Origin of the sequence: Streptococcus mitis, from assembly GCF_009496155.1 — a bacterium.
In the GTDB taxonomy this organism is placed as follows: domain Bacteria; phylum Bacillota; class Bacilli; order Lactobacillales; family Streptococcaceae; genus Streptococcus; species Streptococcus mitis_BQ.
On record NZ_WIJP01000001.1, the window covers coordinates 1 to 57077 of the forward strand.

At 40.2% G+C, this 57077-nt stretch carries 58 protein-coding genes, 1 pseudogene and 3 riboswitches (1 of these 62 running past the window's edge); of the genes and pseudogenes, 47 read left to right on the plus strand and 12 right to left on the minus strand.

Features of this window, described 5'->3' with window-relative positions; all coding sequences use genetic code 11:
- Together GEZ84_RS00005 and GEZ84_RS00010 are read right to left on the minus strand one after the other, a co-directional pair.
- Positions 1-796 (minus strand): annotated as a pseudogene (locus GEZ84_RS00005) (N-acetylmuramoyl-L-alanine amidase); the annotation flags it as partial.
- A 50-nt stretch (positions 797-846) separates the two neighbouring features.
- Positions 847-1755, minus strand: a complete 909-nt coding sequence (locus tag GEZ84_RS00010; RefSeq protein WP_153222809.1) for a LysR family transcriptional regulator — start codon at positions 1753-1755, stop codon at positions 847-849.
- Positions 1756-1818: 63 nt separating this feature from the next.
- On the opposite strand from GEZ84_RS00010, the gene GEZ84_RS00015 reads away from it, so the two are divergent.
- Together GEZ84_RS00015 and GEZ84_RS00020 are read left to right on the plus strand one after the other, a co-directional pair.
- Positions 1819-2088: a YqgQ family protein gene (locus GEZ84_RS00015; protein ID WP_319946393.1), complete on the plus strand. Its 270-nt coding sequence runs from the start codon at positions 1819-1821 to the stop codon at positions 2086-2088.
- Positions 2088-2471, plus strand: a complete 384-nt coding sequence (locus tag GEZ84_RS00020) for a rhodanese-like domain-containing protein (RefSeq protein WP_153222811.1) — start codon at positions 2088-2090, stop codon at positions 2469-2471. The genes GEZ84_RS00015 and GEZ84_RS00020 overlap by 1 nt, the downstream gene beginning before the upstream one ends.
- Positions 2472-2504: 33 nt before the next feature.
- On the opposite strand, the gene GEZ84_RS00025 is transcribed toward GEZ84_RS00020, so the two are convergent.
- Positions 2505-3230: a 16S rRNA pseudouridine(516) synthase gene (locus GEZ84_RS00025; RefSeq protein WP_153222812.1), complete on the minus strand. Its 726-nt coding sequence runs from the start codon at positions 3228-3230 to the stop codon at positions 2505-2507.
- Positions 3231-3391: 161 nt separating this feature from the next.
- Here GEZ84_RS00025 and typA point away from each other — a divergent pair, with 161 nt between their 5' ends.
- The 7 genes from typA (at position 3392) to pyrE (ending at position 10889) form a co-directional block, all read left to right on the plus strand.
- Positions 3392-5233: a translational GTPase TypA gene (gene typA / locus GEZ84_RS00030; protein ID WP_000164108.1), complete on the plus strand. Its 1842-nt coding sequence runs from the start codon at positions 3392-3394 to the stop codon at positions 5231-5233.
- A 19-nt stretch (positions 5234-5252) separates the two neighbouring features.
- A complete protein-coding gene (locus GEZ84_RS00035; protein ID WP_153222813.1) occupies positions 5253-5507 on the plus strand; it encodes a DUF3165 family protein in 255 nt (84 codons plus the stop codon).
- 114 nt (positions 5508-5621) lie between these two features.
- The gene (murD, locus tag GEZ84_RS00040; RefSeq protein ID WP_153222814.1) at positions 5622-6974 is read left to right on the plus strand and encodes a UDP-N-acetylmuramoyl-L-alanine--D-glutamate ligase; all 1353 of its coding nucleotides are present in this window, start codon (positions 5622-5624) and stop codon (positions 6972-6974) included.
- A gap of 1 nt (position 6975) precedes the next feature.
- Entirely contained in the window at positions 6976-8034 is a 1059-nt protein-coding gene (locus GEZ84_RS00045) for a UDP-N-acetylglucosamine--N-acetylmuramyl-(pentapeptide) pyrophosphoryl-undecaprenol N-acetylglucosamine transferase (RefSeq protein WP_153222815.1), read from the plus strand.
- 9 nt (positions 8035-8043) lie between these two features.
- Positions 8044-9288 carry a cell division protein FtsQ/DivIB gene (locus GEZ84_RS00050; RefSeq protein WP_153222816.1) on the plus strand — a complete coding sequence of 415 codons (1245 nt, stop codon included), beginning with the start codon at positions 8044-8046 and terminating at the stop codon, positions 9286-9288.
- A 233-nt stretch (positions 9289-9521) separates the two neighbouring features.
- Positions 9522-10223 (plus strand): orotidine-5'-phosphate decarboxylase, encoded by a 702-nt coding sequence (gene pyrF / locus GEZ84_RS00055; protein WP_153222817.1) that lies wholly within the window; start codon positions 9522-9524, stop codon positions 10221-10223.
- A gap of 33 nt (positions 10224-10256) precedes the next feature.
- Entirely contained in the window at positions 10257-10889 is a 633-nt protein-coding gene (gene pyrE / locus GEZ84_RS00060; RefSeq protein WP_153222818.1) for an orotate phosphoribosyltransferase, read from the plus strand.
- 61 nt (positions 10890-10950) lie between these two features.
- Here pyrE and GEZ84_RS00065 read toward each other — a convergent pair whose 3' ends face one another.
- Genes GEZ84_RS00065 through GEZ84_RS00080 form a run of 4 tightly spaced genes read right to left on the minus strand, consistent with a single transcriptional unit; the run spans position 10951 to position 13905 of the window.
- Positions 10951-11817, minus strand: a complete 867-nt coding sequence (locus GEZ84_RS00065) for a cysteine ABC transporter substrate-binding protein (protein ID WP_153222819.1) — start codon at positions 11815-11817, stop codon at positions 10951-10953.
- An 11-nt stretch (positions 11818-11828) separates the two neighbouring features.
- A complete protein-coding gene (locus GEZ84_RS00070) occupies positions 11829-12587 on the minus strand; it encodes an amino acid ABC transporter ATP-binding protein (RefSeq protein WP_153222820.1) in 759 nt (252 codons plus the stop codon).
- Positions 12588-13265: an amino acid ABC transporter permease gene (locus GEZ84_RS00075; RefSeq protein WP_153222821.1), complete on the minus strand. Its 678-nt coding sequence runs from the start codon at positions 13263-13265 to the stop codon at positions 12588-12590.
- The gene (locus tag GEZ84_RS00080; RefSeq protein ID WP_153222822.1) at positions 13225-13905 is read right to left on the minus strand and encodes an amino acid ABC transporter permease; all 681 of its coding nucleotides are present in this window, start codon (positions 13903-13905) and stop codon (positions 13225-13227) included. Before GEZ84_RS00080 ends, GEZ84_RS00075 begins: the two co-directional genes overlap by 41 nt.
- A gap of 215 nt (positions 13906-14120) precedes the next feature.
- On the opposite strand from GEZ84_RS00080, the gene lctO reads away from it, so the two are divergent.
- The 11 genes from lctO to thiE (GEZ84_RS00135) all read left to right on the plus strand — a co-directional run bounded on the left by lctO (position 14121) and on the right by thiE (GEZ84_RS00135) (position 23737).
- Entirely contained in the window at positions 14121-15257 is a 1137-nt protein-coding gene (gene lctO, locus GEZ84_RS00085) for an L-lactate oxidase (RefSeq protein ID WP_000120714.1), read from the plus strand.
- A gap of 248 nt (positions 15258-15505) precedes the next feature.
- Positions 15506-15594, plus strand: a riboswitch (TPP riboswitch).
- A 216-nt stretch (positions 15595-15810) separates the two neighbouring features.
- Positions 15811-16491 (plus strand): TenA family protein, encoded by a 681-nt coding sequence (locus GEZ84_RS00090; RefSeq protein WP_153222823.1) that lies wholly within the window; start codon positions 15811-15813, stop codon positions 16489-16491.
- Between the two features lie 118 nt (positions 16492-16609).
- Positions 16610-17392, plus strand: coding sequence for a hydroxyethylthiazole kinase (thiM, locus tag GEZ84_RS00095; protein WP_153222824.1), 783 nt, complete (start codon positions 16610-16612; stop codon positions 17390-17392).
- A gap of 1 nt (position 17393) precedes the next feature.
- On the plus strand, positions 17394-18023 hold the full coding sequence (gene thiE, locus GEZ84_RS00100; protein ID WP_153222825.1) for a thiamine phosphate synthase: 630 nt from the start codon (positions 17394-17396) through the stop codon (positions 18021-18023).
- Positions 18024-18232: 209 nt separating this feature from the next.
- A riboswitch (TPP riboswitch) is annotated at positions 18233-18321 on the plus strand.
- Between the two features lie 157 nt (positions 18322-18478).
- Positions 18479-19039, plus strand: coding sequence for an ECF transporter S component (locus GEZ84_RS00105; protein WP_194251998.1), 561 nt, complete (start codon positions 18479-18481; stop codon positions 19037-19039).
- Positions 19040-20425 (plus strand): ATP-binding cassette domain-containing protein, encoded by a 1386-nt coding sequence (locus GEZ84_RS00110; protein ID WP_153222827.1) that lies wholly within the window; start codon positions 19040-19042, stop codon positions 20423-20425.
- Position 20426: 1 nt separating this feature from the next.
- On the plus strand, positions 20427-21077 hold the full coding sequence (locus GEZ84_RS00115) for an energy-coupling factor transporter transmembrane component T (RefSeq protein ID WP_153222828.1): 651 nt from the start codon (positions 20427-20429) through the stop codon (positions 21075-21077).
- A gap of 10 nt (positions 21078-21087) precedes the next feature.
- Positions 21088-21780 carry a thiaminase II gene (gene tenA / locus GEZ84_RS00120; protein ID WP_153222829.1) on the plus strand — a complete coding sequence of 231 codons (693 nt, stop codon included), beginning with the start codon at positions 21088-21090 and terminating at the stop codon, positions 21778-21780.
- Positions 21781-21784: 4 nt separating this feature from the next.
- Positions 21785-22309: an energy coupling factor transporter S component ThiW gene (gene thiW / locus GEZ84_RS00125; RefSeq protein WP_050236841.1), complete on the plus strand. Its 525-nt coding sequence runs from the start codon at positions 21785-21787 to the stop codon at positions 22307-22309.
- Positions 22309-23112: a hydroxyethylthiazole kinase gene (locus GEZ84_RS00130; RefSeq protein WP_153222830.1), complete on the plus strand. Its 804-nt coding sequence runs from the start codon at positions 22309-22311 to the stop codon at positions 23110-23112. The genes thiW and GEZ84_RS00130 overlap by 1 nt, the downstream gene beginning before the upstream one ends.
- Positions 23105-23737: a thiamine phosphate synthase gene (thiE, locus tag GEZ84_RS00135; protein ID WP_153222831.1), complete on the plus strand. Its 633-nt coding sequence runs from the start codon at positions 23105-23107 to the stop codon at positions 23735-23737. Before GEZ84_RS00130 ends, thiE (GEZ84_RS00135) begins: the two co-directional genes overlap by 8 nt.
- Positions 23738-23885: 148 nt before the next feature.
- Here thiE (GEZ84_RS00135) and thiD read toward each other — a convergent pair whose 3' ends face one another.
- Complete coding sequence (thiD, locus tag GEZ84_RS00140; RefSeq protein ID WP_153222832.1) at positions 23886-24677, minus strand: bifunctional hydroxymethylpyrimidine kinase/phosphomethylpyrimidine kinase; 792 nt, start codon at positions 24675-24677, stop codon at positions 23886-23888.
- An 83-nt stretch (positions 24678-24760) separates the two neighbouring features.
- Positions 24761-24858: riboswitch (TPP riboswitch) on the minus strand.
- 183 nt (positions 24859-25041) lie between these two features.
- Here thiD and GEZ84_RS00145 point away from each other — a divergent pair.
- The 9 genes from GEZ84_RS00145 to manA all read left to right on the plus strand — a co-directional run bounded on the left by GEZ84_RS00145 (position 25042) and on the right by manA (position 35803).
- Positions 25042-25437, plus strand: a complete 396-nt coding sequence (locus GEZ84_RS00145) for a CopY/TcrY family copper transport repressor (RefSeq protein WP_001167205.1) — start codon at positions 25042-25044, stop codon at positions 25435-25437.
- Between the two features lie 10 nt (positions 25438-25447).
- Positions 25448-25819: a cupredoxin domain-containing protein gene (locus tag GEZ84_RS00150; protein WP_153222833.1), complete on the plus strand. Its 372-nt coding sequence runs from the start codon at positions 25448-25450 to the stop codon at positions 25817-25819.
- A gap of 9 nt (positions 25820-25828) precedes the next feature.
- A complete protein-coding gene (locus GEZ84_RS00155) occupies positions 25829-28072 on the plus strand; it encodes a heavy metal translocating P-type ATPase (RefSeq protein WP_153222834.1) in 2244 nt (747 codons plus the stop codon).
- A gap of 322 nt (positions 28073-28394) precedes the next feature.
- A complete protein-coding gene (gene spxB / locus GEZ84_RS00160) occupies positions 28395-30170 on the plus strand; it encodes a pyruvate oxidase (RefSeq protein ID WP_000191823.1) in 1776 nt (591 codons plus the stop codon).
- Between the two features lie 154 nt (positions 30171-30324).
- On the plus strand, positions 30325-30672 hold the full coding sequence (locus GEZ84_RS00165) for a VOC family protein (RefSeq protein ID WP_153222835.1): 348 nt from the start codon (positions 30325-30327) through the stop codon (positions 30670-30672).
- 406 nt (positions 30673-31078) lie between these two features.
- Positions 31079-32371, plus strand: coding sequence for a radical SAM protein (locus GEZ84_RS00170; protein WP_153222836.1), 1293 nt, complete (start codon positions 31079-31081; stop codon positions 32369-32371).
- Between the two features lie 142 nt (positions 32372-32513).
- Positions 32514-34088, plus strand: coding sequence for an ATP-binding cassette domain-containing protein (locus GEZ84_RS00175; RefSeq protein WP_153222837.1), 1575 nt, complete (start codon positions 32514-32516; stop codon positions 34086-34088).
- A 251-nt stretch (positions 34089-34339) separates the two neighbouring features.
- Positions 34340-34600, plus strand: coding sequence for a SemiSWEET family transporter (locus GEZ84_RS00180; protein WP_153222838.1), 261 nt, complete (start codon positions 34340-34342; stop codon positions 34598-34600).
- A gap of 258 nt (positions 34601-34858) precedes the next feature.
- Positions 34859-35803, plus strand: a complete 945-nt coding sequence (gene manA, locus GEZ84_RS00185; protein WP_153222839.1) for a mannose-6-phosphate isomerase, class I — start codon at positions 34859-34861, stop codon at positions 35801-35803.
- A gap of 43 nt (positions 35804-35846) precedes the next feature.
- On the opposite strand, the gene GEZ84_RS00190 is transcribed toward manA, so the two are convergent.
- Complete coding sequence (locus GEZ84_RS00190) at positions 35847-37187, minus strand: sodium-dependent transporter (RefSeq protein WP_153222840.1); 1341 nt, start codon at positions 37185-37187, stop codon at positions 35847-35849.
- 245 nt (positions 37188-37432) lie between these two features.
- Between GEZ84_RS00190 and GEZ84_RS00195 the strand changes: the two genes are divergently transcribed.
- Positions 37433-38173: a MerR family transcriptional regulator gene (locus GEZ84_RS00195; protein WP_153222841.1), complete on the plus strand. Its 741-nt coding sequence runs from the start codon at positions 37433-37435 to the stop codon at positions 38171-38173.
- Between the two features lie 41 nt (positions 38174-38214).
- On the opposite strand, the gene GEZ84_RS00200 is transcribed toward GEZ84_RS00195, so the two are convergent.
- From GEZ84_RS00200 to GEZ84_RS00210, 3 genes are read right to left on the minus strand one after another with little or no spacing between them, the layout of a single operon-like run.
- The gene (locus tag GEZ84_RS00200; protein WP_153222842.1) at positions 38215-38736 is read right to left on the minus strand and encodes a DUF1697 domain-containing protein; all 522 of its coding nucleotides are present in this window, start codon (positions 38734-38736) and stop codon (positions 38215-38217) included.
- Positions 38737-38784: 48 nt separating this feature from the next.
- Entirely contained in the window at positions 38785-39957 is a 1173-nt protein-coding gene (locus tag GEZ84_RS00205; RefSeq protein WP_153222843.1) for an NAD(P)/FAD-dependent oxidoreductase, read from the minus strand.
- Positions 39958-40015: 58 nt separating this feature from the next.
- Positions 40016-40861, minus strand: a complete 846-nt coding sequence (locus GEZ84_RS00210; RefSeq protein WP_153222844.1) for a DegV family protein — start codon at positions 40859-40861, stop codon at positions 40016-40018.
- A 124-nt stretch (positions 40862-40985) separates the two neighbouring features.
- Between GEZ84_RS00210 and GEZ84_RS00215 the strand changes: the two genes are divergently transcribed.
- From GEZ84_RS00215 to GEZ84_RS00295, 17 genes are all read left to right on the plus strand, one after another.
- Positions 40986-41543, plus strand: coding sequence for a TetR/AcrR family transcriptional regulator (locus GEZ84_RS00215; protein ID WP_153222845.1), 558 nt, complete (start codon positions 40986-40988; stop codon positions 41541-41543).
- Positions 41544-41561: 18 nt separating this feature from the next.
- Positions 41562-42029 carry a deoxycytidylate deaminase gene (locus GEZ84_RS00220; protein ID WP_000136974.1) on the plus strand — a complete coding sequence of 156 codons (468 nt, stop codon included), beginning with the start codon at positions 41562-41564 and terminating at the stop codon, positions 42027-42029.
- Between the two features lie 89 nt (positions 42030-42118).
- A complete protein-coding gene (gene upp / locus GEZ84_RS00225; RefSeq protein WP_000515974.1) occupies positions 42119-42748 on the plus strand; it encodes a uracil phosphoribosyltransferase in 630 nt (209 codons plus the stop codon).
- 173 nt (positions 42749-42921) lie between these two features.
- Positions 42922-43512 carry an ATP-dependent Clp protease proteolytic subunit ClpP gene (clpP, locus tag GEZ84_RS00230; RefSeq protein ID WP_000613475.1) on the plus strand — a complete coding sequence of 197 codons (591 nt, stop codon included), beginning with the start codon at positions 42922-42924 and terminating at the stop codon, positions 43510-43512.
- 78 nt (positions 43513-43590) lie between these two features.
- Complete coding sequence (locus GEZ84_RS00235) at positions 43591-43872, plus strand: YlbG family protein (protein ID WP_153222846.1); 282 nt, start codon at positions 43591-43593, stop codon at positions 43870-43872.
- A 72-nt stretch (positions 43873-43944) separates the two neighbouring features.
- Positions 43945-45105, plus strand: coding sequence for an ABC transporter substrate-binding protein (locus GEZ84_RS00240; RefSeq protein WP_000726112.1), 1161 nt, complete (start codon positions 43945-43947; stop codon positions 45103-45105).
- Positions 45106-45327: 222 nt separating this feature from the next.
- Positions 45328-46197, plus strand: coding sequence for a branched-chain amino acid ABC transporter permease (locus tag GEZ84_RS00245; protein WP_000941421.1), 870 nt, complete (start codon positions 45328-45330; stop codon positions 46195-46197).
- A 3-nt stretch (positions 46198-46200) separates the two neighbouring features.
- Positions 46201-47157 carry a branched-chain amino acid ABC transporter permease gene (locus GEZ84_RS00250; RefSeq protein WP_000662290.1) on the plus strand — a complete coding sequence of 319 codons (957 nt, stop codon included), beginning with the start codon at positions 46201-46203 and terminating at the stop codon, positions 47155-47157.
- Positions 47157-47921 (plus strand): ABC transporter ATP-binding protein, encoded by a 765-nt coding sequence (locus tag GEZ84_RS00255; protein ID WP_153222847.1) that lies wholly within the window; start codon positions 47157-47159, stop codon positions 47919-47921. Before GEZ84_RS00250 ends, GEZ84_RS00255 begins: the two co-directional genes overlap by 1 nt.
- Positions 47921-48631, plus strand: a complete 711-nt coding sequence (locus GEZ84_RS00260) for an ABC transporter ATP-binding protein (RefSeq protein WP_153222848.1) — start codon at positions 47921-47923, stop codon at positions 48629-48631. The genes GEZ84_RS00255 and GEZ84_RS00260 overlap by 1 nt, the downstream gene beginning before the upstream one ends.
- Positions 48632-48934: 303 nt before the next feature.
- On the plus strand, positions 48935-49591 hold the full coding sequence (locus GEZ84_RS00265; RefSeq protein WP_125410886.1) for a CBS domain-containing protein: 657 nt from the start codon (positions 48935-48937) through the stop codon (positions 49589-49591).
- Between the two features lie 107 nt (positions 49592-49698).
- A protein-coding gene (gene prfB / locus GEZ84_RS00270) for a peptide chain release factor 2 (RefSeq protein WP_125410887.1) occupies positions 49699-50794 on the plus strand; the annotation gives its coding sequence in 2 pieces (ribosomal slippage) (positions 49699-49770 and positions 49772-50794; 1095 coding nt in all).
- A 17-nt stretch (positions 50795-50811) separates the two neighbouring features.
- Positions 50812-51504: a cell division ATP-binding protein FtsE gene (gene ftsE / locus GEZ84_RS00275; RefSeq protein WP_000022266.1), complete on the plus strand. Its 693-nt coding sequence runs from the start codon at positions 50812-50814 to the stop codon at positions 51502-51504.
- Entirely contained in the window at positions 51497-52423 is a 927-nt protein-coding gene (gene ftsX, locus GEZ84_RS00280) for a permease-like cell division protein FtsX (RefSeq protein WP_153222849.1), read from the plus strand. The genes ftsE and ftsX overlap by 8 nt, the downstream gene beginning before the upstream one ends.
- Before the next feature lie 185 nt (positions 52424-52608).
- A complete protein-coding gene (locus GEZ84_RS00285) occupies positions 52609-54789 on the plus strand; it encodes a PTS transporter subunit IIBC (protein WP_153222850.1) in 2181 nt (726 codons plus the stop codon).
- A gap of 51 nt (positions 54790-54840) precedes the next feature.
- Positions 54841-55656: an endonuclease/exonuclease/phosphatase family protein gene (locus GEZ84_RS00290; RefSeq protein ID WP_153222851.1), complete on the plus strand. Its 816-nt coding sequence runs from the start codon at positions 54841-54843 to the stop codon at positions 55654-55656.
- 140 nt (positions 55657-55796) lie between these two features.
- Positions 55797-57077, plus strand: the 5' portion of a protein-coding gene (locus GEZ84_RS00295; protein ID WP_153222852.1) for a DEAD/DEAH box helicase. The gene runs 63 nt beyond the window's last position; 1281 of the gene's 1344 nt are visible here — the first part of the coding sequence; its start codon is at positions 55797-55799; its stop codon lies off the right edge, out of view.

The window sequence follows — 57077 nt, forward strand, 5'->3', positions numbered from 1 at the left end:
TGAGAACCCATTTGTTTTCGGCCATTGCTCCACTATTTGTAAGCAAGTAGCTGTTAATGGTTGTATTACTAAGCATAATCCCATCTTTGTCGAAGTAATACCAAGAATCGTTGATTTTTTCCCATTTATTCTGAGAAATTTTTCCAGAAGAATTAGCGAAGTACCAATATTTATCAATGAGAACCCATTTGTTTTCGGCCATTGCTCCACTATTTGTAAGCAAGTAGCTGTTAATGGTTGTATTACTAAGCATAATCCCATCTTTGTCGAAGTAATACCAAGAATCGTTGATTTTTTCCCATTTGTTCTGAGAAATTTTTCCAGAAGAATTAGCGAAGTACCACTTTCCATCGATGAAGTTCCAACCGTTTTCAGCCATTACTCCATCTTTATTGAATACATAACCATCAAAGGTTGTATTGCTTAGTCGATTTCCATCTTTGTTGAAGTAGTACCACTTTCCTTGGATTTTTTTCCAGTCGGTAACAGGTTTATTGTGTTCATAAAATCGCCAGTTATTATTTTCTTCTTGCCAACCTTCTTTGATTTTTTCAACTTTTGTTTCTTCAGGCTTCTTCTCTATTTTTTCTTCTTTATCGTCAATTTTAGAAGAATTGTCTGTTTTTTCAAGATTCTCTTTCGATTTTTCTTGGTTTTCGATTTTTGAAGTATTTGAATGAGGAATTGTTACATTTTCTCGCACTGACTCTGCTTTATTTTCTTGAGCCTGGACAGTTGCTTGAGTGAATCCTAAAATAGATAGGGCAACTGTACTCGCAAGTATAACTTTTTTCATTTTTATCTCCTTTTGTTTTTGGGTTATCATAATAAAATTTTGCTGATTTCTCAACTATTAAACTGGACTTCTTCTAGTAGATAGTCGATAAAGCGTTCGCCCATCTTGGATAGGCTGGTTTTTTCATGCTGGATATAGACCAGCTCAATGGAGTCGTCAATATCCAATGGGATAGAAACGATATTGTCTCCGTTGAGGTTGCTGTTCAAAATCCCTGTCGCAATGGTATAACCATCCAGACCAATCAAGAGATTAAAGAGGGTAGCACGGTCGCTGACTACGATAGATTTTTTGTGGTATTCCTGCGAGAGAATCTCTTCTGAAAAGTAGAAGGAGTTGTGAGTTCCTTGGTCATAACTCAAATAAGGGAAATTTTCCAAATCAGACAGTTTGACCTTGTCTTTCTTTGCCAGAGGATTGGTCTTGCTGACAAAGATATGCGGTTGGGCTGTGAAGAGATGGTGAGCCAGCAGGTGGTTGTCATCCAGCATCTTGGTTAAAACATCACGGTTGTAGCTGTTCAAAAATAGGACACCGACCTCACTACGGAAGTTCTTGACGTCGTCGATAATTTCCCAAGTTCGAGTTTCACGAAGGAAGAGCTCGTATTTCTCCATATCGCTTTTCTTGAGCAAAGAGACAAAGGCATTGACCACAAAGGCATAGTGTTGAGATGAAACGCTAAAAAGTTCACGGTGGGCGACAGGATTTTTATAACGTTCCTCTAGAAGCTGAGTTTGCTCGACAACCTGACGGGCATAAGAGAGAAACTCCATCCCATCACGGGTCAAGGTGATACCCTTGGGATTGCGGATAAAGATTTCAATGCCCATTTCATTTTCCAAATCTCTCACTGCATTGGAAAGACTTGGCTGAGTGATGAAGAGTTGCTTGGCTGCCTCATTCATAGAGCCAGTTTCGACGATTTTGATAATATAATGTAATTGTTGAATTCTCATGTTTTTATTGTACCACACTTGCGTCAGAATCGCCAAAGAAGATAGGAAAATCAGGAGCATTGTGTGAGTCTCTTCTTGAAAAAAAGACAAAATTTTGCTAGAATGAGTCTTATGAAAACATTCTATGATGTGCAGCAATTCCTCAAACGATTTGGTATTATTGTTTACATGGGAAAACGCTTATATGATATTGAACTGATGAAGTTGGAACTCTCACGGATTTACGATGCAGGGTTGATGGACAAATTAGACTATCTAGAAGCAGAAGCGGTTCTACGCAGAGAGCACAAGGTGGAATTGAATTATATTGAGAAAAATGGAGAAAAGAACTAATGGTTACTTGGATTTTGTGGGCACTTATACTGGCAATGTTGGCGTGGATGGGCTTTAACTATCTTCGTATTCGCCGTGCGGCTAAAATTGTGGACAATGAGGAATTTGAAGCCTTGATTCGTACGGGTCAATTGATTGATTTGCGAGACCCAGCTGAATTCCACAGAAAACATATCCTTGGTGCCCGCAATATTCCTTCAAGTCAGTTGAAGACCAGTCTTGCAGCCCTTCGTAAGGATAAACCTGTCCTTCTCTACGAAAACCAACGTGCGCAACGTGTCACAAATGCAGCCCTTTACTTGAAAAAACAAGGTTTTCCTGAGATTTATATCCTTTCTTATGGTTTGGATTCTTGGAAAGGGAAAGTCAAAGTTGAGAAATAAGAAAGTGAGCTTGGATGTTTCCGAGCTCATTTTTTAACTACTTTTTCTGAGAAAGTCACGAATGCTTGCCAATTCTTCTGAGTTTAGAGGTCGATAGTCTCCTTCTTGAAGATTATCATCCAAGCTCCAAGGTCCAAAATGGGTACGTTTGAGAGAAGTCACCTTGACACCAACCGAGAGGAACATTTTCTTGACCTGATGAAATTTTCCTTCTGAAATGGTGATGGAGGCTTGACTGAGGGAAGGACTTGCAGATAGAATCTCTAGTTTTGCAGGTTTACAGATAGTGCCATCTAAAAAGATAATTCCCTTTTGAAAGGTTTGTATATGGTCAGGTATCAGGAGTCCATTAACCTCAACTTTATAAGTCTTATCGACATGATATTGGGGATGGAGGAGCTGAAAGCCCAAGGGACCGTTATCGGTCACGAGGAGGAGTCCTGTCGTATCTCGGTCCAGTCGGCCGACGGCATAGAGCTTGTCAGACTGGACGTCAGGCGAAAGGAGGTCCATGACGGTTGGAAGTTTCTTGTCTTTGTTGGCTGTAACGACACCAGCAGGTTTATGAAGCATAAGGTAGGTGTGCTCATAACCTTGAATGATTTGGCCCTGAAAAAGGAGTTCTTGTAGTCCTGTATCGATATTTTGAGCTAGGGAGCGGGCTGGGCAACCATCGACGAGAATGTCCCCTTTGAGTAAGGCTTGTTTCATGGCCTTTCGGCTGATTTTTTCTTGGGCTAATAAATTATCTAAACGCATACTGTGCCTATCTTATCATAAGTCGCTTGCTTTGAAAAGGCTTGACGTGAAAAGAAAAGCGGAGTGAAAACATTTACACTTGCTTGAATTATGTTATTTACTTGAAATTATGGTATAATCGTTCAGTTAGAAAATAAATTTTGAATATTATAGAGGAAATCATGACAAAACTTAGAGAAGATATCCGTAACATTGCGATTATCGCCCACGTTGACCACGGTAAAACAACCCTCGTTGACGAATTATTGAAACAATCAGAAACGCTTGATGCACGTACTGAATTGGCAGAGCGTGCTATGGACTCAAACGATATCGAAAAAGAGCGTGGAATTACTATCCTTGCTAAAAATACAGCCGTTGCCTACAACGGAACTCGTATCAACATCATGGACACACCAGGACACGCGGACTTCGGTGGAGAAGTTGAGCGTATCATGAAAATGGTTGACGGTGTTGTCTTGGTCGTAGATGCCTACGAAGGAACCATGCCACAAACTCGTTTCGTATTGAAAAAAGCCTTGGAACAAGACCTTGTCCCAATCGTGGTTGTTAACAAAATCGATAAACCATCAGCTCGTCCAGCAGAAGTAGTGGACGAAGTCTTGGAACTTTTCATCGAGCTTGGTGCAGATGATGACCAGCTTGACTTCCCAGTGGTGTATGCTTCAGCGATCAACGGAACTTCTTCATTGTCAGATGATCCAGCTGACCAAGAAGCGACTATGGCACCAATCTTTGACACGATTATCGACCATATCCCAGCTCCAGTAGATAACTCAGATGAGCCTTTGCAGTTCCAAGTGTCACTTTTGGACTATAATGACTTCGTTGGACGTATCGGTATCGGTCGTGTCTTCCGTGGTACTGTTAAGGTTGGGGATCAAGTTACCCTTTCTAAACTTGACGGCACAACTAAAAACTTCCGTGTTACAAAACTCTTCGGTTTCTTTGGTTTGGAACGTCGTGAAATCCAAGAAGCTAAAGCAGGTGACTTGATTGCCGTTTCTGGTATGGAAGATATCTTTGTCGGTGAAACCATCACTCCGACAGATGCAATTGAAGCTCTTCCAATCCTACACATCGATGAGCCAACTCTTCAAATGACTTTCTTGGTCAACAACTCACCATTTGCTGGTAAAGAAGGTAAATGGGTAACTTCTCGTAAGGTAGAAGAACGCTTGCAGGCAGAATTGCAAACAGACGTTTCCCTCCGTGTTGACCCAACTGATTCACCAGATAAATGGACAGTTTCAGGACGTGGAGAATTGCACTTGTCAATCCTTATCGAAACAATGCGTCGTGAGGGCTATGAACTTCAAGTATCTCGTCCAGAAGTTATCGTAAAAGAAATCGATGGTGTTAAATGTGAGCCATTTGAACGTGTTCAAATCGACACTCCAGAAGAATACCAAGGTTCTGTTATCCAAAGCCTTTCTGAACGTAAGGGTGAAATGTTGGATATGATTTCAACTGGTAACGGTCAAACTCGTTTGGTCTTTCTTGTTCCAGCGCGTGGTTTGATTGGATACTCAACTGAGTTCTTGTCAATGACTCGTGGTTACGGTATCATGAACCATACCTTCGACCAATACTTGCCATTGATTCCAGGGGAAATTGGTGGTCGTCACCGTGGTGCCCTTGTCTCTATCGATGCTGGTAAGGCTACAACTTATTCAATCATGTCTATCGAAGAACGTGGTACGATATTTGTCAACCCAGGTACTGAGGTTTATGAAGGAATGATCATCGGTGAAAACTCTCGTGAAAACGACTTGACAGTTAACATCACTAAGGCAAAACAAATGACCAATGTCCGTTCAGCTACTAAGGATCAAACAGCTGTTATCAAGACTCCTCGTATCTTGACACTTGAAGAGTCTCTTGAGTTCTTGAACGACGATGAGTACATGGAAGTAACGCCTGAGTCTATCCGTTTGCGTAAACAAATCCTTAACAAGGCAGAGCGTGAGAAAGCTAACAAGAAGAAAAAATCAGCTGAATAAGAGCTAGAAAGAGATAAAAATGGTTTATTTAATCATAGGACTCCTCTTATTACTACTCTATGTATTTGCGACACCAGAAAGCATTAAAGGGACAGTCAATATCGTCCTTGTCGTCTTTGCTTTCGTAGCACTTTTGATTTTGCTGATGTTGTCAGTTCTGCAAATCTTTCAGCTACCTACAGAATTCTTTATCGCAATCGCTATGCTCTTCCTAGCATACTTTAGCATGCGAGATATTACCCTCATGTCGGTCAGTAAAAGTAAAAGAAGATAAAAAGAGAGTTTTGGCTCTCTTTTTGTCTGTTAGAATGCTGGATCTGAGCATTTTCATTTAGAATTATTTCCATAAAAATGGTAAAATAGTAAGAGTAGAAATGGAGTTCGAGACATGAAAGTAATAGATCAATTTAAAAATAAGAAAGTCCTTGTTTTAGGTTTGGCAAAGTCTGGTGAATCTGCAGCTCGTTTGTTGGACAAGCTCGGTGCCATTGTGACAGTAAATGATGGGAAGCCTTTCGAGGACAATCCAGCTGCGCAAAGTTTGTTGGAAGAAGGGATCAAGGTTATCACAGGTGGTCATCCTTTGGAACTTTTGGATGAAGAGTTTGCCCTTATGGTGAAAAACCCAGGCATTCCCTACAGTAATCCCATGATTGAAAAGGCTTTGGCCAAGGGAATTCCAGTCTTGACTGAGGTGGAATTGGCTTACTTGATTTCAGAAGCGCCGATTGTTGGTATTACTGGTTCGAACGGTAAAACAACCACAACGACCATGATTGGGGAAGTTTTGACTGCTGCTGGACAACATGGTCTCTTATCAGGAAATATCGGCTATCCTGCCAGTCAAGTGGTCCAAACTGCGTCAGACAAGGACACGCTTGTCATGGAGCTTTCTTCTTTCCAACTCATGGGCGTTCAAGAATTCCATCCAGAGATTGCGGTTATTACCAACCTCATGCCAACTCATATCGATTACCACGGTTCTTTTGAGGAATATGTAGCAGCCAAGTGGAATATCCAGAACAAGATGACAACAGCTGATTTCCTCGTCTTGAACTTTAACCAAGACTTAGCAAAAGAATTAGCTACTAAAACACATGCCACTGTTGTACCATTCTCAACACAGGAAAAGGTTGATGGAGCTTATCTGGAAGATGGTCAACTCTACTTCCGTGGGGAAGTAGTCATGGCAGCTGATGAAATCGGAGTTCCAGGTAGCCACAATGTGGAAAATGCCCTTGCGACGATTGCTGTAGCCAAGCTTCGTGGTGTGGATAACCAAACCATCAAAGAAACTCTTTCAGCCTTTGGTGGTGTCAAACACCGTCTCCAATTTGTGGATGAAATCAAGGGTGTGAAATTCTATAATGATAGCAAGTCGACTAATATCTTGGCAACTCAAAAAGCCTTGTCAGGATTTGACAATAGCAAGGTCATTTTGATTGCAGGTGGTTTGGACCGTGGTAATGAGTTTGACGAATTGGTTCCAGATATTACTGGGCTTAAGAAGATGGTCATCCTCGGTCAGTCTGCAGAACGTGTTAAACGGGCAGCGGATAAGGCTGGTGTAGCTTATGTGGATGCAACTGATATTGCAGATGCGACCCGCAAGGCCTATGAACTTGCGACTCAAGGAGACGTGGTTCTTCTCAGTCCTGCCAATGCCAGCTGGGATATGTACGCTAACTTTGAAGTACGTGGCGACCTCTTTATCGACACAGTAGCGGAGTTAAAGGAATAATATGAAAAAAATTGTCTTTACAGGTGGGGGGACGGTTGGACACGTGACCCTCAACCTTTTGTTAATGCCCAAGTTCATCGAAGATGGATGGGAAGTCCACTATATCGGAGATAAGCGTGGCATCGAACACCAAGAAATCCTCAAGTCGGGTCTAGATGTCACCTTCCATTCCATTGCGACTGGAAAATTGCGTCGCTATTTCTCTTGGCAAAATATGCTGGATGTCTTCAAAGTTGGCTGGGGAATCGTCCAATCGCTCTTTATCATGTTGCGACTTCGTCCACAGGCTCTTTTTTCAAAGGGAGGCTTTGTCTCTGTGCCGCCAGTTATCGCTGCGCGTGTGTCAGGAGTGCCAGTCTTTATTCATGAATCGGACCTATCTATGGGCTTGGCCAATAAAATCGCCTATAAGTTTGCGACGAAGATGTATTCAACCTTTGAGCAAGCTTCAAGTTTGTCTAAGGTTGAGCATGTGGGAGCAGTGACCAAGGTTTCAGATAAAAAAAATCCAGAACCCGATGAATTGGTGGATATTCAAACCCACTTTAATCCCCAATTGCCAACTATATTGTTTGTCGGTGGTTCTGCAGGTGCTCGTGTCTTTAACCAATTGGTGACAGACCATAAGAAAGAACTGACAGAGCGCTACAATATTATCAACTTAACTGGAGATTCTAGTCTGAACGAATTGAGCCAAAATCTTTTTCGTGTTGACTATGTGACCAATCTCTATCAACCCTTGATGGAATTGGCTGATATTGTTGTGACACGAGGTGGTGCCAATACGATTTTTGAGCTTTTGGCGATGGCAAAATTACATGTCATTGTGCCGCTTGGTCGTGAAGCTAGTCGTGGTGATCAGATTGAAAATGCAGCTTACTTTGTTAAGAAAGGCTATGCAGAAGAGCTTCAAGAAAGCGATTTGACCTTGGATAGTTTGGAAGAGAAGCTTTCTCACTTACTAAGCCACAAGGAAGATTACCAATCTAAGATGAAGGCTTCTAAGGAATTGCAATCTCTAGCAGATTTTTATCAATTGTTGAAAAAAGATTTATCATAAGGAAAGTAAATGTCAAAAGATAAGAAAAATGAGGGCAAAGAAATCCTCGAAGAATTGAAAGAGTTATCAGAATGGCAGAAACGAAACCAAGAATATCTAAAAAAGAAGGCTGAAGAAGAGGCGGCCCTAGCTGAGGAGAAGGAAAAGGAAAAACAAGCTCGAATGGCTTCAAAATCTGAAGGAACAGATGAAACTGAGGATCAAGAGAATGAATCTAATCCAAAGGACCCAGAATCAGCTAAGGAAGAGTCTGAAGAAAAAGTCGAAGATTCAGAAGAGGTCAAAAAAGAGGTATCCAAAGAGAAATCAAAGTCTACAGAGAACGAAGGACAGGATAAAAAAAGAGAGAAAAAGCCTGTAAAGAAGAAATCGGCTAAACCGAAAATTCCTGCCATCCATATCTTGCGAGCTCTAACGATTTTATTTCCAAGTCTGCTTTTATTGATTGTCTCTGCCTACCTACTCAGTCCTTATGCGACTATGAAGGATATTCGTGTTGAGGGAACAGTGCAAACTACAGCTGATGATATTCGACAGGCTTCAGGTATTCAGGATTCGGATTATACGATTAACCTTTTGCTAGACAAGGTAAAATATGAAGAGCAGATCAAGTCTAACTATTGGGTTGAATCAGCCCAGCTCGTCTATCAATTTCCAACCAAGTTTACTATCAAGGTCAAGGAATATGATATTGTTGCCTACTATGTTTCTGGAGAAAGTCATTATCCTATTCTTTCCAGTGGTCAGCTTGAGACCAGTTCTGTGAGCCTGGTCAGTTTACCAGAAACGTATTTATCTGTTCTCTTTAATGACAGCGAACAAATCAAAACCTTTACGTCAGAACTTTCTCAAATTAGTCCAGAACTCAAGGCGGCTATCCAAAAGGTGGAATTAGCTCCAAGCAAGGTGACTTCCGATTTAATTCGATTGACCATGTATGATACAGACGAAGTCTTGGTTCCCCTGTCTGAAATGAGCAAGAAATTACCTTACTACAGTAAGATTAAGCCTCAATTATCAGAACCGAGTGTGATTGACATGGAAGCTGGAATCTACAGCTACACTGTGGCGGATAAATTAATTATGGAGGCTGAGGAAAAAGCCAAACAAGAGGCTAAGGAAGCTGAGAAGAAGCAGAAAGAGGAAGAGAAGAAAAGACTGGAAGAACAGCAGAGTAAACTAGAAGAGGAGAAGAAAAAGCTGGAGGAAGAGAGCAATCGAAACCAGACGACCCAGCGATCATCGCGTCGCTAGGGTCTATCTTTTCTCTCATAGTTGTTTAGTGACCATGTTTTTACTTGACAAGTGCTAGTAGAAATAATAGAATAGTAAAAAACCTTTAAAGCAGTCCAGAGAGGCAGCTAAGGTTAGACGGTGAAAGGGTGGAGACTACCCATTTTTCGTGGAACCTTGCTGTTGGCAGGTTCCTTTTTTCGTGGCTTCTTGTGTCCAGACTCTCTCACTAGCAAAGGTAAAAGGAGAAACCTATGCGAGAACATCGTCCAGTCATTGCTCTTGATTTTCCTAGTTTTGAGGAGGTCAAGGAATTTTTAGCTCTTTTCCCAGAGGAAGAAAGCCTTTATCTAAAGGTAGGAATGGAGCTTTATTACGCAACGGGGCCTGAGATTGTGTCTTACTTGAAAGACCTGGGTCACAGTGTCTTTCTTGATCTCAAGCTTCATGATATTCCTAATACAGTCAAATCAGCTATGAAGGTCTTATCTCAGCTTGGTGTGGATATGACCAATGTTCATGCTGCTGGCGGTGTAGAGATGATGAAGGCGGCGCGTGAAGGTCTTGGAAGACAAGCCAAATTGATCGCTGTAACGCAGCTCACATCAACGTCAGAAGCCCAGATGCAGGAGTTTCAAAATATCCAAACCAGCCTGCAAGAGTCTGTGATTCATTATGCTAAGAAGACAGCTGAAGCGGGATTAGATGGTGTTGTCTGCTCGGCTCAGGAAGTGCAAGTCATCAAGCAGGTTACCAAACCAGATTTTATCTGTTTAACGCCAGGCATTCGTCCACAGGGAGCTGCGGTTGGAGACCAAAAACGCGTGATGACGCCAGCGGATGCCTATCAAATCGGTAGTGACTATATCGTAGTGGGACGTCCCATTACCCAAGCTGATGATCCTGTTGCAGCTTATCATACCATCAAGGATGAATGGACACAGGACTGGAATTAAAGAACTAGATTAGAAAAATAAAAGGAGAATACCATGACACTTGCTAAAGATATCGCTAGCCACCTCTTGAAAATCCAAGCCGTTTACCTTAAACCAGAGGAGCCTTTCACTTGGGCATCTGGTATCAAGTCACCGATTTATACTGATAATCGTGTGACACTTGCTTATCCAGAAACTCGTACCTTAATTGAAAATGGCTTTGTAGATGCTATCAAAGAAGCCTTTCCTGAGGTAGAAGTGATTGCAGGAACTGCAACAGCAGGGATTCCACACGGAGCTATTATTGCTGATAAGATGAATATGCCATTTGCCTACATCCGTAGCAAACCAAAAGATCACGGAGCTGGTAATCAAATTGAAGGCCGTGTAGCTCAAGGTCAAAAAATGGTAGTGGTTGAAGATCTTATTTCAACAGGTGGTTCTGTTCTGGAAGCAGTAGCAGCAGCAAAGCGAGAAGGAGCAGACGTGCTTGGTGTGGTCGCGATTTTCAGCTACCAATTGCCAAAAGCAGATAAGAACTTCTCAGACGCAGGTGTCAAACTTGTGACGCTTTCTAACTACAGTGAACTCATCCATCTAGCCCAAGAAGAAGGCTATATCACACCAGAGGGCTTGGATCTCCTAAAACGCTTTAAAGAAGACCAAGAAAATTGGCAAAATGCCTAAAATATATAAAATCAGGTAGTCACTAGGATTACCTGATTTTGTTTTGTGATTTTATTGGATGTTAGTCAACTTTTCCACCTTCAACAACTAGATCATCTGCCTTAGCAGCGTTACCGTAGGTTGGGTGAAGTGTTTTTTCATAGGCCTTGTGGAAGAAGTTTTCCTTGCCTAATTTTTCAATATCTTTATTGATGAAGTCTAGCAATTCTTGGTTGCCTTTTTGAACTGCTGCCGCAATGGTATCTGGATTACCAAGAGAAGTAATTCCTACTTCAAATCCTTTGTTTTCAAGCGCCCAAGCTAGGACTTCAGTATTGTCAGTAGAGAAGGCATCTCCACGTCCGTCAAGAAGGGCTTGGTAAGAGTCACTGTATTGGTCGTATTTTTGGAGTTTGATTTCTGGATGATTTTTTTCAAAATAAGTTTCAGCGGTCGTTCCTTTTGTGACAATCAAGGTTTTACCTTCAAGTTGTTTGACATCTGTAATGAGACCAGTCTTAGGTGATACGACACCCAGAGAAACTTTCATGTATGGAAGGGCAAAATCAACTTGTTTCTTGCGTTCGTCAGTCACTGTAAAGTTGGCAAGGGTAATATCCACCTTGTTTGAAATCAAGTATTCCGCACGGTTGGCAGCATCGACTGAAACGTATTTAACCTTGACACCAAGATCCTGAGCCAGTTGGTTCCCAAGTTCAATATCGTAACCTTTGTAGGAACCATCATTGTCAACGTAACCAAATGGTTTCTTGTCTCCAAATACTGCGATTCGAAGTTCGCCACTTTTTTTGATTTCATCAATTGTACGAGCCTTGGCAGTGGTTTTACCAGATGATGAACCAGCATTTCCACCTGAGCTACAAGCTGTGACAAAGATAAGGGCAAAGGCAAGTGCCAAAACAGTTAAGAGTGGTTTGAGTAGTTTCATAAGAATCTCCTTTATAGATATGAGCCAAATTGGCTAAAGTCAAAGACGTTTAAAAATTCCTGAGCTCGTTTGGTTTGTGGATTAGTAAAGAAGGCTTGAGCCGTTCCTTCTTCAGCGATTTTTCCTTGGTCGAGGAAGATAATCCGATCGGCAATAGCTTGAGCAAACTGCATTTCATGAGTTACTAAAATCATGGTACGGCCTTCTTGGGCCAAGTCGTTGATGAGTTCCAGAACCTCACGCACCATTTCTGGATCCAGCGAAGCCGTCACTTCGTCAAAGAGAATAATTTCTGGGTGCATGAGGAGGGCACGAACAATTGCAACCCGTTGTTTCTGTCCACCAGATAATTGACGCGCAAAGCTATGTTGTTTATCTAGCAAACCGACACGTTCCAGTAATTGCAGAGCTTCTTCCGTTACTTCCTTCTTATCGCGTCCTTGCGCCTTGATAGGACCTAGGATGAGGTTTTGAAGGACATCTAGATGTGGAAAGAGTTCATAGCTTTGAAAGACCATGCCAATCTTTTGGCGAACTAGGTGAAAGTCTTTTTTATTTTCAACGATAGATTGACCATCCAGAAGAATATCTCCACCTTGAATGCTTTCTAAGCCATTGAGGCAACGAAGGAGGGTACTTTTCCCACAACCAGATGGCCCAAGAATAACCACAACTTCCCCTTTTTTGATTTGCAGGGAAAGACCTTGGAGGATGGGATTGTCTCCGAAGGATTTTTTTATTTCCTTGATTTCTAAGATAGTTTTAGACATTTAGTTCCTCCAATGTTTTTCTAAGTGTGTGGATAGTTTGGAAATAGGGAAGCAAACTGCGAAATACAAGACCAGAATGGTTCCATAAATCCAAAAAGAAGCAGTTGGGATAGTCAGGCGGTTGCTATCGATGATTTGTTGTCCAACCTTGGTCACTTCAACAACCCCAATCAAGACAACCAAGGAAGTGGTTTTAATCATCCGAGTAACAAGGTTGATGGCTTGTGGCAGTAATCTTTTCAAGACTTGTGGGATGATGATATGGTAGTAAAGTTGAACATTGGTCAAGCCGAGCGCCTGTCCACTTTCAAACTGATGCTTAGGGAGGGAAGTGATAGCTCCACGGACCAAGTCCCCCATCTCAGCTGTTCCCCAGAGGGTAAAAACGATAATAGCAGAAGTCTCACCTGAGATATTGATATTAAAGTTTCGAGCTAAGCCAAAGTAAACGATGAAAAGTAGAACAAGCTGGGGCATGATACGGATGAATTCCAGATAAAATCGTGTCAAAAATCGTACGATTCTAGAATGGGAGGTCATGATAACTCCCATGACTGTTCCGAATATCATGGATAAGAGGACAGACAGGATGGATATCCCAATCGTAACACCCAGTCCCTGTATGATTCTCAGGAGATTATTTCCCTGAAAGAGTACTTGGATTCCCGAATCCTGCATGGCGGAGCCTCCTTTCTATCCAGCTAAAGACCAGTGAGATGGGAAGCAGCATCATCAGATAAGCACCTACCAACATAGCTAGCGCAATGTCTGTCTCATAGTAGAGCCCAATCAAGTCCTTGGCGACGTACATGAGGTCGGCCAAAGCCACTGCTGAGAAAACAGAGGTTTCCTTGATGAGGAAAATGACATTGGCACTAAAGGAGGGAAGTGCCACCGCTGTTGCTTGCGGCAGAACCACATAGCGAAAGACCTGTACAGGTGTCAGACCGATAGCTAATCCAATCTCATGCTGGGTTTGACTGACAGCTTCTAGCCCACTTCGGAAAGATTCTGCCATATAGGAGCCACCTAAAAAGACTAGTCCCAGAGTAGCACAGACTTCTGAAGATAGGACAATCCCCATTCGGGGAAGACCGAAATAGAGAAAGAAGAGTTGAATCAAAAGGGGCGTATTGCGTGACAATTCGATATAGGCTGTCGCTACTTGCGCCAAAACAGGAATTCGATAATGCCGAATGATACTAACGATTAAACCGAGCAGAAAGGATCCCAAAATTCCCCACACTGCAATATGCAAGGTCAGAAAGAATGCCTTTTGATATAGTGGTAGATATTGTTCAACAATGGACCAATCCAAAAATAGAACCTCCTATCTAGAAATAATACAGTTATTGTAGCACTTAAAATCTACTTTGGATAATATGTATTTTTTATTGCTGTTATAAGGATTTTTTATCATAGTCCTAAAATTTCTGAAATTTTCAAACAAAATATTTGAAAAGTGTTGAAAAAAGAGTTAAGATATTTTTGTAATATACAAAGTAAACGCTTACTTATTAAGGAGGGCATTTTATGTCATACAAAACAAGCAATGCAGAAGGTCATGTAGATTTCATCAATACCTATGATTTGGAGCCAATGGCGCAACAAGTTATTCCTAAAGCAGCATTTGGCTATATAGCTAGTGGGGCGGAAGATACTTTCACTTTACGTGAGAATATCCGTGCCTTTAACCACAAACTTATCGTTCCGCATACTCTTTGCGATGTTGAAAATCCAAGTACAGAGATTGAATTTGCAGGTGAAAAATTGTCTTCACCAATCATCATGGCGCCTGTTGCGGCTCATAAATTAGCAAATGAACAGGGTGAAGTGGCTACTGCGCGAGGTGTGCATGAGTTTGGTTCCCTCTATACAACCAGCTCTTACTCTACTGTGGACCTTCCAGAAATTACGGAAGCCCTTCAAGGGACACCTCACTGGTTCCAATTTTACTTTAGTAAAGATGACGGAATTAACCGCCACATCATGGACCGTGTGAAGGCTGAAGGTTATAAAGCGATTGTCTTGACGGCAGACGCTACTGTAGGGGGCAATCGTGAGGTAGACAAGCGTAATGGCTTTGTCTTCCCAGTTGGCATGCCGATTGTTGAGGAATATCTACCAGAAGGTGCTGGTAAATCAATGGACTTTGTTTACAAATCAGCTAAACAACGCTTGTCTCCACGTGATGTAGAATTTATAGCTGAATACTCTGGACTTCCTGTGTATGTCAAGGGACCACAATGCCGTGAGGACGTTGAACGTTCGCTTGCTGCTGGTGCCTCTGGTATCTGGGTAACCAACCACGGTGGTCGCCAAATCGACGGTGGACCAGCTGCCTTCGACTCACTTCAAGAAGTAGCCGAAGCAGTTGACAAACGTGTGCCAATTGTCTTTGACTCAGGTATTCGTCGTGGTCAACACGTCTTTAAAGCCTTGGCTTCAGGAGCAGACTTGGTAGCTATTGGTCGTCCTGTCATCTATGGTTTGGCTCTCGGTGGTAGTGTCGGTGTGCGTCAAGTCTTTGAACACTTGAATGCGGAATTGAAGACAGTTATGCAGTTGTCTGGAACTCAGACGATTGAAGATGTCAAACACTTTAAACTTCGTCATAACCCATACAACCCAACCTTCCCAGTTGACCCACGCGACTTAAAATTGTATTGATAAAATAGCTTGCCTCCACTAAGTGTGGAGGTTTTTGCTTGTGTTTTATACTCTTCAAAAATCTCTTCAAACCACGTCAGTCTTATCTACAACCTCAAAGCAGTGCTGCAGCTAGCTTCCTAGTTTGCACTTTGATTTAAATGTTTTAATAAAGGGAAATCGTATCAAAATCTATATAAATATATTTTTCGAACAAATATCTTGCTAGGACTTTCATTTTTTGCTATACTGGTGCAGTAATTAAATAATAAAGACATTTGGGGTGCTTTAGGCTGAGATAATACCCATTGAACCTGCTACAGTTAAGACTGGCGAAGGGAAATGTGAACAGTTTTTTTCGTATGGCGGAATGAACGATCTAATCTTGTAAGTCGACTCTAATTCTTGATTGTAATTGGAGTTTTTTTGTTTATAAAAAGAGAATAGGCTTGTTTAGGTAGCTCTCTGCAAATGCCCACGATATTCTTTAAAAGGATCAAGTGAAACTTCGATTTTGCTTGGTATCTCTTAATGTTTTATTGATTACTAGAGTGTAAAGAGAGGAAAAGTAAATATGGAAACACAAGACTATGCATTTCAGCCAGGTTTGACTGTTGGAGAATTATTAAAAAGCAGTCAGAAGGATTGGCAGGCTGCAATCAATCACCGTTTTGTCAAGGAACTTTTTGCAGGGACAATTGAGAATAAGGTCTTAAAAGACTACCTGATTCAAGATTATCACTTCTTTGATGCCTTCTTATCCATGCTGGGTGCCTGTGTAGCCCACGCAGACCAGCTTGAATCTAAACTCCGTTTTGCCAAGCAACTAGGTTTTCTTGAAGCAGATGAAGATGGTTATTTCAAAAAGGCTTTCAAAGAGTTAAACGTAGCAGAGAATGACTATCTGGAAGTGACCTTGCACCCTGTAACAAAAGCCTTTCAGGATTTAATGTATTCGGCAGTGGCTTCATCAGACTATGCTCATCTTTTGGTCATGCTGGTCATTGCAGAAGGTCTCTATTTAGACTGGGGTTCAAAAGATTTGCCTCTACCTGAAGCCTATATTCATTCGGAATGGGTCAATCTCCACAGAGGTCCTTTCTTTGCAGAGTGGGTTCAATTTTTGGTTGACGAACTCAATCGTGTCGGGAAAGGTCGAGAAGATTTGACAGAACTTCAGCAACGCTGGAATCAAGCAGTTGCTTTAGAAATAGCCTTTTTTGATATTGGTTATAATTTGAAGGGAAATGAATAAAGACAAGATAACTGTTTGAAAACAAATAAAAAAGAACTAGCTTAGCTATTGTGAGTTAGTAAAGAGGAAAAGAAGACAAATCTGTCAAAAATATATAGAAAAAAGGAAAATAAACAACATGACAAGTTTAAAATTATTAAAAGAAAAAGCACCTTTGGTCATTTGCATAACCAATGATGTAGTAAAAAATTTCACAGCAAATGGATTAGTAGCACTGGGTGCATCACCAGCTATGAGTGAGTTTCCAGCAGATTTAGAGGATTTGTTAAAGTATGCTGGTGGTTTATTAATAAACATAGGAACATTGACAGATGAAAATTGGAAATTATACCAAGCTGCTCTGAAAATTGCAGAGAAATATAATGTCCCAGCAGTTTTAGATCCTGTAGCATGTGGGGCAGGATCTTATAGAAGAAGAGTATCCGAAGATTTAATAAATAATTACAAACTAGCTGCGATTAGGGGAAATGCTGGCGAGATTGCCTCTTTAGTAGGGATAAATGTAGCATCTAAAGGTGTTGATAGTGCTGGCGTGGATAACATTGATGAGATTGCTCTAGCAGCCAATGCTAGGTTTAAGATACCTGTAGTAGTGACTGGAGAAGTGGATGCGATTGCAGTTAATGGAGAAGTGGTAACGATTCATAATGGTAGTGCCATGATGCCAAAAGTTATTGGAACTGGATGTTTATTAGGGGCAGTGGTAGCAAGCTTTATCGGACTTGAAAAAGGTCAAGAATTGAAATCATTAGAAACAGCAATGTTGGTTTACAATATCGCTGGAGAAATGGCAGAAAAACGTCCCAATGGACATCTTCCTGGAACATTTAAAGTTGAATTTATAAATGCCTTATACGAGATTACAGATGAAGATATAAAGGAATTCAAAAGAGTGAAGTGAAATGTTTCATAAAGAATTATTAAAACTATATTTTATTTGTGGAACGACTACTTGCCAAGGAAAAGATCTATATACAGTCGTTGAGGAAGCCTTAAAAGGTGGGATATCTTTATTTCAATTCCGTGAAAAAGGTGAGGGAGCCCTGGAAGGTAAAGAAAAAGTCGAATTAGCAATAAAACTACAGGATCTTTGTAAAAAATATAATGTTCCATTTATCGTTAATGATGATATTGATTTGGCAATGGAAATTGACGCTGATGGGGTACATGTAGGGCAGGATGACCTTGGTGTTGATGAAATTAGAAAATTGATGCCAGATAAAATAATTGGTCTTTCTATAAAAAACAAGGCAGAATTTCAACAATCAAAAGTTGAATATGTAGATTATGTTGGTGTTGGCCCTGTATTTGACACCCAGTCAAAGGATGATGCTGGTGACGCTATAGGTTATGAAGGACTTAAATTGATGAGGAAACTATTGCCACAAATGCCCTTGGTTGCAATTGGTGGGATACAGACGCAGCATATTAAAGACATTATGAAGACTAATATGGATGGTGTTTCAATCATTTCAGCAATTTCGTATGCAAAAAATATAGAAAAAACTGTTCGGGAAATGAGTGAACAATAGGTATCTATCCTTGGATTCTAAGTAAGTGGAAGTTTTACTTTTCTAAAAAGATATGTCCAAATTCAGTTCAAATATCTAATCCATCAAATAAGTCATTTATTTTTTGCAAAAGAAAGATCTGCTGTCTTTTTGAGTGCAAGGCTGTATTTCCAGTTCAATTTCTTGAACTGGAATAAATCGTCTGTTAAAATAATTATATAATTAAATAATAAAGACATTTGGGGTGCTTTAGGCTGAGATAATACCCATTGAACCTGATACAGTTAAGACTGGCGAAGGGAAATGTGAAAAGGTTTTTTTCGTATGGCGAAATGAACGATCTAATCTTGTAAGCTAAACTCTAATTCTCGTTTGTAATTGGAGTTTTTTGTTTATATAAGCTGGACGAAGGCGATACAAAGCATTTAGGTAGCTCTCCTTGAATGCCCCACTTTTCTTTAAAAAAGGAGTTTTTTATGTTGAAAAAATGGCAGTTAAAAGATGTTATCTTACTTGCTTTCTTGTCTATCTTTTTTGGTGGCGTTTTTGTGGGATCTGGCTATCTGTTTGATATCCTCACTCTGATTTTAGCCCCTCTTGGCTTGCAGGCCTTTGCCAATGAAATCCTCTTTGGTCTCTGGTGTATGGCTGCGCCCATTGCGGCCATCTTTGTTCCAAGAGTCGGAAGTGCAACGATTGGTGAAGTGCTAGCTGCGCTTGCTGAAGTCCTTTATGGTAGCCAATTCGGTCTAGGTGCCCTTTTGTCTGGCTTGATTCAAGGTTTGGGAAGTGAACTTGGTTTTATCGTAACCAAGAATCGCTATGAAAGTTGGCTCTCTCTAACTGCTAATAGTATTGGGATTACGCTTGTTAGCTTTGTCTATGAATACATTAAATTAGGATATTACGCCTTTTCACTGCCTTTTGTCCTTTCCTTGCTTGTGGTGCGTTTTATTTCCGTCTTTTTCTTCTGTACCATCTTGGTTCGTGCCATTGTCAAACTCTATCATCAGTTTGCAGCTGGGGGCAAGGCATAGATGGGGCTGGAACTACGAGCAATTCAATCCCCAATCTTCTCTGAGCCGCTTGATTTTACTTTTCATGCGCAAGCCTTTACCTTGTTAGTTGGGAGCAGTGGGTCTGGAAAATCAAGCCTTTTTCAAATGATTGCCCAAGTTAGTTCTCTTCCCTATAGCGGTCAAGTCCTGATAGATGAGAGCGAGATCAGTCAGCTTTCTATCATCGAACGTGTCCAGACGGTTGGTATCCTCTTTCAAAATCCCAATCATCAATTTACCATGGAGAACTTGTTTGAGGAGCTGGTTTTTACCTTGGAAAATATTGGGCATCCTGTTCAGGAAATTGATTCAAAAATAGCAGAGGTCGTCCAGCAATGTCGCTGCAAGGCGATTTTGCACCGTCCAATTCATCACTTATCAGGTGGGGAAAAGCAAAAGGCTGCTTTGGCTGTTCTCTTTGCTATGAATCCTAGGGTCTATCTCTTGGATGAGCCCTTCGCTTCCATTGACCGCAAGAGCAGGATAGAGATCTTGGAGATTCTAAAAGAATTGGTCTCTAATGGGAAGACAGTTATTTTGTGCGACCATGATTTAACAGACTATGAAACCTATATCGACCATATGGTGGAGCTAAGAGATGGACAACTAAGGGAAGTGTTTCAAATCCCTACCTCTGAGATGACACAGGTTGCTTCAAAGGAAGTTGCTTCTAGCTCAGAACTGTTCCATATGGATAGAACGACTTGTGAGCTGGATAAGCGTCCCCTCTTTTCAATTGCGGATTTTACAGTTTACCAAGGAATTTCCTGTATCTTGGGTGACAATGGTGTCGGGAAATCAACCCTCTTTCGCTCCATTCTTCACTTTCAAAAGTATAAGGGTCGTATTACTTGGAAGGGTTCGGTTCTAAAAAAGAAAAAGAGTTTGTATCGTGACCTGACGGGTGTTGTTCAGGAAGCTGAAAAACAGTTTATCCGAGCCAGTCTGCGAGAGGAACTTCAATTAGATGGAGCTGATTCTGAAAGAAATCAGCGAATTCTTCAAGCTTTGCGGTATTTTGATCTGGAGCAGGCACTCGATAAGAGTCCTTATCAATTAAGTGGTGGTCAGCAAAAGATTCTTCAGCTCTTGACTATCTTGACTAGCAAGGCTTCTGTAATCTTGCTGGATGAACCTTTTGCAGGTTTGGATGATAGAGCTTGCCATTATTTTTGTCAGTGGATTCTGGAGGAGAGAAATCAAGGAAGAAGTTTTTTGATGATTACACATCGTTTAGATCCCTTAATCACTGTGGTTGATTATTGGATTGAGATGACTAGTCAGGGACTCAGTCATGTGAAAGCAGTGACAATTACCAAGCTACTTACATCTCAGAGTAGCAATACCCAAGGGGAGGTGAGATAGTATGGTCAAAGTAGCAACCCAGACACCGATTATCAGTCTCTTCTTGCTGATTTTATCCTTGGAGACATCTTTCATTCCTTCGATTGCTTTGAATCTTTCGGTAGTCGCATTTTGCATTCTCTTTATGCTCTATTACCGTCGATTTAAAGTATTGGCTTGGATGATTCTGCTCGCCATTTTGCCATCTTTTGCCAACTACTGGGCAGTTCAGTTACACGGAGATGCTTCACAGGCAGTAATGCTTGGAACGAGAGCCTTTGTGACAGTTTGTATTGGTCTTGTCTTTGTTTCCTCTATTTCCCTAAAAGAGCTTCTCTTGTACTTGGCTCAAAAGGGATTATCACGGTCTTGGGCCTATGCCTTGATTGTGGTATTCAATTCCTTCCCTCTTATCCAGCAAGAAATCAAGTCTCTCAAGGAAGCTTGCTTATTACGCGGTCAAGAACTGCATTTTTGGTCGCCCTTGATTTACAGCAAGGTTCTGATGACAGTCTTTAGGTGGCGCCATCTTTACCTGAGAGCCCTGTCGGCGCATGGATATGACGAACATGCACAGGTGGAGAATCGCTATCGGATCTTTTATATTTCTAAAAAAATAAAATTAATCTACCTGCTGTTCTTTTTATTACTTCAAACCAGTCTATTTTTATAAAGGAGTTATTATGGAATTTACAGATATTGCTATGGAATTATCCAAGGAAGCTTGGCAAGCCTCCTTTCATCATCCCTTTATTTTACAGTTGCAAGAGGGGAATTTAGAACCTGATATTTTCCGCTATTACCTGATTCAAGATGCCTACTATCTGAAGGCCTTCTCAGAAATCTATCACCTCTTGGCTGATAAGACTTCGAATCAAGAGATGAAAAGACTCTTAAAACAAAATGCTCAGGGTCTAGTGGAGGGTGAGTTGTTTATCCGCCAACAATTTTTCAAGGAATTGGAAATCAGCGACCAGGAAATGGAGCAACATCCAATCGCTCCAACCTGCTATCATTACATTTCTCACATTTATCGGCAATTTGCAGAGCCTAACTTAGCCATCGCTTTTGCAAGTTTGCTGCCTTGTCCTTGGTTATACCATGATATAGGCAAATCCCTTAATCTTAAACCATCACCAAATCCTCTCTACCAACAATGGATTGAAACTTATATTACGGATGAGTTGGAGCAGCAGATCAGAGAGGAAGAGGCTCTGGTCAATCAACTCTATCGAGAAAGTGATGAGACAGACAAGAAAAAAATGCTAGAGGCCTTTCACATCAGTGTTCATATGGAAGCCAAGTTTTGGGAAATGGCCTACCAACACCAGACATGGAAGAGCGATTTACAGTCTTTAGAAAAAGGAGAAGAATAGAAACATGAGAAAGCACCAATTACAAGTTCACAAATTAACCATTTTATCCATGATGATTGCCCTTGATGTAGTCCTTACACCTATCTTTAGGATTGAGGGAATGGCACCGATGTCCAGTGTTGTCAATATTCTAGCAGGAATCATGATGGGGCCTGTTTATGCCTTGGCTATGGCTACAGTGACAGCCTTTATACGTATGACGACTCAAGGGATTCCGCCTTTAGCTCTCACAGGAGCGACTTTTGGAGCCCTTCTAGCAGGTCTCTTTTATAAGTATGGTCGAAAATTTTACTTTTCTGCCTTGGGAGAAATTTTGGGAACAGGTATTATTGGTTCAATTGTTTCCTATCCTGTTATGGTACTCTTTACAGGATCAGCCGCTAAGCTTAGCTGGTTTATCTACACTCCTCGATTTTTCGGAGCAACCTTGATTGGTACAGCGATTTCCTTTATTGCCTTTCGATTTTTAATCAAGCAGGAATTCTTTAAAAAAGTGCAGGGATATTTCTTTGCTGAAAGGATAGACTGATGCAGGAATTATCAAATCCTTTTCCTCTGGAAACGACTTCCCTCATTCACTGTATTACCAATGAGATTTCTTGTGAGCTGCTGGCAAATGGGATTTTGGCTCTGGGATGTAAACCTGTTATGGCAGATGATCCCCGTGAGGTTCTTGATTTTACTAAGCAAAGCAAGGCACTCTTCATCAATTTGGGGCATTTGTCAGCTGAGAAGGAAAAAGCAATCCGTATGGCAGCTTCTTATGCAGCTCAAGCTTGTCTCCCAATGGTAGTAGATGCGGTTGGCGTAGCGGCTTCATCCATTCGTAAGAGCTTAGTTAAAGACCTTTTAGACTATAGACCTACGGTCCTTAAAGGAAACATGTCGGAAATTCGAAGTCTTGTTGGCTTAAAACATCACAGTGTTGGGGTCGATGCCAGTGCTAAAGACCAAGAAATTGAGGATTTACTTCAAGTCTTGAAAGACTGGTGTCAGACCTATCCAGGTATGTCATTCTTAGTTACTGGCCCCAAGGACCTCATCGTTTCGGAGAATCAGGTTGCTGTATTGGAGAATGGCTGTGCAGAATTAGACTGGATAACAGGGACAGGAGATTTGGTTGGAGCTTTAACAGCCGTTTTTCTCAGTCAAGGAAAGACTGCCTTTGAAGCATCTTGTCTCGCAGTCTCTTATCTCAATATCGCTGCTGAGAGAATAGTTGTTCAAGGAATGGGATTGGAAGATTTTCGTTACCAAGTACTCAATCAGCTTTCGCTCCTAAAAAAAGGCGAAAATTGGCTAGATGCTATCAAAGGAGATGTTTATGAATAGAAAATCACTTAGACTCTATCTAGTAACCAATCGTTACCAAGATTCCTTGGAAAGTTTTCTTGAAAAGGTTGAGACAGCCTGCCGTTCAGGAGTTACCATAGTCCAATTACGAGAAAAAAATCTCACCACCAATCAATACTATCAACTGGCAAAACAAGTCAAGGAAATAACAGATGCCTATCAGGTACCCTTGATCATCGATGATCGTTTGGATGTCTGTCTTGCAGTTGATGCTGCAGGTCTGCATATCGGAGACGATGAACTACCAGTTTCGGTTGCCCGCCAAGTCTTGGGACCTGACAAAATACTCGGTGTCACAGCTAAAACGGTAAAAAGAGCCCTCGAGGCAGAAGGAGGGGGTGCAGATTACTTGGGTACAGGAGCCATTTTCCCAACCACAACCAAGGAAAATGCGCCTATCACCCTGATTTCAACCTTGAAAACAATTTGCCAAAGGGTCGCCATTCCAGTAGTTGCTATTGGAGGCTTGACTTCAGAGAACATTGAACAGCTTATTGGCACGGGCATAGCTGGAGTAGCTGTAGTGCGTGATTTGATGCAGGCAGAAGATATAGAGGCAAAAACACAAGCCTTTTTGACAAAGTTGGATGACATTATTTTCTAATTAATGCACAATGAGAATCAAAGAGCAAACTAGGAAGCTAGTCGCAGGTTGCGCAAAGCATAGTATTGAGATTGCAGATAAAGCTGACCTAGTTTGAAGAAGTATAAAAACTCTCTAATTCCCTTAAAGTGGGAACTAGAGAGTTTTTTTAATCTTTAAAACTTGTATGGTTGACTGGACCAGAACCATGACCGAGTTGAGGGGCATCTTGAATGGCTTTTGTGATAAAGGCCTTGGCCTTATCAACTGCCTGATAAAGGGTTTTACCCTTGGCTAGTTCAGCCGTAATCACAGCAGCAAAGGTACATCCAGTACCATGTGTATGACAGGTTTGAATTCGTGGACTTTCCCAGACAAATTGCTCATCCTTAGTAAAAAGGAAATCTTTAGCACCACCTTCGAGATGGCCACCTTTGATGACCACAGACTGAGGACCAAATTCTTTTAAAATCAGGCGACCAGCACGTTGCATGTCTTCGGGGTTATTGATTGAAAAACCAACAATTTCTTCTGCTTCAGGAAGATTCGGTGTGATAATACTTGCAAAGGGAAGCAGGTTTGTTTTTAGGTAGGTTCTGGCACTGGTATCAATCAGGGTGTCACCACTCGTAGCGACCATAACAGGGTCAAGGACATAGGGACAATCCAGGTTTTTAAGATAGGGCTGGATGATTTCCATAATTTCAGTAGTTGCCAACATGCCAGTTTTTACAGCCTGAGGCTTGATATCTGAAAAGACACTCTCCAATTGGGCTTTCAACATTTGAGGAGAAACGTGCTCGATCAATTGAACGCCTCTGGTATTTTGAGCGACAAGGCTGGTCACAACGGCCATTCCATAGACATCTCTAGCTTGGAATGATTTCAAATCAGCCATAATGCCAGCACCACCACTAGGGTCAGTTCCTGCAATGGTCAAAGCAACGGGTAAATAAGTCATCTAAAACCTCCCAACCAACTGAAGTTTGTATTCTTAAGAACAAGCTGGCCAGTTTTAGAAAGGCAATAGAAGACTGCTAGTCCCCATTATCATTTCCACTTCCATCAGCTAGCATTACCTAGATTGAGTCAAAGGGTCTAACAGTCGTTAATCTCAGCTTTACGCACCCCTAGTGGTTGTTTTCTTTTTTCTTTAGTATAGCATATTTTTATAGTTTATATAGTAAGATTTGATTGAAAATCCTTTATCATAGGGTTAAAATTCTATTTTTCAAAGAAAAGATTAATTTCATAGTTGACAAATGTAGATTTTAAGAGTATACTATTAATTGTAATTGACAAATGTAAATTTTGGAGGTGTGATGATGCAGATTTCAGATGCAGAATGGCAGGTCATGAAGATTATTTGGATGCAAGGAGAGCAGACTAGTACGGATTTGATCAGGGTTCTGGCGGAGCGGTTCGACTGGTCCAAGTCGACCATTCAAACTCTTTTGGCTCGTTTGGTTGAGAAAGAGTGTTTGACTCGGAAAAAAGAAGGTAAGTCTTTTGTTTATTCAGCCCTTTTAACTTTGGACCAAAGTCGGGATTTACTTGTCCAAGATATCAAGGACAAGGTTTGTTCTCGTAGGATTAAGAACTTGTTGGCTGATTTGATTGCTGAATGTGATTTTACTCAGGCTGACTTGGAAGACTTGGAAGCTGTGATTTCAGAGAAGAAATCAAGCGCTGTAACAGAAGTAAGATGTAATTGTATGTAAAGGAGACGTCATGTTAAATAGTATTGTAACCATTGTTTGTATTGCCCTTATCTCGTTTATCTTATTTTGGTTTTTCAAAAAGCCTGAAAAATCTGGACAAAAGGCCCAGCAAAAAAAGGGCTACCAAGAAATTCGAGTGGATGTCATGGGGGGCTATACGCCTGAGTTGATTATCCTCAAGAAATCAGTGCCAGCCCGCATTGTCTTTGACCGCAAGGATCCTTCACCATGTTTGGACCAAATTGTTTTTCCAGATTTTGGTGTACATGCGGACCTGCCAATGGGGGAAGAGTATGTAGTGGAAATCACGCCTGAGCAGGCTGGAGAGTATGGTTTCTCTTGTGGCATGAATATGATGCACGGTAAGATGATTGTAGAATAGGAGAATGATATGACTGAAATTGTAAAAGCAAGTCTTGAAAATGGTGTTCAAAAAATCCGTATCACGGCAGACAAAGGCTACCATCCAGCCCATATTCAACTGCAAAAAGGAGTTCCTGCTGAGATTACCTTTCATCGAGCAACTCCTTCAAATTGTTATAAGGAAATTCTTTTTGAAGAAGAAGGCATCTTAGAACCAATCGGCGTAGATGAGGAGAAAGTCATTCGTTTTACACCTCAAGAATTAGGTCAACATAAATTTTCTTGTGGCATGAAGATGCAAAAGGGAAGTTATACAGTTGTTAAGAAGACTCGAAAATCTCTATCCCTCTTGCAACGTTTTTGGATTACTAGTATCTTTACTGTACCTCTTGTGATTCTCATGATTGGGATGTTGATAGGAGGATTTAGTCACCAAATCATGCGTTGGGGCACCTTTCTAGCCACAACTCCGATTATGATAGTAGCAGGTGGGCCTTATATCCAGAGTGCTTGGGCCAGCTTTAAAAAGCACAATGCCAACATGGATACCTTGGTTGCGCTGGGAACCCTAGTGGCTTATTTCTATAGCCTAGTTGCCCTCTTCGCTGGTCTCCCCGTTTACTTTGAAAGTGCTGCATTTATCTTCTTCTTCGTTCTTATGGGAGCTGTTTTTGAGGAGAAAATGCGAAAAAATACTTCCCAAGCTGTGGAGAAATTACTAGACTTGCAGGCTAAAACAGCAGAAGTCTTGCGTGAGGATAACTATGTTCAAGTTCCCTTGGAGCAAGTCAAGGTAGGCGACCTGATTCGAGTGCGTCCAGGTGAAAAGATTGCTGTTGATGGTGTCGTAGTAGAAGGTATCTCTAGTATTGATGAGTCTATGGTGACAGGTGAGAGTCTGCCTGTGGACAAGACAGTTGGAGATACCGTCATTGGTTCAACCATCAATAATAGTGGAACACTTGTTTTTAGAGCAGAAAAAGTTGGTTCAGAGACTGTTTTGGCTCAGATTGTGGATTTTGTGAAGAAAGCTCAAACCAGCCGTGCTCCGATTCAGGACTTGACGGATAAAATTTCAGGGATTTTTGTCCCAGCAGTTGTCATTTTAGGGATTGTGACCTTTTGGGTTTGGTTCGTCTTGCTCAGGGATAGTGTAGTTGTGCTTGGAGCGAGCTTTGTGTCTTCGCTTCTCTATGGAGTAGCAGTTCTGATTATTGCCTGCCCTTGTGCATTGGGACTTGCAACACCGACAGCCCTTATGGTGGGGACAGGTCGCAGTGCCAAGATGGGAGTTCTCCTCAAAAATGGAACGGTTCTACAGGAAATCCAGAAAGTTCAAACTATCGTCTTTGATAAGACAGGAACTTTGACGGAAGGGAAACCTGTGGTCACAGATATCATTGGCGACGAAGTAGAAGTGCTTGGATTGGCAGCTTCCTTGGAAGAAGCTTCTCAACACCCACTGGCTGAAGCTGTTGTGAAACGAGCGAGTGAAGCTGGACTTGAATTTCACACTGTTGAAAATTTTCAAGCCTTGCACGGAAAAGGTGTCTCAGGACAAATCAATGGAAAACAAGTTTTGCTTGGAAATGCTAAAATGCTGGATGGCATGGATATTTCTAGCATTTATCAGGAAAAACTAGAAGAACTGGAAAAAGAAGCTAAGACAGTTGTGTTCTTGGCTGTTGAGAATGAAATCAAAGGCTTGCTTGCTTTGCAAGATATTCCCAAGGAAAATGCCAAGCTTGTCATCAGTCAGTTGAAAAAACGAGGTCTTAAAACAGTCATGCTGACAGGAGACAATGCAGGTGTGGCGCGTGCTATTGCAGATCAAATCGGAATCGAAGAGGTCATTGCAGGTGTCTTGCCAGAAGAAAAAGCCCATGAAATCCATAAACTACAAGCGACTGGAAAAGTAGCCTTTGTTGGTGATGGTATCAATGACGCTCCTGCCCTCAGTGTAGCAGATGTGGGGATTGCTATGGGAGCTGGAACAGATATCGCCATCGAGTCAGCAGATTTGGTGTTGACAACCAATAATCTTTTAGGAGTGGTTCGTGCTTTTGACATGAGTAAGAAAACCTTTAATCGAATTCTGCTCAATCTTTTCTGGGCCTTTATCTACAATGTCGCAGGAATTCCGATTGCAGCAGGAGTCTTTTCAGGTGTTGGACTGACCCTTAATCCAGAGCTAGCAGGTTTAGCTATGGCCTTTAGTTCTGTATCTGTGCTGACCAGTTCCCTTCTGCTAAACGTTACTAAAATAGATTAAAAGCGGGCTTGCTCGCTTTTTATACTTTTCGAAAATTTCTTCAAACCACATCAACTTTATCTGCAACCTCAAAGCTGTGCTTTGAGCAACCTGCGGCTAGTTTCCTAGTTTGCTCTTTAATTTTCATTGAGTATTATAAAACAGAAACTAAAAACGTTTTCAAACTGTACTGCAATAGAGAATAGAAACTTCTGAGCAGATTCTTAGTAAAGTCAAAATAAATGTGATAAATTAGTAATGTAAAAATTTACTGAAACGTTTTCAAAAAGTATATGAAACCTTTTTTAGTAGATTTAAAAATATTTGAAGGAGAGTTATCATTATGACTCAAGGGAAAATTACTGCATCTGCAGCAATGCTTAACGTATTGAAAACATGGGGCGTAGACACAATCTACGGTATCCCATCAGGAACACTCAGCTCATTGATGGACGCTTTGGCTGAAGACAAAGATATCCGTTTCTTGCAAGTTCGCCACGAAGAAACAGGTGCTCTTGCAGCGGTTATGCAAGCTAAATTCGGTGGCTCAATAGGGGTTGCAGTTGGTTCAGGTGGTCCAGGTGCGACTCACTTGATTAACGGTGTTTACGATGCAGCTATGGATAACACTCCATTCCTAGCAATCCTTGGATCACGTCCAGTTAACGAATTGAACATGGATGCTTTCCAAGAATTGAACCAAAACCCAATGTACAACGGTATCGCTGTATACAACAAACGTGTAGCTTACGCTGAGCAATTGCCAAAAGTAATCGACGAAGCTTGCCGTGCTGCAGTTTCTAAAAAAGGTCCAGCTGTTGTTGAAATCCCAGTAAACTTCGGTTTCCAAGAAATCGACGAAAACTCATACTACGGTTCAGGTTCATACGAACGTTCATTCATCGCTCCTGCTTTGAACGAAGTTGAAATCAACAAAGCTGTTGAAATCTTGAACAATGCTGAACGTCCAGTTATTTACGCTGGTTACGGTGGTGTGAAAGCTGGTGAAGTGATTACTGAATTGTCACGTAAAATCAAAGCACCAATCATCACAACTGGTAAAAACTTTGAAGCCTTTGAATGGAACTATGAAGGTTTGACAGGTTCTGCTTACCGTGTTGGTTGGAAACCAGCCAACGAAGTGGTCTTTGAAGCAGACACAGTTCTTTTCCTTGGTTCAAACTTCCCATTTGCTGAAGTTTACGAAGCATTCAAGAATACTGAAAAATTCATCCAAGTTGATATCGACCCTTACAAACTTGGTAAACGTCATGCCCTTGACGCTTCAATCCTTGGTGATGCAGGTCAAGCAGCTAAAGCTATCCTTGACAAAGTAAACCCAGTTGAATCTACTCCATGGTGGCGTGCAAACGTTAAGAATAACCAAAACTGGCGTGATTACATGAACAAACTCGAAGGTAAAACTGAGGGTGAATTGCAATTGTACCAAGTTTACAATGCAATCAACAAACATGCTGATCAAGACGCTATCTACTCAATCGACGTAGGTGACACTACTCAAACATCTACTCGTCACCTTCACATGACACCTAAGAACATGTGGCGTACATCTCCACTCTTTGCGACAATGGGTATTGCCCTTCCTGGTGGTATCGCTGCTAAGAAAGACAATCCAGATCGCCAAGTATGGAACATCATGGGTGATGGAGCATTTAACATGTGCTACCCAGACGTTATCACAAACGTTCAATACGACCTTCCAGTTATCAACGTTGTCTTCTCAAATGATAAATATGCCTTCATCAAGGACAAATACGAAGACACAAACAAACACTTGTTTGGTTGTGACTTCACAAACGCTGACTACGCTAAAATTGCAGAAGCTCAAGGGGCTGTTGGATTTACAGTAAACCGTATCGAAGATATCGATGCAGTTGTTGCAGAAGCTGTTAAATTGAACAAAGAAGGTAAAACTGTTGTTATCGATGCTCGCATCACTCCACACCGTCCACTTCCAGTAGAAGTACTTGAATTGGATCCAAAACTTCACTCAGAAGAAGCAATCAAAGCCTTCAAGGAAAAATACGAAGCAGAAGAACTCGTACCATTCCGTCTCTTCTTGGAAGAAGAAGGTTTGCAATCACGCGCAATTAAATAATTTCTCTCGTCGAAAATCAAATTTAAACTGTGTTATCTTCACCTTGCCGTACTTCAGTACTGCCTGCGGTTCGATGCCTTGTTTATTCTTTGATTTTCTTAGAGCGAAACTTGAAAAGATCGGAGCAATCCGGTCTTTTTATGGAGGATAGTAAATGAATTTAAATCAATTAGATATTATCGTTTCAGATGTTCCCCAAGTCTGTGCTGACTTGGAGCGTATTTTGGATAAAAAGTCAGATTATGTTGATGACAGTTTCGCTCAGTTTACGATTGGTAGTCACTGTCTGATGTTGTCCCAAAATCATTTGATTCCTTTGGAAGATTTTCAGTCAGGAATCATTCTTCACATTGAGGTTGAGAATGTAGACCAGAATTACCAACGGTTGAAAGAGATCGGTATCGAGATTTTACACGGTCCTTGTGAAACGGATTGGGGAACAGAGTCCTTATTAGTTAAAGGTCCTGCTGGTCTAGTGCTTGATTTTTATCGTATGAAATAGGGCGCTTAGTCATTTGAAGATAACCTTAGTTATTCTTAAAACAGAAATTGAGAATATGAACTATTGAAAGATCGGAGCAATCCGGTCTTTTTTAGGTAAATTTAATAGTAACTTCTGAGCTTGACTATCGTGAGGTAACGAATTAAAACAGTCTCGTGATAGTCCGTTTTAAGTATGACGCTGGACATAAGAATCATCAGAGGAAGGAATAGCGAGATTGTGTCTCTACGAATAGAAATGTGACAGTACGGCATGTATAGTAGATAAGGGTATTTGAAATTAGTTTATACTAGATTGAAAATTATTAAAATATAGAACTTTTCTAATTTTCTGACTTTTGCTTGGATTATCATTTTAATAGGTATATAATGTATTTAAAGAAATCAAAGAATAAAGAGGTGGTAATATGAAATTATCACGATATGTCTTAAGGTATGATACTGAAGATGGTAGTGTATATTTTAATACCAAAAATAATCATTCATTTTTAATTATGAATGAATTGAAGAAGAATATAAAAGAAAATAAAACAACGGGAAGTGAATATATTGCCTATTTGGAAGAGAATAGATATTTACTTGAAGACAATGAGGTAAACAAATATTTAAAACAGATAGAAGATAGGAATAATGAGATACTAGAGTTTACAATTCTTACTCATAGAGATTGTAATTTTCGATGTAAGTATTGTTATGAACACTTTAAAAATATTGGAATGTCTATTGAAACAGAAAATGCTATTTTGAAATTTGCTGAAGAAAAATTGAGTAATTCTCAATATCATTTCCTAAGGATAGCATGGTTTGGTGGAGAACCTCTGTTAGGCTATAAAACAATTCAACGGCTTTCACTAGAATTTTTGAAAATTTGTGAGCGATTTGGAATAACGTATTCAGCAAGTATTACTACTAATGGATTTTTGTTAACATCTTCCAAATTTGAAAAATTAGTAAGAGAGTATGATGTAACTAATTTTCAGATTACTATTGATGGTGATGGAGAGAGTCATGATTCTCAACGTGTGTTAAAAAATCAAAAAGGTTCCTATGCGCGAATTTTAGACAATCTTCATAAAATGAAGGATAGTGATTTAGATTTTATTTGTACGTTAAGATTCAATATATCGAAGGAAAATTATGACCATATGGAATCATTTCTATTAAATGATGGTCGTTACTTTAAAAATGATGATAGATTTTTTCTTCTATATCATAATATTGGTAACTGGGGACAAGGAGATCGTTCTAAAGACGACTGTGTTACAGTATTTAAAAATGATATGAGTTTTGGTATTTCTAAGAAAGCAGTTGATTTGGGGTACCATCTATCTTTGCCAAGCATTGTGGTTCACAATTCCTTTTCTTGTTATGCCAATCGTTTAAATCACTATATGTTTAATGTTAGAGGTATTGTACAAGCATGTACAGTTGCTTTGTACGATAATCAAAATATTTTTGGAAATATCAATACTGGATTGATTAACAAAGATAAAATGAAAGGATGGTTTTTATCTGTTAGAGAAGATTGTAAAACATGTTCCTTTGTTTTGATTTGTAAATTAGGCTTTTGTCCAATGGTCAAGCATATTACGGAATTAAGCTCTTCTGTGATTTGTAAGAATATGCAAGAGAAAATTCTTAAAAATCTAGCACTTTATGCTATTTCTGGATGCTATGAAGATATTTTAGATGTGGACTAGAGAATGGTAAGCAAAAATATCTATCAAGAAAAACAAAAAGATTGTAAAAAAACTGAAGTTGTAAGCAATAATTGTAATATTTGTTAAGTTTATATAAAAATGGAGAGGGGGGCTAGTCTCTCTATTTTTCTAGGAGGGCATTATGAATAAAATATTTCACTATCTGGATAAGAAAACGAAGTTTTATACTATCATCGGTGCACTGGCAAATGGAGGTTTGGCTCTTGCTCAACCCTTAGTCGTATCACAAGCCTTGTCCTTAAATCAAGGAGAACTGACTTATTCTAAAATCATACAGTTTGCTGTTTTTGGCTTTACAGTATACTTCGTCTTGTATAGCTTAATGCTCTTTTGTAATCATACACATAATGTTTTTAGACGTGAAATTCAAATGAATATGAGGGCAGATTTATTTGACAAGCTGATGATAAACAAAGATTTTAACGAAGATGAAAAAATCACCATGCTCACACAAGATATGGAGTATTTGGGGGATAATTACTTAGAAAAATACGTTAATATCATTTGCTGGAGCTTTGTAGCATTACTAACAGCGATTTATATTATTTCGCAAAATTTGTTACTAGGTAGTATTTTTGTCTTTTTCACTATTTTACGTCCTATTCCTCAGTTCTTGATGAATAAAAGACTCAAACATACTGGTGATGACATGGCTCAAGGCAGAGTAGAAGTACATAATCAAGTATCTGATAGTATCCGAGGAGCATATACTCTACTCATGAACCAAGCAATTTCTGAAAATCAGAACAGATTTTGGAAGATTAATAGACATTATCAACTAGCCATTCAAAAATTTTGCTTTACCCATAATATAATTTTCTTTTGCAACGGTTTCATGGTCTTTTTAAGCCAAGTTTTACCACTTGTTTTAGGTTTTTACTTTGCTATGACTGGGCAGAAGGTGTCAGTGGCAAGTCTTGTTGCTATGTATATAGCAGCAGGTCAGCTAGTGAGCCCTATTCAGACTATTATGTATGATGCTGTAGATATACAAGGAGCAAAAACGACAGCAGATAAGATTTTTGGAGTATTAGAAATTGGAGATGTAAAACAGATAGATAAAAAAGATGCGCAAGAATTGAATGCTCTGCACATTAAAAATTTAAGTAAATCCTATGGTGACAGGCAACTTTTTACTCATCTAAATTTGGATGTTCAAGCAGGTCAGAAAGTTTTAATCAAAGGACCGAGTGGTTGTGGTAAGTCAACCTTGTTTCGACTTATTACTGGAGAAGAAATAGCAGATGAGGGAGAAATTATCGGTGTGACAACTGTTAATGAATGTACATCAAGTTTTGTATCCAGTATAGGAATTATTAGCCAACATCCATTTCTCTTTAACGATACAGTGCGTTATAATTTGACCTTAGGACAAGAATTTTCTGAGGAAGAGTTGCTTGCCGTTTTGAAACAAGTCAAACTAGATTTTGAATTGACGGGTGGGATGGATTTTATTATCAAAAATAACGGGGAGAATATTTCTGGGGGACAAAGAGTAAGGATTGAATTGGCACGTTTTCTTCTTCGTAGAAAAAATCTGTTACTGGCTGATGAAGTGACCGCAAACCTAGATGAAGAAAACGCCTTCATGGTACATGAACTACTATTTTCTCTTCCTGTTATGATGTTAGAAATTGCCCACCATATTAATGATGAAAGTAGATATCAACAAGTTGTAGATTTAGGAAAATATTGATTCTGGCTTAAAAGTTAGTTTTATCAGAAAATAAAGTAAATATTTCAGCAATAAAACGCCCAGTATCAAGATTTTTCAATACATGATAATATGCGTTTTTCTGATTATATATACTTTTTCTAATCTCGCTCTTCTTTCTCATCACAAGACTGTGATAGTTTACATTTTTATAGCAAAACTCTCAAACTCTTACTTGTTTTTGCATCATATTATAAAATAAAAAGCATAAAAGAATAAAAGAGGTTTTGAAAATGTCCGAAAAACAAATGAGCGTTTTGGGTTGGGTAGCGACCTTCATGTCCGTTATGATGTATGTGTCTTACTTCCCACAAATTATAAACAATCTGGCTGGTCAAAAAGGAAATTTCATCCAGCCCTTGGTTGCTGCCATCAACTGTAGTCTCTGGGTTTACTACGGTCTTTTCAAGAAAGAAAGATATATTCCCCTTGCTGCTGCCAATGCTCCAGGTATCGTTTTTGACCTTGTGACGGCTATTACAGCTTTGATTTAAAAAGAAGACTGGTTTCAGTTTTGTTCGTTTATGAAAATAGATGCTTCATTAAAGTAATTTTTGAATGAGAGTTGAGGGAAAAAATCCAGTGACAGCTAGCTTTACGAGAGTCTTTTATGTTCGTCTCTATCAAAGAAAAAAGTATATCGTTACTATTTTTATAAAATATTCTCCCTACTTTATAAGATGTTAAAAAGAGTTCAATTCGAACTCTTTTTTTGCTATAATGAGGGGAGAAAAATCAGACAGGAGATCAAGATGTCAGAACCATTATTTTTACAATCAGTTATGCAAGAAAAAATCTGGGGTGGTACCAAGCTACGTGATGAGTTTGGATATGACATTCTAAGTGAAAAAATCGGGGAATACTGGGCCATTTCAGCTCACCCAAATGGTGTTTCAAAGGTCGCAAATGGTCGCTACGAGGGAACAGATCTAGCTACTTTATATGCAGAGCACCGTGAGTTGTTTGGCAACCGTCCAGAACCCGTATTTCCACTTTTGACCAAGATTCTCGATGCCAATGACTGGCTCAGCGTCCAAGTTCACCCAGATGATGCTTATGGACTAGAGCATGAAGGCGAACTCGGAAAAACAGAATGCTGGTACATCATAGCTGCGGATGAAGACTCAGAGATTATCTACGGTCACAATGCCAAGTCAAAAGCAGAACTCCGCCAGCAAATCGAGGACAAGAACTGGGATGATTTGTTGACAAAAGTCCCTGTCAAAGCTGGAGATTTCTTCTATGTACCAAGTGGCACCATGCACGCTATTGGTGCAGGTATCTTGATTCTTGAAACCCAACAATCTAGTGACACCACCTATCGCGTCTATGACTTTGACCGCAAGGACGACAAGGGCAACTTGCGTGAACTTCACCTTGAAAAATCTATCGATGTTTTAAACATTGGAGAGCCTGCCAATAGCCGTCCTGTGACTGTCAAAGCAGATGATTTGCGTTCTACTCTCCTTGTATCCAATGATTTCTTCGCAGTCTACAAGTGGGAAATCGATGGAAAAGTTGACTTCGAAAAGACAGCTGACTACAGCTTGTTGAGTGTCTTAGCTGGTCAAGGTCAGCTGACTGTTGACGGAAAAAACTATCCAATCCAAAAAGGTAGCCACTTTATCCTACCAAGTGATGTTGAAGCGTGGACCTTGGAAGGGCAAGATTTAGAATTAATTGTTAGTCATCCATAAAAAAGAAAGGGCCTGAGTTCATTACTCAAGTCCTTTTTTGTATTTACATAAATTGGGCGATAAAGACCACAATGATGATAATTGGAATAATAAAGCGAAGAAGGAAGAGCCAGACTTGGAACAGTCCTTGTTTCCATACCGTTTTATCAAGATGCAGTTCCTCCATGGCAAGAGCCTTTTTGAAGATGTAGCCTGTAAAGAGTGAAAGGCAGAGAGCTCCAAATGGCATGAGGAGATTGGAAACCAAGAAGTCCATAGCGTCAAAGAAGGTCTTCCCAAAAATGTGAACATCTGCCATAACACCGTAAGAAAGGGCTGAAGGGATTCCAAAGACAAAGGTCAAAATTCCTAAAATAACACTCCACTTAGCACGCTTGCTGTTGTCCTGGTTGGTGATATTGCCCACATTGATTTCCAGCATAACGACGGAAGAAGTGACCGTCGCAAAGAGGAAGAGCAAGAGGAAGAGGATGTAGAAAATAGTTCCAAAAGGCATCTTGTCAAAGAGTTGAGGCAAGACGATAAAGAGAAGGCTTGGTCCCCCTTCAGACTGGATATTGAAAGCTGACATGGCTGGGAAAATGGCTAGACCTGCCATGATGGATACCGAGATGTTCATTGCTACGATGGAAATCCCTGATTGGATCAGATTGGTTTTCTTGTCCAAATAAGAAGCATAGGTCAACATAGCTGTAACCCCTAGTGAGAGGGCGAAGAAAGATTGTCCCAGAGCATAGAGGAGACCAGCGCTCGTCAGTTTTGAAAAGTCTGGTTTGAGGAAGTAAAGAACCCCTTCCATGGCATTTGACAAACTGAGAGAACGACCGATGATGACGACAAAGATGATAAAGAGGAGAGGCATCATAACCTTAGATGCTCTTTCAATCCCTTTTTGAACACCACGTGATACAATAAAGATATTCAACAGGATAAAGGCTGCTTGAGCTCCTAGGGCAATGGCTGGATTTGAAATGATTGAAGTAAATAACTGAGCATAATCACCTGTTCCACTAAGTTGGAACAATTTTCCAAACTCAATGCCTAGATAGACTAAAATCCATCCTCCGATAACACTGTAAAACGATAAGAGGATAAAGAGGGCAAAGGCACCAATCCAACCGATGAAGTTGTACTTATTATTCTTACCAAGTTTTCCAAATGTTTTAATCCCAGAGACACCAGCGCTTCGGCCGAGGGCAAATTCAGCAAGGAGAAGTGGGAAACCGATTAAAATAGTGGAAACGAGAAAGACCAATAAAAAGCCTCCTCCACCATTAGCAGCAGTCATGTAGGGGAATTTCCAAACGGCTCCAAGTCCGATGGCTGAACCAGCAGATGCGAGGATAAAGCCCAGTTTAGAACCCCATTGCGATTTTTCAGACATAGTTAAACTCCTAAAATTAATGTTACAAAAGAAAAAGCTACTGCCCTTGGCAAATAGCCTCATAAGTACTCAAGATGAGCTTTTCTTTTGATTGATAGACTTGACTATCCTATCATGTTTTCAAAGGTCTGTCAAGAAAACCATTTTCAAGCTTTACATCTTTCTCAAAAAGTTTAAAAATCTTACAAAAAAGCTTGACTCTGACCTAAGGGGAGGGGTTATACTATATATGTAAGGAGGAAATCATGTACCATATAAAAGAAGCCGCCCAGCTTTCAGGTGTCTCTGTCAAGACCCTACACCACTACGATAAGATAGGACTCTTGGTTCCTTTAAAGTCAGAAAACGGCTATCGAACATACAGCCAAGAGGATTTGGAACGCCTTCAGGTCATTCTTTACTACAAATATCTAGGATTTTCTTTAGAAAAAATAGCAGAGCTATTAAAGGAAGATAGATCAGATTTATTACCTCATTTGACCAGGCAGTTGGACTATTTGACTCGAGAAAGGCAACGTCTGGATACCTTGATTTCCACCTTGCAAAAAACCATTCAAGAACATAAAGGAGAAAGAGAAATGACCATTCAAGAGAAATTCGCAGGATTTAACTACCAAGATCATCAAAAATACCACCAAGAGGCGATAGAGAAATATGGACAAGAAGTGATGGATCAAGCGATTGAGCGCCAGAAAGGTCACGAAAACGAGGCTACGGCTGCCTTCAACCAAGTTTTTCAAGCTTTGGCACAAAATCTTCAAGCTGGACTGCCTGTAACAGAAACTGAGAATCAAGAGCAAGCAGCCAAGCTCTTGCAAGCCATTCGTACTTATGGATTTGATTGTTCTGTTGAGGTCTTCGGATATATCGGCAAGGGCTACGTCTATAACCCAGAGTTTAAGGAAAATATTGATAAATTTGGAGATGGTACAGCCCAGTACACATCAGATGTCATTGCCCACTATGTCCAAACTCAGATAAAATAAAATCGGAGGAGTGTTCTTCCGATTTTTTCTAAATTCAAGCACTACTTGCTTAATAATTTTTCTACTACATTTAGTTTTCGCATGGTCAAATCTACATTGAAAAGCTTTTCAAGATAGTTGGTATGGAGTTTCTTTTGTTTTGCAGTTCTAGGGAGATAGAGGTAAAGACAATGGTTACCGATACAAATTTCTTCTTCACCGTAATCAATTTTCAATTTTTCTAAAGGGAGATTTTGAATAGATTCTTGATAAAAAATCACGTGTATACGGTCATAAAGATAGTGTTCTCCAAACGGGTTCTCATGAACAATCTCTTCAAGATTGTTCTTATTCTTGATAACCATTTTTAAGTCCGCCCCAATTTTTTCCTTTATCAGAGTATGAACACATTCTCGTATTTTTTCTAAATCTAAGTCACTTTCAAGAATGATATTCCCACTTTGAATATAGGTTCGAACGTGTTGAAAACCAGCTTCTGTCAAAATATCTACTAGATAAGACATTTTAGGGATAGCATTTTTTCCATTAGGAGTAACTCCCCTTAGCAAGATAATATGTTCCAAAGGACTTCCTTTCTTTTGGGGCTGATTTAGCCATTGAATAATTTAGATTTAGATTGGATTTGATCCCGCAACCCAGCCGGTGCAGAGGGCAGAAGTGATGTTAAAGCCACCCGTATGGGCGTTGATATCCAGTACCTCGCCAGCAAAGTGGAGACCAGGTACCAGCTTACTTTCTAGAGTTTTAGGATTGATTTCCTTGAGACTGACGCCACCCTTGGTAACAAATGACTTAGCAAGAGACATTTTACCAATTACAGGAATTTTAAGTCCTTTAATGGACTGGACAAGTTGTTCTCGTTCCTTTTCAGTCAATTGTTTGACTTTTTCAGGATAGTCTTGCACAAAAAATTCTGCCAAACGTTCTGGTAACAAGGTTTTTAAAGCATTTTTCAAGGATTTTTCCCGATTTTCTTCTAGAAATGTAGCCAAGTCCTTTTCAGAAAGTTGAGGCAAAATATCTAGAGAGAGAACCTCCCCACCCTTGACAAAACTAGACATACGCAGGGCAGCAGGACCTGACAAACCAAAATGGGTAAAGAGCAGATCGTGTGTGATGACATGTTTGCCATAGCTTAGGGTCACATCGTCCAGTGAAATCCCCTGTAAGGCCTTATGTGGAAAATCTGTCAACAAAGGACTTTCAGCGGCCTCAAGCTCGGTAATGGTGTGCTTGAAATGACGAGCAATCTCGTGACCAAAACCAGTCGAACCAGTTGAAGGATAGGATTTTCCACCAGTTGTGACAATGAGTTTATCACAAGTGAGGGTTTGGTCAGCTGACTTAAGGACAAACTTGTCATCTACCTTTTTTACTGAAACAATCTCTGTTTGAGTAGCAACTTGGCCACCTAATTCAGTGATTTTCTTTTCCAAGGCCTCGATAATAGTCCGAGATTTGTCGCTAGCAGGAAAGACGCGGCCGTGGTCTTCGACCTTAAGTTTAACACCATTTTCTGTAAAAAAGTTGATGATATCATGGTTATCAAACTGAGAGAAGACACTGTAAAGAAAGCGTCCGTTCCCAGGGATGCCAGCTAGTAGATCATCTAGAGTTCCATTGTTGGTGACATTGCAACGTCCCCCACCAGTCCCAGCTAATTTTTTTCCAAGTTTCCGATTTTTTTCGATGAGGAGAGTTTTCTGACCATAAAAGCTACTGGAAATTGTAGCCATCATGCCAGCAGGTCCTCCACCGATGACGATAGTATCAAAATGTTTCATAGCTCTATTGTACCACAAAAAAACAAGAGATGAAGGTCACCTCTTGTCAAGAATGCAATTAATCAATTTCATATCCCATCAGCAAACCACCATCTTCTGCATAAAAACTGCAGAGACCAGATGTTGGGAGAATTTTAATATCCGCCTGTGGGAAATTTTCACGGATTCGGTCTGAAAGCTGTTGACAACATTTCTCGTTATTGCGTTGGGCCATGACAATACGGCCACCAGCATATCCAGCTTTCACTAACTCTTCATAGGCTGCCTGAACTGATTTCTTTGGTCCTCTTGCTTTTTGCAGCAATTCGAGTGTTCCAGTTTCACTAGCTTCCCCAACCATACGGATATTTAGAAGGCCAACTACCGTACCGATAAGCTTGCTCAAACGGCCGTTTTTCACTAAGTTATCGACTTTGGCTAGAACAAAGAGCAACTTGGTTTTTTCTTGATAGGCAGTGATAGCTGCAACCACTTCTTCAAAAGATAAGCCCTGGTCAATCAAGTCATTTAATTTTTCTACGAGCAAGTCAACTTCACCACCAGCAGACAAACTATCAATCACATGAATCTTAGTATCAGGATGGTCTTCCAGATAAATATTCTTAGCCAGTTGAGCACTATTGTGACTACCAGAAAGAGTACCTGTGATGGTTACTAGGAAAATGTTTTTGGCTCCTTCAAATGCTCGCAAATAATCATCTGGGCTTGGACAAGCTGATTTTGAAGCTTCTGCAGTTGCATACATGGTTTCCATCATTTGGTCAATATCAAGACTGGCATCATCAACAAAGACCTGATCAGCTACTTGAATGGTTAAGGGAACACTTACAAAGGTCGTGTCAATAGCTGGTTTTGCTAGTTGACGATAATCACAACCAGAGTCAGCAATAATCTTCCAAGTCATAGAAATTCTCCATCTTTGTCAGTTATACATTGACAAAGGTTCTGTCTTTTTTTACAATTATATCATGAAAACCCTTGAAACAAAAGCCTCATCCGTCTGTTGTGACAAGTAGAAAGAAAATGTTATGTCTGAACGTAGAATCTCTGAAAAATCTCTTGAAAATCTCAGAAAATCAAACCAAGAATCCAATTTAATAACTAGAGAAGCGATTGAAACAGCCCTCTTGCAACTCTTGGAAAAAAAGGACTTGACCAAGATTAGTATTTCTGAATTGGTCAAACGTGCAGGCGTTTCGCGTGCGGCCTTTTACCGTAATTATGATTCCAAAGAGGAAATTTTAGAGAGCGTCTTTAAACGGAGTGTCCACAACATCATGGAACAGTTGCACCATTATGATTTAAAGACAGACCTTTATCTGGTCTGGGTTCACCTTTTCCGTGAGGCAAGAAAGGAAGCTAGAGTGATTCAATTGGCCTTGGATTACCATCTGGAAAAAATCTTTGTCCAAGCCGTGCAGGAATTTCTAGAAAAATACCATGGAAAATCAAAAGGTGTCAGCTCTTATCTTCATTCCTTCTGGAGTTCGGCCATCGTCTCTGTCCTTCTAAAATGGATCAAGGATGGCATGAAGGTACCTGCTGAAAAGATTGCGGATTTACGGTTACCATTTTTTAAAAAATAGAGAAAAAGGAGAAGAGATATGACTGAAAAAAGACTAGCATGGGATGAATATTTTGCAGCCCAAGCTCTACTAATTGCCAATCGTTCCACTTGTAAACGTGCCAAAGTGGGTGCGATTTTGGTTAAGGATAATAAGGTAATTTCCACTGGTTACAATGGTTCGGTGTCAGGGACTGAGCATTGTATTGACCACGAATGTCTGGTCATTGAAGGCCACTGTGTTCGCACCCTTCACGCTGAGGTCAATGCTATCCTTCAAGGTGCAGAACGTGGTGTTCCCAAAGGCTTTACAGCCTATGTAACCCATTTTCCTTGTCTCAACTGTACAAAACAATTGCTTCAGGTCGGTTGTAAGCGCGTGGTTTATATAAACCAGTACCGAATGGACGACTATGCCCAATACCTTTATCAAGAAAAAGGGACAGAATTAACCCATCTACCACTTGAGACCGTACAGGAAGCTCTTAAAGAGGCAGATCTAATGTAAAAAATTATCAAAAATAAATGGTTTAGAAAGATTTTTAAACCGTTTTTTGGTATAATAAGAAGAATAAATTGAAAGAAGGAACTCAAAAAATGGGAAAAATTGAAGTTATTAATCACCCACTGATTCAACACAAATTGTCAATCTTGCGTCGTACAGATACTTCTACAAAAGCTTTTCGTGAGCTAGTAGATGAGATTGCAATGTTGATGGGGTATGAAGTACTTCGTGATCTTCCACTAGAAGATGTGGAAATCGAAACACCAATTACAAAAACAGTTCAAAAACAATTGGCAGGTAAGAAATTGGCCATCGTTCCAATTTTGCGCGCAGGTATCGGGATGGTTGATGGTCTCTTGAGCTTGGTTCCAGCTGCTAAAGTTGGTCACATTGGTATGTACCGTGATGAAGAAACACTTCAACCAGTTGAGTACTTGGTGAAATTGCCTGAGGACATTGACCAACGTCAAATTTTTGTAGTAGATCCAATGTTGGCAACAGGTGGATCAGCAATCTTGGCTGTTGATTCTCTTAAAAAACGTGGCGCATCAAATATCAAATTTGTTTGCCTTGTATCTGCTCCAGAAGGTGTTAAAGCCCTTCAAGAAGCTCATCCAGATGTAGAAATCTTTACAGCAGCCTTGGATGAACGCTTGAACGAACACGGTTATATTGTTCCAGGTCTTGGAGATGCTGGAGACCGCTTGTTCGGTACAAAATAACATCGAAAAGAAGATTGACTTGAAAAAGAATTTCCAGTCACGAAAGGAGGTTGAATTTTTGTTTCTGTCTAATGAAAACGGAGCAAAAATTTGACCTTTTTTGACCAAGATATTATAATAGTCTTATCTTCAGTCATTTGACAAACAAAAATAAAACTCAGAAGGAGAAATGAATGATTCCTGTAGTTATTGAACAAACAAGTCGTGGAGAACGTTCTTACGATATTTACTCACGTCTTCTCAAAGACCGCATCATTATGCTGACAGGTCCAGTTGAAGACAATATGGCTAACTCTGTTATTGCCCAATTGCTTTTCTTGGATGCCCAAGATAGTACAAAAGATATTTACCTTTATGTCAACACACCTGGTGGTTCTGTTTCAGCTGGTTTGGCAATCGTTGATACCATGAACTTTATCAAGGCAGATGTCCAAACCATCGTTATGGGAATGGCTGCATCTATGGGTACAGTCATCGCATCAAGTGGAGCCAAAGGCAAACGTTTCATGCTTCCAAATGCCGAATACATGATTCACCAACCAATGGGTGGTACAGGTGGTGGTACCCAACAAACCGATATGGCGATTGCTGCAGAACACTTGCTTAAAACTCGTAATACCTTGGAAAAAATCTTGGCTGAAAATTCAGGTCAGTCAATCGAAAAAGTCCATGCAGATGCAGAACGTGATAACTGGATGAGTGCCCAAGAAACACTTGAATATGGCTTCATTGATGAAATCATGGCCAACAATTCATTGAACTAATAATCAAAGAAGGCAAACTCGACTGGGTTTGCTTTTTTTGGTATAATAGGGAGAGATTTCTTAGAAAGAGGATTTACCATGTTTGAAAAAGTTAATCGATCTGGCTTGATTATCTATCTTTACTATAATCGTGATGCCAAAAAACTGCAGGATTATGGAGATATTACCTATCATTCCAAGAAATATCGTTACTTACAGCTTTATGTTCCAACAGAGAATTTAGAGAGCGTAGTTGAGAAATTAGGTAAGGAAAGATTTATCAAAAAAGTCAGAATTTGTCATATCCAAGAGCTGGAAACACCCTTTGTGGGCAATCTTTATCGAGAGGAAAACGTTATCATCGAAAAAGTTCAAGAATAGTGTTGACAATTTTCTGATAATTCGGTATATTCTTAACATGCTATTTATTTAAGAAATAAGGAGACAAAAAAGATGAAGAAAAAATTTGCCCTATCGTTTGTGGCGCTTGCAAGTGTAGCACTTCTTGCAGCCTGTGGAGAAGTGAAGTCTGGAGCGTCAAACGCTGCTGGTAACTCAGTAGATGAAAAGACAATTAAAATCGGATTTAACTTCGAGGAAACTGGTGCCGTAGCAGCCTACGGAACATCTGAACAAAAAGGTGCTCAACTTGCCGTTGATGAAATCAATGCCGCAGGTGGTATCGATGGAAAACAAATCGAAGTAGTCGATAAAGATAACAAGTCTGAAACAGCAGAAGCTGCTTCAGTAACAACTAACCTTGTAACCCAATCTAAAGTATCAGCAATCGTAGGACCTGCGACATCTGGTGCAACTGCAGCTGCGGTAGCTAACGCTACAAAAGCAGGTGTTCCATTGATTTCGCCAAGTGCGACTCAAGATGGATTGACTAAAGGTCAAGATTACCTCTTTATCGGAACATTCCAAGATAGCTTCCAAGGAAAAATTATCGCAAACTATGTTTCTGACAAATTGCAAGCTAAGAAAGTTGTTCTTTACACTGACAATGCCAGCGACTATGCTAAAGGTATTGCCAAAGCTTTCCGTGAAGCTTACAAAGGTGAAATCGTTGCAGATGAAACTTTCGTAGCAGGCGACACAGACTTCCAAGCAGCCCTTACAAAAATGAAAGGGAAAGACTTTGATGCTATCATTGTTCCTGGTTACTACACTGAAGCTGGTAAAATTGTAAACCAAGCGCGTGGTATGGGAATTGACAAGCCAATCGTTGGTGGTGATGGATTCAACGGTGAAGAGTTTGTGCAACAAGCAACTCCTGAAAAAGCATCAAATATCTACTTTATCTCAGGCTTCTCAACTACTGTAGAAGTTTCAGCTAAAGCTAAAGCCTTCCTTGACGCTTACCGTGCTAAGTACAATGAAGAGCCTTCAACATTTGCAGCCTTGGCTTATGATTCAGTTCATCTTGTAGCAAACGCAGCAAAAGGTGCTAAAAACTCAGGTGAAATCAAGAATAATCTTGCTAAAACAAAAGACTTTGAAGGTGTAACTGGTCAAACAAGCTTCGATGCGGACCACAACACAGTTAAAACTGCTTACATGATGACCATGAACAATGGTAAGGTTGAAGCAGCAGAAGTTGTAAAACCATAATAGAAAAATGTTGAAATAGGGAATGAGCCTCTGACTCACTCCCTGTTTCGATGTTTAGCACTCTTCGAAAATCAAATTCAAACCGCGTCAACGTCGCCTTGCCGTACTCAAGTACAGCCTGCGGCTAGTTTCCTAGTTTGCTCTTTGATTTTCATTGAGTATAAGAACCTATCAAAAAGTGAGGGAAAACCCTCAAAATTATAAATAGAAAGAGTGAATTTTATGCTCCAACAACTAGTAAATGGTTTGATTCTAGGTAGTGTATACGCGCTGTTAGCCCTAGGATATACCATGGTTTACGGAATTATCAAGCTCATCAACTTCGCCCACGGTGATATTTATATGATGGGAGCCTTTATCGGTTATTTCTTGATTAATTCTTTCCAAATGAATTTCTTCGTAGCGCTTATTGTAGCTATGCTTGCGACAGCCATTCTTGGTGTCGTGATTGAGTTCCTTGCTTATCGACCTTTGCGCCACTCTACTCGTATTGCTGTTTTGATTACAGCTATTGGGGTTTCCTTCCTACTGGAGTATGGTATGGTCTATCTGGTTGGTGCCAATACGCGTGCCTTCCCTCAAGCAATTCAAACAGTTCGCTATGATTTGGGACCAATTAGCCTAACAAATGTGCAGTTAATGATTTTGGCCATTTCCTTGATTTTGATGATTTTGTTACAAGTCATTGTTCAAAAGACAAAGATGGGGAAAGCCATGCGTGCAGTATCCGTAGATAGCGATGCAGCGCAATTGATGGGGATCAATGTAAACCGTACTATCAGCTTTACCTTTGCTTTGGGTTCTGCTCTTGCGGGTGCAGCTGGTGTTCTGATTGCCCTCTATTATAACTCTCTTGAGCCTTTGATGGGGGTTACTCCAGGTCTTAAGTCATTCGTTGCCGCAGTACTTGGTGGTATCGGAATCATTCCTGGTGCGGCTCTTGGTGGCTTTGTAATTGGTCTATTGGAAACCTTTGCGACAGCCTTTGGAATGTCAGACTTCCGTGATGCCATTGTTTATGGAATCTTGTTGTTGATCTTGATTGTCCGCCCAGCTGGTATCCTTGGTAAAAATGTGAAAGAGAAGGTGTAAACGATGAAGGAAAATTTAAAAGTTAATATTCTATGGTTACTCCTTTTACTAGCTGGTTATGGCTTGATTAGTGTACTGGTTTCAGTCGGAGTACTCAATCTATTCTATGTACAGATTTTACAACAAATTGGAATTAATATTATTCTGGCTGTTGGTCTTAACCTAATCGTTGGTTTTTCAGGACAATTTTCACTTGGGCATGCTGGTTTCATGGCGATTGGTGCCTATGCCGCTGCTATTATTGGTTCTAAATCACCAACCTACGGTGCCTTCTTTGGAGCTATGCTTGTAGGGGCTTTGCTTTCAGGAGCAGTTGCCTTACTTGTCGGAATTCCAACCTTGCGCTTGAAGGGGGACTATCTTGCGGTAGCAACTCTCGGTGTATCTGAAATTATCCGTATCTTTATCATCAATGGTGGAAGCCTTACAAATGGTGCGGCAGGTATCTTAGGGATTCCTAACTTTACAACTTGGCAAATGGTTTACTTCTTTGTCGTGATTACAACCATTGCAACCTTGAACTTCTTGCGTAGTCCAATTGGTCGTTCAACCCTCTCTGTTCGTGAGGATGAAATCGCTGCTGAGTCAGTTGGGGTTAATACGACTAAAATTAAAATTATCGCCTTCGTCTTTGGTGCAATTACTGCAAGTATTGCAGGGTCACTTCAGGCAGGATTTATCGGTTCAGTTGTACCGAAAGATTACACTTTCATCAACTCAATCAACGTTTTGATCATTGTTGTATTTGGTGGACTTGGTTCCATTACAGGTGCCATTGTTTCAGCTATTGTTCTGGGAATTTTGAATATGCTTCTCCAAGATGTTGCTAGTGTGCGTATGATTATTTACGCTTTGGCCTTGGTATTGGTAATGATTTTCAGACCAGGTGGACTCCTTGGAACATGGGAATTGAGCCTATCACGTTTCTTTAAAAAATCTAAGAAGGAGGAACAAAACTAATGGCATTACTTGAAGTAAAACAGTTAACCAAACATTTTGGCGGTCTAACAGCTGTTGGAGATGTGACTCTTGAATTGAACGAAGGGGAACTGGTTGGACTAATCGGTCCAAATGGAGCTGGGAAAACCACCCTTTTCAACCTTTTGACTGGTGTTTATGAACCAAGCGAGGGAACGGTAACCTTAGATGGTCACCTTTTGAATGGAAAGGCACCTTATAAGATTGCTTCTTTGGGACTTGGACGTACATTCCAAAATATCCGTCTCTTTAAAGACTTAACAGTTTTGGACAATGTTTTGATTGCTTTTGGCAACCATCACAAACAACATGTTTTTGCTAGTTTCTTACGCTTACCAGCTTTTTATAAGAGTGAAAAAGAATTAAAGGCTAAAGCTTTGGAATTGCTGAAAATCTTTGATTTAGATGGTGATGCAGAGACTTTTGCTAAAAACCTCGCCTACGGACAACAACGTCGTTTGGAAATTGTTCGTGCCCTTGCTACGGAACCTAAAATTCTCTTTTTAGATGAACCAGCAGCAGGTATGAACCCACAGGAAACAGCGGAATTGACTGAGTTAATTCGTCGTATCAAAGATGAATTTAAGATTACAATCATGTTGATTGAACACGATATGAATCTGGTCATGGAAGTAACAGAACGTATCTACGTACTTGAATATGGTCGTTTGATTGCTCAAGGAACTCCAGACGAAATTAAGACCAATAAACGCGTTATCGAAGCTTATCTAGGAGGTGAAGCCTAATGTCTATGTTAAAAGTTGAAAATCTTTCTGTGCATTACGGTATGATCCAAGCAGTCCGTGATGTAAGCTTTGAAGTGAATGAAGGAGAAGTTGTTTCCCTTATCGGTGCCAATGGTGCAGGTAAGACAACTATTCTCCGTACCTTGTCTGGTTTGGTTAGACCGAGTTCAGGAAAAATTGAATTTTTAGGTCAAGAAATCCAAAAAATGCCAGCTCAGAAAATCGTGGCAGGTGGTCTTTCACAAGTACCAGAAGGACGCCACGTCTTCTCTGGCTTGACTGTTATGGAAAATCTTGAAATGGGAGCTTTCTTAAAGAAAAATCGTGAAGAAAATCAAGCTAACTTGAAGAAGGTTTTCTCACGCTTTCCTCGTCTTGAAGAACGGAAGAACCAAGATGCAGCCACTCTTTCAGGAGGGGAACAACAAATGCTTGCCATGGGACGCGCTCTTATGTCAACACCAAAACTTCTCCTTTTAGATGAACCATCAATGGGACTTGCCCCAATCTTTATCCAAGAGATTTTTGATATCATTCAAGATATACAGAAACAAGGAACAACCGTCCTCTTGATTGAACAGAACGCTAATAAGGCACTCGCAATCTCTGACCGAGGCTATGTACTGGAAACAGGAAAAATCGTTCTATCAGGAACAGGAAAAGAACTCGCCTCATCAGAAGAAGTCAGAAAAGCATATCTAGGTGGCTAAAAAGGTCCGGGGGACCTTTTTAGTCGGCAGATGAAGATTGCGAAACAATCATCAAATCCAGTGGATTATTTTAGTTGGCAGATGGCGATTGCAAACAAATCTGCATCTACACTGAAAGATGAATTTCTAATAATTGAATAAATCGAATGAAAGGTATCTTACCCTCATTCATAGAGCTCGATTTTAGAGCTCTTTTTGCTAGCTTATTCATACTTTTCTGAATTTTGAAAAAGAAATGTAAGCGTTTGATAGATTTACAAAAAGATTGTATAATAGGGATAAGAATAGAAAAGGAGAAGTCTCATGGCAGTTAAAGATTTTATGACCCGCAAGGTAGTGTATATTAGTCCAGATACAACAGTATCTCATGCAGCAGATTTGATGAGAGAGCAAGGATTGCACCGCTTGCCTGTTATCGAAAATGATCAATTGGTTGGTTTGGTAACTGAAGGAACCATTGCGCAAGCAAGTCCATCCAAAGCAACAAGTCTTTCTATCTATGAGATGAACTATCTTCTGAATAAGACAAAAGTAAAAGATGTCATGATTCGTGATGTTGTCACTGTCTCAGGCTATGCTAGTCTAGAAGATGCAACTTATCTGATGTTGAAAAACAAGATTGGTATTCTTCCTGTCGTAGATAACCATCAAGTCTATGGGGTTATTACTGACCGTGATGTTTTCCAAGCCTTTCTTGAAATTGCTGGCTATGGAGAAGAAGGAATTCGTGTGCGCTTTGTTACGGAAAATGAAGTTGGTGTACTCGGAAAGATTGTTTCTTTGATTGTAGAAGAAAATTTGAATATCTCCCATACAGTAAATATTCCACGTAAGGATGGTAAGGTGATTATCGAAGTTCAAATTGATGGATCAATCGATTTACCAGCCTTGAAAGAAAAATTTGAAGCAGAAAACATCCAAGTAGAAGAGATTAGTCGTACTTCTGCTAAAATTTTGTAAGAAGGGAAGCCGTAAGGCTTCTTTTTTCATGAAAAGGGGAGTAGAGCAAAAGATGGAAAGAAATGATAGATTATGGTATAATAAAACGATATAAAAAAGGAGTATTTATGGACATTTCAGAAATTCGTCAAAAAATTGACGCAAATCGTGAAAAATTAGCTTCTTTCAGGGGGTCTCTTTGACCTCGAAGGTTTAGAGGAAGAGATTGCCATCTTGGAAAACAAGATGACAGAACCTGATTTTTGGAACGATAATATCGCGGCCCAAAAAACGTCGCAAGAATTAAATGAATTAAAAAACACCTACAATACCTTCCACAAAATGGAAGAGTTGCAGGATGAAGTTGAAATTTTATTAGACTTTTTAACTGAAGATGAGTCGGTGCATGAAGAACTGGTAACGCAGTTATCAGAACTTGATAAGATGATGACTAGCTATGAGATGACCCTTCTCTTGTCAGAACCTTATGACCATAACAATGCCATCTTGGAAATCCATCCAGGATCTGGTGGTACAGAGGCTCAAGACTGGGGGGATATGTTGCTTCGTATGTACACTCGCTATGGAAATGCTAAAGGCTTTAAAGTAGAAGTCTTGGATTACCAAGCTGGTGATGAAGCAGGTATTAAGTCGGTGACCTTGTCCTTTGAAGGGCCTAATGCCTATGGTCTCCTCAAGTCAGAAATGGGTGTTCACCGTTTGGTTCGTATCTCACCATTTGACTCTGCCAAACGTCGCCACACCTCTTTCACATCTGTAGAAGTGATGCCTGAGCTGGATGATACCATTGAAGTGGAAATCCGTGAAGATGACATCAAGATGGATACCTTCCGTTCAGGTGGTGCTGGTGGACAAAACGTCAATAAAGTTTCAACAGGTGTGCGTTTGACACACATTCCTACGGGAACTGTCGTCCAGTCAACGGTCGATCGTACCCAATATGGAAATAGAGATCGTGCCATGAAGATGTTGCAGGCTAAGCTCTATCAAATGGAGCAAGAAAAGAAAGCTGCGGAGGTTGATTCCCTCAAGGGTGAGAAAAAGGAAATCACATGGGGAAGCCAAATCCGTTCTTATGTTTTCACGCCATATACTATGGTAAAAGATCACCGAACTAGCTTTGAGGTTGCACAAGTAGATAAGGTTATGGATGGAGACCTAGATGGTTTTATCGATGCCTATCTCAAGTGGCGAATCAGCTAAGATAGAAAGGAACTCACATGTCAATTATTGAAATGAGAGATGTTGTTAAAAAGTATGACAACGGGACGACTGCCCTACGCGGTGTTTCGGTCAGTGTTCAACCAGGGGAATTTGCTTACATCGTAGGACCTTCAGGAGCAGGGAAGTCAACCTTTATTCGTTCTCTATATCGTGAAGTAAAAATCGATAAAGGAAGCCTATCAGTTGCTGGCTTTAATTTGGTTAAGATTAAAAAGAAAGATGTTCCGCTTCTACGTCGAAGTGTTGGGGTTGTTTTTCAGGATTATAAATTGTTGCCAAAGAAAACTGTCTATGAAAATATTGCTTACGCTATGGAAGTAATCGGGGAAAATCGCCGTAATATCAAAAAACGTGTTATGGAAGTCTTAGACCTCGTTGGATTGAAGCATAAGGTTCGTTCTTTCCCAAATGAACTTTCGGGGGGAGAACAACAGCGGATTGCGATTGCGCGTGCTATTGTAAATAATCCAAAAGTATTGATTGCGGACGAACCAACAGGAAACTTGGATCCAGATAATTCATGGGAAATTATGAATTTGCTGGAACGCATCAATCTCCAAGGGACAACTGTTTTGATGGCGACCCACAATAGTCAGATTGTAAATACCTTGCGCCACCGTGTCATTGCCATTGAAAATGGCCGTGTCGTTCGTGACGAAGCTAAAGGAGAGTATGGATACGATGATTAGTAGATTTTTTCGCCATTTATTTGAATCGTTAAAAAGCTTGAAACGAAATGGTTGGATGACAGTGGCTGCTGTCAGCTCAGTCATGATTACGTTGACCTTGGTGGCAATATTTGCTTCTGTTATTTTCAATACAGCGAAACTAGCTACAGATATTGAAAACAATGTCCGAGTAATGGTATACATTCGCAAGGACGTAGCTGATAATAGCGAGACTATTGAAAAAGAAGGTCAAACCGTTACCAATAACGACTACCACAAGGTATATAATACTTTGAAGGGGATGTCTACAGTTAAGAGTGTTACTTTTTCGAGTAAAGAAGAACAATATGAAAAATTAACTGAGACAATGGGGGACAACTGGAAAATCTTTGATGGTGACGCCAATCCTCTATATGATGCCTATATCGTTGATACAATACAACCAAGTGATGTAAAAACTGTAGCCGAGGAGGCTAAAAAAATTGAAGGTGTATCAGAAGTCCAAGATGGTGGTGCCAATACAGAACGCTTGTTCAAGTTAGCTTCATTTATTCGTGTCTGGGGACTAGTTATCGCGGGATTATTGATTTTCATTGCAGTGTTCTTGATTTCTAATACGATACGTATCACCATTATTTCACGAAGCCGTGAAATTCAAATCATGCGTTTAGTAGGGGCTAAGAACGGTTATATCCGTGGACCTTTCTTGCTTGAAGGTGCCTTCATTGGTTTACTTGGAGCAACCCTTCCATCAGTTCTGGTATTTGTTGTTTATCAAATGGTTTACCAATCGGTTAATAAGTCATTAGTCGGTCAAAACCTTTCAATGATTTCACCAGAGGTATTCAGTCCACTGATGATTGCCCTATTATTTGTGATTGGTATTTTCATTGGTTCACTGGGATCAGGAATTTCAATGAGACGTTTCTTGAAAATCTAAAATAGAATATAAGTATATTTGAGGAGATTTTAATATCTCCTTTTTTGCTAGAAAAATTTTATAAAAAAATATACTTTTTTTTATAAAAGCCTTTACAAAAAAATTTAAAGTGGTATAATGAATACATAGTTAAGTGCAAACGTTTTCGTAAAACGTTTGCCTAAATAAAAATAAAGGAGATTTGAATGATGAAAGATACATTCAAAAATGTCTTGTCTTTCGAGTTTTGGCAAAAATTCGGTAAGGCTTTGATGGTGGTTATCGCCGTTATGCCGGCTGCTGGTTTGATGATTTCAATCGGTAAGTCGCTTGTGATGATTAACCCTAACTTTGCTCCACTGGTCATTACTGGTGGTGTACTAGAGCAAATCGGTTGGGGAGTTATCGTTAACCTTCATATCTTGTTCGCCCTCGCTATTGGAGGAAGCTGGGCTAAGGAACGTGCTGGTGGTGCGTTTGCTGCAGGTCTTGCCTTTATCCTAATCAACCGTATCACTGGTACAATCTTTGGCGTATCAGGAGACATGTTGAAAAATCCAGAAGCTATGGTAACAACTCTCTTTGGTGGCTCAATCAAAGTTGCTGATTACTTTATTAGCGTTATGGAAGCACCAGCACTTAACATGGGTGTCTTCGTAGGGATTATTTCTGGTTTTATTGGAGCAACTGCTTACAATAAATACTATAACTTCCGTAAGCTTCCTGATGCACTTTCATTCTTTAATGGAAAACGTTTTGTACCGTTTGTAGTTATTCTTCGTTCAGTAATTGCTGCAATTGTACTTTCAGCTTTCTGGCCACTTGTGCAAACTGGTATCAATAGCTTTGGTATCTGGATTGCTAACTCACAAGAAACTGCTCCAATCCTTGCACCATTCTTGTATGGTACATTGGAACGTTTGCTCTTGCCATTTGGTCTTCACCACATGTTGACTATCCCAATGAACTACACAGCTCTTGGTGGTACTTATGAGGTCTTAACTGGTGCAGCTAAAGGTAGTCAAGTATTTGGTCAAGATCCACTTTGGCTTGCATGGGTAACAGACCTTGTAAACCTTAAAGGTACTGATGCTACTCAATACCAACACTTGTTAGATACTGTTCACCCAGCTCGTTTCAAAGTTGGTCAAATGATCGGTTCATTCGGTATCTTGATGGGTGTGATTGTGGCTATCTACCGTAATGTTGATGCTGATAAGAAACATAAATACAAAGGTATGATGATTGCAACAGCTCTTGCAACATTCTTGACAGGGGTTACTGAACCAATCGAATACATGTTCATGTTTATCGCAACACCTATGTATCTTGTTTACTCACTTGTTCAAGGTGCGGCCTTCGCTATGGCTGACGTCGTGAACCTACGTATGCACTCATTTGGTTCAATTGAGTTCTTGACTCGTACACCTATTGCGATTAGCGCTGGTATCGGTATGGATATCGTTAACTTTGTTTGGGTAACAGTTCTCTTTGCCGTAATCATGTACTTTATCGCAAACTTCATGATTCAAAAATTCAACTACGCAACTCCAGGACGTAATGGAAACTACGAAACTGCTGAAGGTTCAGAAGAAGCTAGCAGCGCAGTGAAAGTTGCAGCAGGTTCTCAAGCTGTAAACATTATCAACCTTCTTGGTGGACGTGCAAACATCGTTGATGTGGATGCATGTATGACTCGTCTTCGTGTAACTGTTAAAGATACTGACAAGGTCGGTGATGCAGAACAATGGAAAGCAGAAGGAGCTATGGGTCTTGTCATGAAAGGACAAGGAGTTCAAGCTATCTACGGTCCAAAAGCAGACGTATTGAAATCTGATATCCAAGATATTCTTGACTCAGGTGAAATCATTCCTGAAACTCTTCCAAGTCAAATGACAGAAGCGCAACAAAACACTGTTCAATTCAAAGGTCTTACTGAGGAAGTTTACTCAGTAGCTGACGGTCAAGTTGTTGCTTTGGAACAAGTAAAAGATCCAGTATTTGCTCAAAAAATGATGGGTGATGGATTTGCTGTAGAACCTGCAAATGGAAACATTGTATCTCCAGTTTCAGGTACTGTATCAAGCATCTTCCCTACAAAACATGCTCTTGGTCTTGTGACTGAAGCAGGTCTTGAAGTACTTGTTCACATTGGTTTGGACACAGTAAGTCTTGAAGGAAAACCATTTACAGTTCACGTAGCTGAAGGACAAAAAGTTGCAGCAGGTGACTTACTTGTCACAGCTGACTTAGATGCTATCCGTGCAGCAGGTCGTGAAACTTCAACAGTGGTTGTCTTCACAAATGCTGAAGCTATTAAATCAGTTAAATTAGAACAAACAGGTTCTCTTGCAGCTAAAACAGCAGTTGCTAAAGTAGAATTGTAATATACTTGAGGTTGGAAGCTGTTTTCCAACCTCTTGTTTTAGGAGAAAAGCATGAAATTTTTAACACTCAATACTCATAGCTGGATGGAAAAAGAAGCTGAAAAAAAATTCCAGCTCTTGCTTGAAGATATTCTTGATAAAGACTATGATTTGATTTGTTTCCAAGAAATCAATCAGGAGATTACCTCGCCTAAGGTAGAAGTTAATGATCTCTATCAAGCTTTGCCAGCAGCTGAGCCTATTCATCAAGACCACTATGTTAGACTTTTGGTTGAAAAGTTGTCAGAGCAAGGGAAAAATTACTACTGGACTTGGGCCTATAACCATATTGGTTATGACCGCTACCATGAAGGTGTGGCTATCTTGTCTAAAACACCTATTGAAGCCAGAGAAATTTTGGTTTCAGATGTGGATGATCCAACAGACTATCATACTCGTCGTGTTGCCCTAGCTGAGACTGTAGTCGATGGTAAGGAGCTAGCAGTTGCCAGTGTTCATCTATCTTGGTGGGATAAAGGTTTCCAAGAAGAATGGGCACGATTTGAGGTTGTCTTGAAAGAATTGAACAAGCCACTTTTGCTTGCTGGAGATTTCAACAACCCAGCTGGTCAGGAAGGCTACCAAGCTATTTTATCTAGTCCATTAGGCTTACAAGACGCTTTTGAAGTTGCTCAAGAGAAAAGCGGTAGCTATACCGTTCCACCAGAAATTGATGGCTGGAAAGGGAACACTGAACCTCTACGAATCGATTATGTTTTTACTACCCAAGAGTTAGTCGTAGAACATTTACATGTTGTATTTGATGGTAACAAGAGTCCACAAGTGAGTGATCACTATGGTTTGAATGCTATGTTAAACTGGAAATAATAACTGAAAAGAGGTTGGAACTATAAAATTCCAGCCTTTTTCTGACTAGAAAAGGTGCTGGAAATAGCCTAAATAAGTGAGACTACTGAAATGGAATAAAATGTGGTATAATTGAACAGATAGATAGAATCGAGGATATTATGTCATTTACGAAATTTCAATTTAAAAACTATATTAGAGAAGCCTTGGAGGAGTTGAAATTTACAACTCCAACAGAGGTACAAGATAAGTTGATTCCGATTGTTTTGGCAGGTCGTGACCTAGTCGGTGAATCAAAAACAGGTTCAGGTAAGACTCACACTTTCTTGTTACCGATTTTCCAGCAATTAGATGAAGTTAGTGATAGTGTACAGGTAGTGATTACGGCACCGAGCCGTGAGTTGGCTACTCAAATTTATCAAGCAGCTCGTCAGATTGCAGCCCACTCAGAAGTGGAAGTTCGTGTGGTTAATTACGTGGGTGGTACTGATAAGGCTCGCCAGATTGACAAATTGGCAAGTAACCAGCCTCATATTGTTATCGGAACGCCTGGCCGTATCTACGACTTGGTCAAATCTGGTGATTTAGCTATTCACAAGGCCAAGACTTTTGTTGTCGATGAGGCTGATATGACCTTGGATATGGGATTCTTAGAAACTGTTGATAAGATTGCTGGCAGCCTTCCAAAAGACCTACAATTCATGGTTTTCTCAGCGACTATCCCACAAAAACTGCAACCATTCTTGAAAAAATACTTGTCAAATCCTGTTATGGAGAAAATCAAGACCAAAACGGTCATTTCTGATACCATTGATAATTGGTTGATTTCTACTAAGGGACGTGACAAGAATGCTCAAATTTACCAGTTGACTCAACTGATGCAACCTTATTTGGCAATGATTTTTGTTAACACTAAAACGCGTGCTGATGAATTGCATTCATACCTGACTGCTCAAGGTTTGAAAGTTGCAAAGATTCATGGAGATATTGCCCCTCGTGAGCGCAAGCGTATCATGAATCAGGTGAAAAATCTAGATTTTGAGTATATTGTCGCAACGGATTTGGCAGCGCGTGGAATTGACATTGAAGGTGTCAGTCATGTCATCAATGATGCCATTCCGCAAGATTTGTCCTTCTTTGTGCACCGTGTTGGTCGTACTGGACGAAACGGTCTACCAGGTACAGCTATTACCCTCTATCAGCCAAGTGATGACTCGGATATTCGTGAGTTGGAGAAATTGGGAATCAAGTTTACTCCTAAGATGGTCAAAGACGGGGAATTTCAAGATACTTATGACCGTGATCGTCGTGCTAATCGTGAGAAAAAGCAAGACAAGCTTGATATCGAAATGATTGGTTTGGTTAAAAAGAAAAAGAAAAAAGTCAAACCGGGTTATAAGAAAAAAATTCAATGGGCGGTTGATGAAAAACGTCGCAAAACC

What these genes read in the sequence shown, in the direction of transcription:
- GEZ84_RS00175 (WP_153222837.1), top strand. Translation starts at nt 32,514, where the DNA reads ATGAATAAAATATTTCACTATCTGGATAAGAAAACGAAGTTTTATACT.
- GEZ84_RS00265 (WP_125410886.1), top strand. Translation starts at nt 48,935, where the DNA reads ATGGCAGTTAAAGATTTTATGACCCGCAAGGTAGTGTATATTAGTCCA.
- GEZ84_RS00180 (WP_153222838.1), top strand. Translation starts at nt 34,340, where the DNA reads ATGTCCGAAAAACAAATGAGCGTTTTGGGTTGGGTAGCGACCTTCATG.
- lctO (WP_000120714.1), top strand. Translation starts at nt 14,121, where the DNA reads ATGTCATACAAAACAAGCAATGCAGAAGGTCATGTAGATTTCATCAAT.
- GEZ84_RS00110 (WP_153222827.1), top strand. Translation starts at nt 19,040, where the DNA reads ATGGGGCTGGAACTACGAGCAATTCAATCCCCAATCTTCTCTGAGCCG.
- GEZ84_RS00205 (WP_153222843.1), bottom strand. Translation starts at nt 39,957, where the DNA reads ATGAAACATTTTGATACTATCGTCATCGGTGGAGGACCTGCTGGCATG.
- GEZ84_RS00070 (WP_153222820.1), bottom strand. Translation starts at nt 12,587, where the DNA reads ATGTCTAAAACTATCTTAGAAATCAAGGAAATAAAAAAATCCTTCGGA.
- GEZ84_RS00250 (WP_000662290.1), top strand. Translation starts at nt 46,201, where the DNA reads ATGAAGGAAAATTTAAAAGTTAATATTCTATGGTTACTCCTTTTACTA.
- GEZ84_RS00025 (WP_153222812.1), bottom strand. Translation starts at nt 3,230, where the DNA reads ATGCGTTTAGATAATTTATTAGCCCAAGAAAAAATCAGCCGAAAGGCC.
- GEZ84_RS00260 (WP_153222848.1), top strand. Translation starts at nt 47,921, where the DNA reads ATGTCTATGTTAAAAGTTGAAAATCTTTCTGTGCATTACGGTATGATC.
- GEZ84_RS00020 (WP_153222811.1), top strand. Translation starts at nt 2,088, where the DNA reads ATGGTTACTTGGATTTTGTGGGCACTTATACTGGCAATGTTGGCGTGG.
- GEZ84_RS00150 (WP_153222833.1), top strand. Translation starts at nt 25,448, where the DNA reads ATGTTAAATAGTATTGTAACCATTGTTTGTATTGCCCTTATCTCGTTT.
- typA (WP_000164108.1), top strand. Translation starts at nt 3,392, where the DNA reads ATGACAAAACTTAGAGAAGATATCCGTAACATTGCGATTATCGCCCAC.
- GEZ84_RS00035 (WP_153222813.1), top strand. Translation starts at nt 5,253, where the DNA reads ATGGTTTATTTAATCATAGGACTCCTCTTATTACTACTCTATGTATTT.
- tenA (WP_153222829.1), top strand. Translation starts at nt 21,088, where the DNA reads ATGGAATTTACAGATATTGCTATGGAATTATCCAAGGAAGCTTGGCAA.
- GEZ84_RS00075 (WP_153222821.1), bottom strand. Translation starts at nt 13,265, where the DNA reads ATGCAGGATTCGGGAATCCAAGTACTCTTTCAGGGAAATAATCTCCTG.
- GEZ84_RS00065 (WP_153222819.1), bottom strand. Translation starts at nt 11,817, where the DNA reads ATGAAACTACTCAAACCACTCTTAACTGTTTTGGCACTTGCCTTTGCC.
- GEZ84_RS00195 (WP_153222841.1), top strand. Translation starts at nt 37,433, where the DNA reads ATGTACCATATAAAAGAAGCCGCCCAGCTTTCAGGTGTCTCTGTCAAG.
- GEZ84_RS00145 (WP_001167205.1), top strand. Translation starts at nt 25,042, where the DNA reads ATGCAGATTTCAGATGCAGAATGGCAGGTCATGAAGATTATTTGGATG.
- pyrF (WP_153222817.1), top strand. Translation starts at nt 9,522, where the DNA reads ATGCGAGAACATCGTCCAGTCATTGCTCTTGATTTTCCTAGTTTTGAG.
- thiW (WP_050236841.1), top strand. Translation starts at nt 21,785, where the DNA reads ATGAGAAAGCACCAATTACAAGTTCACAAATTAACCATTTTATCCATG.
- GEZ84_RS00165 (WP_153222835.1), top strand. Translation starts at nt 30,325, where the DNA reads ATGAATTTAAATCAATTAGATATTATCGTTTCAGATGTTCCCCAAGTC.
- GEZ84_RS00255 (WP_153222847.1), top strand. Translation starts at nt 47,157, where the DNA reads ATGGCATTACTTGAAGTAAAACAGTTAACCAAACATTTTGGCGGTCTA.
- GEZ84_RS00190 (WP_153222840.1), bottom strand. Translation starts at nt 37,187, where the DNA reads ATGTCTGAAAAATCGCAATGGGGTTCTAAACTGGGCTTTATCCTCGCA.
- GEZ84_RS00170 (WP_153222836.1), top strand. Translation starts at nt 31,079, where the DNA reads ATGAAATTATCACGATATGTCTTAAGGTATGATACTGAAGATGGTAGT.
- murD (WP_153222814.1), top strand. Translation starts at nt 5,622, where the DNA reads ATGAAAGTAATAGATCAATTTAAAAATAAGAAAGTCCTTGTTTTAGGT.
- GEZ84_RS00105 (WP_194251998.1), top strand. Translation starts at nt 18,479, where the DNA reads ATGTTGAAAAAATGGCAGTTAAAAGATGTTATCTTACTTGCTTTCTTG.
- GEZ84_RS00050 (WP_153222816.1), top strand. Translation starts at nt 8,044, where the DNA reads ATGTCAAAAGATAAGAAAAATGAGGGCAAAGAAATCCTCGAAGAATTG.
- pyrE (WP_153222818.1), top strand. Translation starts at nt 10,257, where the DNA reads ATGACACTTGCTAAAGATATCGCTAGCCACCTCTTGAAAATCCAAGCC.
- thiM (WP_153222824.1), top strand. Translation starts at nt 16,610, where the DNA reads ATGACAAGTTTAAAATTATTAAAAGAAAAAGCACCTTTGGTCATTTGC.
- GEZ84_RS00285 (WP_153222850.1), top strand. Translation starts at nt 52,609, where the DNA reads ATGATGAAAGATACATTCAAAAATGTCTTGTCTTTCGAGTTTTGGCAA.
- spxB (WP_000191823.1), top strand. Translation starts at nt 28,395, where the DNA reads ATGACTCAAGGGAAAATTACTGCATCTGCAGCAATGCTTAACGTATTG.
- GEZ84_RS00245 (WP_000941421.1), top strand. Translation starts at nt 45,328, where the DNA reads ATGCTCCAACAACTAGTAAATGGTTTGATTCTAGGTAGTGTATACGCG.
- GEZ84_RS00155 (WP_153222834.1), top strand. Translation starts at nt 25,829, where the DNA reads ATGACTGAAATTGTAAAAGCAAGTCTTGAAAATGGTGTTCAAAAAATC.
- GEZ84_RS00045 (WP_153222815.1), top strand. Translation starts at nt 6,976, where the DNA reads ATGAAAAAAATTGTCTTTACAGGTGGGGGGACGGTTGGACACGTGACC.
- upp (WP_000515974.1), top strand. Translation starts at nt 42,119, where the DNA reads ATGGGAAAAATTGAAGTTATTAATCACCCACTGATTCAACACAAATTG.
- GEZ84_RS00090 (WP_153222823.1), top strand. Translation starts at nt 15,811, where the DNA reads ATGGAAACACAAGACTATGCATTTCAGCCAGGTTTGACTGTTGGAGAA.
- manA (WP_153222839.1), top strand. Translation starts at nt 34,859, where the DNA reads ATGTCAGAACCATTATTTTTACAATCAGTTATGCAAGAAAAAATCTGG.
- GEZ84_RS00290 (WP_153222851.1), top strand. Translation starts at nt 54,841, where the DNA reads ATGAAATTTTTAACACTCAATACTCATAGCTGGATGGAAAAAGAAGCT.
- GEZ84_RS00235 (WP_153222846.1), top strand. Translation starts at nt 43,591, where the DNA reads ATGTTTGAAAAAGTTAATCGATCTGGCTTGATTATCTATCTTTACTAT.
- GEZ84_RS00210 (WP_153222844.1), bottom strand. Translation starts at nt 40,861, where the DNA reads ATGACTTGGAAGATTATTGCTGACTCTGGTTGTGATTATCGTCAACTA.
- GEZ84_RS00010 (WP_153222809.1), bottom strand. Translation starts at nt 1,755, where the DNA reads ATGAGAATTCAACAATTACATTATATTATCAAAATCGTCGAAACTGGC.
- GEZ84_RS00215 (WP_153222845.1), top strand. Translation starts at nt 40,986, where the DNA reads ATGTCTGAACGTAGAATCTCTGAAAAATCTCTTGAAAATCTCAGAAAA.
- thiE (WP_153222831.1), top strand. Translation starts at nt 23,105, where the DNA reads ATGAATAGAAAATCACTTAGACTCTATCTAGTAACCAATCGTTACCAA.
- GEZ84_RS00220 (WP_000136974.1), top strand. Translation starts at nt 41,562, where the DNA reads ATGACTGAAAAAAGACTAGCATGGGATGAATATTTTGCAGCCCAAGCT.
- GEZ84_RS00240 (WP_000726112.1), top strand. Translation starts at nt 43,945, where the DNA reads ATGAAGAAAAAATTTGCCCTATCGTTTGTGGCGCTTGCAAGTGTAGCA.
- ftsX (WP_153222849.1), top strand. Translation starts at nt 51,497, where the DNA reads ATGATTAGTAGATTTTTTCGCCATTTATTTGAATCGTTAAAAAGCTTG.
- ftsE (WP_000022266.1), top strand. Translation starts at nt 50,812, where the DNA reads ATGTCAATTATTGAAATGAGAGATGTTGTTAAAAAGTATGACAACGGG.
- GEZ84_RS00115 (WP_153222828.1), top strand. Translation starts at nt 20,427, where the DNA reads ATGGTCAAAGTAGCAACCCAGACACCGATTATCAGTCTCTTCTTGCTG.
- GEZ84_RS00130 (WP_153222830.1), top strand. Translation starts at nt 22,309, where the DNA reads ATGCAGGAATTATCAAATCCTTTTCCTCTGGAAACGACTTCCCTCATT.
- thiD (WP_153222832.1), bottom strand. Translation starts at nt 24,677, where the DNA reads ATGACTTATTTACCCGTTGCTTTGACCATTGCAGGAACTGACCCTAGT.
- thiE (WP_153222825.1), top strand. Translation starts at nt 17,394, where the DNA reads ATGTTTCATAAAGAATTATTAAAACTATATTTTATTTGTGGAACGACT.
- clpP (WP_000613475.1), top strand. Translation starts at nt 42,922, where the DNA reads ATGATTCCTGTAGTTATTGAACAAACAAGTCGTGGAGAACGTTCTTAC.